Source organism: uncultured Parabacteroides sp. (assembly GCF_905196875.1).
Taxonomy (GTDB): Bacteria; Bacteroidota; Bacteroidia; order Bacteroidales; family Tannerellaceae; genus Parabacteroides.
Map to the genome: position 1 here is coordinate 1 of NZ_CAJJWO010000042.1, position 45,613 is coordinate 45,613.

The 45,613-nt window shown below is 45.2% G+C and carries 30 protein-coding genes and 1 pseudogene; 9 read left to right on the forward strand and 22 right to left on the reverse strand.

Translation table 11 applies throughout. The annotated features are described in order from the left end of the window. Positions 1–80 precede the first annotated feature (80 nt). Positions 81–1,916 carry a DNA helicase RecQ gene (gene recQ, locus QZ076_RS14145; RefSeq protein WP_293714091.1) on the reverse strand — a complete coding sequence of 612 codons (1,836 nt, stop codon included), beginning with the start codon at positions 1,914–1,916 and terminating at the stop codon, positions 81–83. Between the two features lie 177 nt (positions 1,917–2,093). On the opposite strand from recQ, the gene QZ076_RS14150 reads away from it, so the two are divergent. From QZ076_RS14150 to QZ076_RS14160, 3 genes are all read left to right on the forward strand, one after another. Beyond that, positions 2,094–3,380, forward strand: coding sequence for a DEAD/DEAH box helicase (locus QZ076_RS14150; protein ID WP_293714032.1), 1,287 nt, complete (start codon positions 2,094–2,096; stop codon positions 3,378–3,380). A 93-nt stretch (positions 3,381–3,473) separates the two neighbouring features. Next, positions 3,474–4,994, forward strand: coding sequence for a sulfatase-like hydrolase/transferase (locus tag QZ076_RS14155; protein WP_293714034.1), 1,521 nt, complete (start codon positions 3,474–3,476; stop codon positions 4,992–4,994). A 98-nt stretch (positions 4,995–5,092) separates the two neighbouring features. Continuing rightward, positions 5,093–6,496: a Gfo/Idh/MocA family oxidoreductase gene (locus QZ076_RS14160; protein WP_293714036.1), complete on the forward strand. Its 1,404-nt coding sequence runs from the start codon at positions 5,093–5,095 to the stop codon at positions 6,494–6,496. Between the two features lie 150 nt (positions 6,497–6,646). Here the strand turns inward: QZ076_RS14160 and QZ076_RS14165 are convergent, their stop codons facing one another. The 13 genes and pseudogenes from QZ076_RS14165 to QZ076_RS14225 form a co-directional block, all read right to left on the reverse strand. Further along, on the reverse strand, positions 6,647–8,575 hold the full coding sequence (locus tag QZ076_RS14165) for an NAD(+) synthase (RefSeq protein ID WP_293714038.1): 1,929 nt from the start codon (positions 8,573–8,575) through the stop codon (positions 6,647–6,649). A 12-nt stretch (positions 8,576–8,587) separates the two neighbouring features. Beyond that, positions 8,588–8,911, reverse strand: coding sequence for a type II toxin-antitoxin system RelE/ParE family toxin (locus tag QZ076_RS14170; RefSeq protein WP_293714040.1), 324 nt, complete (start codon positions 8,909–8,911; stop codon positions 8,588–8,590). Beyond that, positions 8,890–9,159: a hypothetical protein gene (locus tag QZ076_RS14175; protein ID WP_293714042.1), complete on the reverse strand. Its 270-nt coding sequence runs from the start codon at positions 9,157–9,159 to the stop codon at positions 8,890–8,892. Before QZ076_RS14175 ends, QZ076_RS14170 begins: the two co-directional genes overlap by 22 nt. A 190-nt stretch (positions 9,160–9,349) precedes the next feature. Continuing rightward, positions 9,350–11,536 (reverse strand): glutamine synthetase III, encoded by a 2,187-nt coding sequence (locus QZ076_RS14180; protein WP_293714044.1) that lies wholly within the window; start codon positions 11,534–11,536, stop codon positions 9,350–9,352. Positions 11,537–11,626: 90 nt separating this feature from the next. Further along, entirely contained in the window at positions 11,627–12,661 is a 1,035-nt protein-coding gene (gene asnA, locus QZ076_RS14185) for an aspartate--ammonia ligase (protein WP_293714046.1), read from the reverse strand. A gap of 175 nt (positions 12,662–12,836) precedes the next feature. Beyond that, positions 12,837–14,090, reverse strand: a pseudogene (locus QZ076_RS14190) (ammonium transporter); the annotation flags it as partial. A 167-nt stretch (positions 14,091–14,257) separates the two neighbouring features. Continuing rightward, a complete protein-coding gene (locus QZ076_RS14195) occupies positions 14,258–14,614 on the reverse strand; it encodes a P-II family nitrogen regulator (RefSeq protein ID WP_293714048.1) in 357 nt (118 codons plus the stop codon). 464 nt (positions 14,615–15,078) lie between these two features. Further along, the gene (locus tag QZ076_RS14200) at positions 15,079–16,305 is read right to left on the reverse strand and encodes an LL-diaminopimelate aminotransferase (RefSeq protein ID WP_293714050.1); all 1,227 of its coding nucleotides are present in this window, start codon (positions 16,303–16,305) and stop codon (positions 15,079–15,081) included. A gap of 57 nt (positions 16,306–16,362) precedes the next feature. Then, positions 16,363–17,172 (reverse strand): diaminopimelate epimerase, encoded by an 810-nt coding sequence (dapF, locus tag QZ076_RS14205; RefSeq protein ID WP_293714052.1) that lies wholly within the window; start codon positions 17,170–17,172, stop codon positions 16,363–16,365. A 407-nt stretch (positions 17,173–17,579) separates the two neighbouring features. After that, positions 17,580–19,292 (reverse strand): RagB/SusD family nutrient uptake outer membrane protein, encoded by a 1,713-nt coding sequence (locus QZ076_RS14210; RefSeq protein WP_293714055.1) that lies wholly within the window; start codon positions 19,290–19,292, stop codon positions 17,580–17,582. A gap of 18 nt (positions 19,293–19,310) precedes the next feature. Next, a complete protein-coding gene (locus QZ076_RS14215; RefSeq protein ID WP_293714057.1) occupies positions 19,311–22,595 on the reverse strand; it encodes a TonB-dependent receptor in 3,285 nt (1,094 codons plus the stop codon). A 435-nt stretch (positions 22,596–23,030) separates the two neighbouring features. Further along, entirely contained in the window at positions 23,031–24,053 is a 1,023-nt protein-coding gene (locus QZ076_RS14220) for a FecR domain-containing protein (protein WP_293714059.1), read from the reverse strand. A 65-nt stretch (positions 24,054–24,118) separates the two neighbouring features. Then, the gene (locus QZ076_RS14225; RefSeq protein WP_293714061.1) at positions 24,119–24,700 is read right to left on the reverse strand and encodes an RNA polymerase sigma-70 factor; all 582 of its coding nucleotides are present in this window, start codon (positions 24,698–24,700) and stop codon (positions 24,119–24,121) included. A 169-nt stretch (positions 24,701–24,869) separates the two neighbouring features. Between QZ076_RS14225 and QZ076_RS14230 the strand changes: the two genes are divergently transcribed. Continuing rightward, on the forward strand, positions 24,870–25,208 hold the full coding sequence (locus QZ076_RS14230; protein ID WP_293714063.1) for a cupin domain-containing protein: 339 nt from the start codon (positions 24,870–24,872) through the stop codon (positions 25,206–25,208). Between the two features lie 21 nt (positions 25,209–25,229). On the opposite strand, the gene asnB is transcribed toward QZ076_RS14230, so the two are convergent. The 3 genes from asnB to gltB form a co-directional block, all read right to left on the reverse strand. Next, positions 25,230–26,894 (reverse strand): asparagine synthase B, encoded by a 1,665-nt coding sequence (asnB, locus tag QZ076_RS14235; RefSeq protein ID WP_293714065.1) that lies wholly within the window; start codon positions 26,892–26,894, stop codon positions 25,230–25,232. A gap of 33 nt (positions 26,895–26,927) precedes the next feature. Continuing rightward, positions 26,928–28,352, reverse strand: coding sequence for a glutamate synthase subunit beta (locus QZ076_RS14240; protein ID WP_293714067.1), 1,425 nt, complete (start codon positions 28,350–28,352; stop codon positions 26,928–26,930). A 383-nt stretch (positions 28,353–28,735) separates the two neighbouring features. Then, positions 28,736–33,250, reverse strand: a complete 4,515-nt coding sequence (gene gltB, locus QZ076_RS14245; protein WP_293714069.1) for a glutamate synthase large subunit — start codon at positions 33,248–33,250, stop codon at positions 28,736–28,738. A 614-nt stretch (positions 33,251–33,864) separates the two neighbouring features. On the opposite strand from gltB, the gene QZ076_RS14250 reads away from it, so the two are divergent. Continuing rightward, positions 33,865–34,380 carry a GNAT family N-acetyltransferase gene (locus tag QZ076_RS14250; RefSeq protein WP_293714071.1) on the forward strand — a complete coding sequence of 172 codons (516 nt, stop codon included), beginning with the start codon at positions 33,865–33,867 and terminating at the stop codon, positions 34,378–34,380. 30 nt (positions 34,381–34,410) lie between these two features. Here QZ076_RS14250 and QZ076_RS14255 read toward each other — a convergent pair whose 3' ends face one another. Then, complete coding sequence (locus QZ076_RS14255) at positions 34,411–35,955, reverse strand: HAMP domain-containing sensor histidine kinase (protein WP_293714073.1); 1,545 nt, start codon at positions 35,953–35,955, stop codon at positions 34,411–34,413. A 100-nt stretch (positions 35,956–36,055) separates the two neighbouring features. Continuing rightward, the gene (locus tag QZ076_RS14260) at positions 36,056–36,511 is read right to left on the reverse strand and encodes a GNAT family N-acetyltransferase (protein ID WP_293714075.1); all 456 of its coding nucleotides are present in this window, start codon (positions 36,509–36,511) and stop codon (positions 36,056–36,058) included. A 164-nt stretch (positions 36,512–36,675) separates the two neighbouring features. On the opposite strand from QZ076_RS14260, the gene QZ076_RS14265 reads away from it, so the two are divergent. After that, the gene (locus QZ076_RS14265) at positions 36,676–37,386 is read left to right on the forward strand and encodes a DUF169 domain-containing protein (protein ID WP_293714077.1); all 711 of its coding nucleotides are present in this window, start codon (positions 36,676–36,678) and stop codon (positions 37,384–37,386) included. A 96-nt stretch (positions 37,387–37,482) separates the two neighbouring features. On the opposite strand, the gene QZ076_RS14270 is transcribed toward QZ076_RS14265, so the two are convergent. Next, positions 37,483–38,247 carry a hypothetical protein gene (locus QZ076_RS14270; RefSeq protein WP_293714079.1) on the reverse strand — a complete coding sequence of 255 codons (765 nt, stop codon included), beginning with the start codon at positions 38,245–38,247 and terminating at the stop codon, positions 37,483–37,485. Positions 38,248–38,364: 117 nt separating this feature from the next. On the opposite strand from QZ076_RS14270, the gene QZ076_RS14275 reads away from it, so the two are divergent. Continuing rightward, on the forward strand, positions 38,365–38,865 hold the full coding sequence (locus tag QZ076_RS14275) for an AAA domain-containing protein (RefSeq protein ID WP_293714081.1): 501 nt from the start codon (positions 38,365–38,367) through the stop codon (positions 38,863–38,865). 25 nt (positions 38,866–38,890) lie between these two features. Here the strand turns inward: QZ076_RS14275 and QZ076_RS14280 are convergent, their stop codons facing one another. Both QZ076_RS14280 and QZ076_RS14285 read right to left on the reverse strand, forming a co-directional pair. Next, complete coding sequence (locus QZ076_RS14280) at positions 38,891–39,334, reverse strand: VOC family protein (RefSeq protein WP_293714083.1); 444 nt, start codon at positions 39,332–39,334, stop codon at positions 38,891–38,893. Positions 39,335–39,949: 615 nt separating this feature from the next. Next, positions 39,950–40,495 (reverse strand): DNA-3-methyladenine glycosylase I, encoded by a 546-nt coding sequence (locus QZ076_RS14285; RefSeq protein WP_293714085.1) that lies wholly within the window; start codon positions 40,493–40,495, stop codon positions 39,950–39,952. 117 nt (positions 40,496–40,612) lie between these two features. Between QZ076_RS14285 and QZ076_RS14290 the strand changes: the two genes are divergently transcribed. Then, positions 40,613–43,549, forward strand: a complete 2,937-nt coding sequence (locus QZ076_RS14290; RefSeq protein WP_293714087.1) for a DEAD/DEAH box helicase — start codon at positions 40,613–40,615, stop codon at positions 43,547–43,549. A 237-nt stretch (positions 43,550–43,786) separates the two neighbouring features. Next, on the forward strand, positions 43,787–45,613 hold a 1,827-nt coding region (locus QZ076_RS14295; protein ID WP_293714089.1), incomplete at its 3' end, for an amidophosphoribosyltransferase.

A 45,613-nucleotide genomic window follows, 5' to 3' on the forward strand; every position in this document is an offset into this window, starting at 1 on the left:
ACCCCCACCCCTATGAGGCCTCTTATTTTAGTTCACATTCTAAATTGGCACATTGACTCATTATTTTCTAGCTTCAAGCCTCAACTTTCTATTTTGGGTAACCTCAACACAAACCGTATCAGTGCAACAAATACTTTGCCGTACTTGTCCAATTTGATTTGCCCTACACCATGTATTTCGCTGAACTCGTCCAGCGTAACGGGCTTCTTTTGTACCATATCTTCCAGAGAATCGTCGGAGAAGATGATATATGCCGGTGTTTGTTCCCGTTCGGCTATCTGCTTGCGGAGTTGCTGAAGCGAATCGAGCAATGTCTCTTCGACGGAAGCCGCCTGTATCGGTTTGATCGGGCGGTATTTGAATTTGCTGTCTTTCTTACGTAAGAATACCTTTTCTTCCGTTTCTTTGTAGACGGCCAGTGAGGCCTTTTGTTCGCCGAACAATATTTTTCTTCCCGACGGTGTTACCTTTAATATACCTGCATTTACGTAATCTATTTCGATATATCCCAACTGGAGCATCTGGTACAGATACTCTTTCCACTCCTTATACGTCAGATCTTTCCCTGCTCCGTAAGTCTTTAGTTTATCGTACCCCTTTTCGGTGATGTCTGCTTTCTCCGATCCGCGGAGAATATTGATCAGGGTATTCATGCCGACAAACTGACCTGTCCGGAAGATGGCGCTAAGCGCTTTCTGCACCAATATACTACCGTCGAAGCGTTGAGGGGGATTCTTACAAACATCGCAATTTCCGCAATCATGATCCGTCTCTTCACCGAAATAACTCAGCAGGATGCGGCGGCGGCAAATATCGGCTTCGCAATACCGTCTCATCCGGTTCAGTTTTTGTAAGTTGACATCCCTTTGGCCACTTTCCTCGGCAAAACGACGGAGTACGAGCAGATCACCAACCGAATAAAACAACAACGTGTCGCTTTTCATTCCATCCCGTCCGGCGCGCCCTATCTCTTGGTAATAGTTCTCTATGCTTCCGGGCATATTATAATGCACGACCCAGCGCACGTTGCTTTTGTCGATCCCCATACCGAAAGCAACCGTTGCACAGACCACGTTTACCCGGTCGTTGATGAAGTCGTCCTGTGCCTTTTCGCGCACCACGGGTGCAAGTCCGGCATGATAGGCTACGGCTTTGATTCCATAAGAAGATAACTCTTCTGCCATCTGTTCGGTACTGTTCCGGCTCATGCAATAAACGATACCGCTTTGGTTGCGGTGTGCATGGATAAAATGGACGATAGCGGCTGTTTTTTCCTTTTTATTCAATCCCCGGCGGATGGTCAGTGAGAGGTTGGGGCGGTCGAAAGAAGAGACGAATACTTCCGGATTGCGCAGATTCAGCTGGTTGACGATATCGGTTCGTGTCACCTTGTCGGCGGTTGCGGTCAGGGCGACGATCGGTATTTTGGGAAAGTGCTCTTTCAACACGGCCAGTTGTGTGTACTCCGGCCGGAAATCGTGTCCCCAATGGGAGATACAATGCGCTTCGTCGATGGCTATCAACGATATATCCATGCGGGGAAGCAACCAGTGGAGTTCACCGACCAGTCCTTCGGGGGAGATATAAAGCAGCTTGATTTTTCCCTGGATGCAGAGTTGTTTCACTTGTTGCCGTTCTTCGTCAGGCATCATACTATTGAGTGCGGTGGCCGGAATCCCGTTGGCCACCAATCCGCCTACTTGGTCTTTCATCAGGGCGATCAAAGGGGAGATTACAACCGCCGTGCCCGGTAGATAAATAGCCGGTAGTTGGAAGCAAATCGATTTCCCTCCACCGGTAGGCATCAGCACCAGCGAATCCTCTTTCCTCAAAATACGTTGTATGATCTCCGCCTGTAGCGGGCGAAAAGAAGTATACCCAAAAAACTTCTTTAATAGCAACAATAACTCTTTCATCATCCAAAAATCAATTTACAAAGATAGTATAATTTCTAATTTCCTTCGCAGGGAACGCGTGTTTCCTCCTGAAGGAAATATTATTATGTACAGGCAATGTAAGGCGGTATCGATATATTTGACTATCTTTGTCCCATTATTTATTTAACGAGCCGTGACGGCTCAGCATTTTATTAGATGACATTTGAACAATTACAACTGATCGAGCCAATACGTAAGGCTCTCAGAGAAGAAGGATACACAATTCCAACCCCTATACAAGCAGAAGCGATTCCCAATGTTTTAGATGGATACGATTTATTAGGTTGTGCACAGACCGGAACAGGTAAGACGGCAGCTTTTTCAATCCCTATTTTACAAAATCTGTATAATGAACGTCAGAATGGATTTGCACGTGGTATCAAAGCATTGATACTAACGCCTACCCGCGAGTTGGCGATCCAGATCGGGGAAAGTTTTTCTGCATATGGAAAATATACTAAGCTGAAACATACGGTTATATTCGGTGGAGTGGGACAGAAGCCCCAGACGGATGCGTTGCAACGGGGAGTGGACATATTGATCGCGACACCGGGGCGTTTGCTGGATTTGATTAACCAAGGCTTTATCAGCCTGAAGACGTTAGATTATTTTGTGTTGGACGAGGCCGACCGTATGTTGGATATGGGATTTATCCATGATATCAAGCGTATCCTTCCCTTATTGCCGAAGAAACGCCAGTCGTTGTTTTTCTCGGCTACCATGCCGCCCGAAATAGAACGTCTTGCCGGAACGATCCTGGTAGAACCTCAAAAGGTAGAGGTCACGCCGGCTTCATCGACGGTGGAGAAGATCGACCAGGCGGTTTATTTTGTAGAAAAGGCCGAGAAAGTAAGTTTGCTTACTCATTTGTTGAAAGATTCTGCTTTGGAATCGGTTCTGGTATTTACCCGTACAAAACATGGGGCCGACAAGGTGGCCCGTGTCCTGGCTAAAGCGAATATCGGAGCGGAAGCGATTCATGGGAACAAGAGCCAGACGGCCCGCCAGCGCGCATTGACCAACTTTAAGGATCATACCACCCGCGTACTGATCGCAACGGATATTGCCGCCCGTGGTATCGACGTGGATCATCTTTCGCACGTGATAAACTACGAATTGCCGAACGTACCGGAAACCTATGTACACCGTATCGGACGTACAGGCCGTGCAGGACGTAGCGGAGTCGCTTATTCTTTTTGTGATGCGGAGGAAGTTCCTTATTTGAAGGATATACAGAAGCTGATCGGTAAGCAAATACCTGTTGCCGGTGGAAACGAATTCGAAACGGCGGAAGTGAAAGCGGCCGTAGCCGACAAAAAAGAAGCCATCAAACAGGAGTCCAAGCGCCGGAATATGTTCGGTAGCAAACGCGACGGTAGCTATTGGCGGAATAAGAAACGCGCGGAAACCGGAAATCAGAAGGTGGCTAAAAAGAAACCGTAAGCTATATGCTTTGAAATCCGAGTGATTCATTATATTTGCAGGCGTTGATTGTTACAATTAACGCCTGTATTTTTAGATATGAAAAACATGAATATGAAAAATCTACTATGTGTAGCGACCGGAATAGGAGCCTTGTCCGGATTAAATGCCTTTGCCCAGACTACCCGGCAGCCCAACATCGTAATTATTGTAGCTGACGATCTAGGGTATGGCGATCTGAGTTGCTATGGGGCTACTTCCATTCAGACTCCGGGGATGGATCGCATTGCTAATGAGGGATTGCGTTTCACGCAAGGATATTGCACGGCGGCCACTTCTACCCCCAGCCGTTATTCTCTTCTGACAGGTTTATATCCCTGGACGAACCGGGATGCAAAAATCCTGCCTGGTAATGCCGCGTTGATTATTAACACCCAGCAGGTCACTTTGCCGAAGGTGATGAAACAGGCCGGCTACATAACCGGTTCGGTCGGTAAGTGGCATCTGGGACTGGGTGACGGGGCGGTAGACTGGAACGAAACGGTTTATCCCGGTGCGAAAGAGGTCGGTTACGATTATTCTTTTATTCAGGCGGCAACTAACGATCGGGTTCCCTGCATCTTTATTGAAAATGGGAAAGGAGTCGGACTGGAACCGAACGATCCGTTGTATGTAAGTTATAAACACAACTTCCCCGGAGAACCTACCGGAAAAGAGAATCCTGAACTGCTTCGTATGCATCCGAGCGTAGGACATGCGGGGGCGATTGTGAACGGTGTGCCTCGTATCGGTTTCCAGAAGGGCGGTAGAGCTGCGCAATGGAAGGATGAAGAGATGGCCGAGCTTTTCCTTGAAAAGGCGAAAGGATTCGTAAAGGATCATAAAGACAAACCTTTCTTCCTCTATTATGGGTTGCATCAGCCGCATGTGCCCCGTGTGCCGAATCAGAAGTTTGTCGGTAAGTCGGGTATGGGCCCTCGTGGCGATGTTATTCTGGAGGCAGACTGGTGTGTGACCGAGTTTCTGAAAGAATTGGATAAACAGGGCTTGACGGAAAATACATTGGTTATTGTTACCAGTGACAACGGCCCTGTTCTGGACGACGGTTATCAGGATCAGGCGGTTGAAATGGTGGGCGATCATAAGATGGCCGGTCCTTATCGTGGAGGAAAGACCAGCCTCTATGCCGGAGGTACTTGTATCCCGTTCCTGTTGCGTTGGCCGGCCGTCGTTAAGCCCGGTGTATCCGATGCATTGATTTGCCAGATGGATCTATTGGCTTCTTTGGCTGCTTTGACAGGGCAGACGTATTCGGATAAAACGGATAGCCAGAATACTTTGCCTGTCTTTTTAGGGCTAAGCAAAGAGGGACGTAAGGAGTTGGTGACGGAAGGTTATTTTAATTATGCACTTCATCAGGGAGATTGGGTGATGATTCCGCCTTATCCCGCCTATTATGATGATCCTGACGGGGTTGGTTTCTCGGGCCTTGGTAATTGTTATCAGTTATACAATATAAAGGAGGATGTCGGGCAGGATCATAACCTGGCTGAGAAGGAACCGAAGCGTTTGCGTCAGATGATGATGACCTTCGAGAAGCTGAAAAGAGAAACCGGAAAGATTACAAATTATTGATCGATAAATTTGATTGATTCTTTTTGTCTAAACATATTTGAGAAGTTGATAAATTGTTATAAATTTGCCCACTTAACAAAGAAATACTAATAAAGAACATGGAAAACACTCGTCGTTCCTTTCTAAAGAAAATGACCGTTGCCGGAGTTGGCGCGGCCGGACTAGCTATGGCAGGCAATGCCTCTGCTACAACAGTGACAGGTTCTCCCGAACCTCAGAAGAAAAAAACAGCCGGAAAAGATGATGGCAAACTACGTTTCGGTTTTATCGGAACCGGTTCGCGTTGTCATGAACACATCAACAATGTGTTGGCTATTCCCGGTAATAAGATCGTTGCCATTTGCGACATCCAGCAGGGGCCTATCGATCGTACGCTGAAACACATCGCTAAGTTTAACGTCGACGCTCCGAAAGTGTATAAAGGTGGCGAACGCGAATTCGAAAAGATGTTGAATAACGAAGAATTCGATTGCGTTATCATCGCCAGCCCGTGGGAATGGCACGTACCGATGTCGGTTGCGGCTATGAAAGCCGGTGTTCCTTACGTAGGCGTGGAAGTTTCTGCCGCCAATACGTTGGAAGAATGCTGGGATCTGGTGAATGTATCGGAAGCTACAGGAAGCCATCTGAACATCATGGAAAATGTGTGCTATCGTCGTGATTGTATGGCGGCATTGAACATGGTTCGTGAAGGCCTGTTCGGTGAATTGTTGCATGGCGGTTGCGGTTACGAACATGACTTGCGTGACGTGAAGTTCAATGACGGTAAAAACTACACTTACCAGAAGGGGGGCGAACTGCGTATGGGGCCGACTGCTTTTGCAGAAGCTCAGTGGCGTACACAGCACTCTGTAACTCGTAATGGGGATGTTTACCCGACTCATGGTATCGGACCGGTTGCAAACTGTATGGATATCAACCGTGGTAACCGTTTCCTTTCTCTTTCCGCTATGGCAACTCAGTCTCGTGGATTGCATAAGTTTATCGTAGACAATGGTGGTGAAAACCATCCGTTGGCTAAAGTTCGCTTTAATCTGGGTGATATTGTAACTTCTATGATTAAATGTGCAAACGGACAGACAATCATCGTAACCCATGATACAAACTCTCCTCGTCCTTACTCTTTGGGATTTCGTATTCAAGGAACAGAAGGCTTGTGGATGAACGATGGCGATCATGTTTATGTTGAGAACCAGTCTAAACCTCACCGTTGGGATGACTCTGAAGAATGGTTTAAGAAATACGACCACAAGTTGTGGGCTCAATTGGATGCTCAGGCAAAAGAAGCCGGCCACGGTGGTATGGACTTTATCATGATGTACGACCTGATCGACCGCATCAAGAACAAACGTCCGGCTCCAATGGATTGCTATGATGCCGCCGCATGGAGTGCTATCTCCGGTTTGTCTGAAATGTCTATCGCCCGTGGCGGTGCATTGGTTGACTTCCCCGACTTCACTCGCGGACAATGGATTCATCGTAAACCGGAGTTCGGTCTATAATTAATAAGTAAGCAATAAAAAAGAAAAGGCGGCTATCGGATTCCCGGTAGTCGCTTTTCCTTTTTTCTATAATGGTAAATTTGATTGAGGGAGATGTCATGCAATAGAAAGATATGAACCAATATAACACCTGTTTTATATGGTTTTATATTACAACCCTTCTATCTCCTTCAGCCAAAGCGTCGCCATCGCATCGCTCGGCATACGCCAGTCGCCTCGTGGGGAGAGGCTGACGGAACCGACTTTCGGCCCGTCGGGCAGGCAACTACGTTTGAATTGTTGCTGGAAGAAACGGCGGAAGAAGGTGTGAAGCCACTTCTTTATTACTTCCTTGTCATAACAATCTCCAAAGGCTTTCTGTGCCAGATAATATATTTTAGATGGAGAGCTACCGTAACGGAGATAATGGTATAGGAAGAAATCGTGTAGTTCATAGGGGCCCACGAGGTCTTCCGTCTTTTGTTTGATATTTCCGTTTTCATCTGCCGGGATCAGTTCCGGGCTGATGGGGGTATCCACGATATCCAGCAGGGTGGCACGTGAGGCTTCGTCTACCCGGTTATTGGCAACCCATTCTACCAGGTATTTAACGAGGGTTTTAGGGATACTTCCGTTTACGCCGTACATCGACATGTGGTCGCCGTTGTAAGTGGCCCAACCCAGGGCCAGTTCCGAAAGATCGCCGGTACCGATTACCAGGCCGTTCGCCTGGTTGGCTACGTCCATCAGGATTTGGGTACGTTCGCGTGCCTGGCTGTTCTCGTAAGTTACGTCGTGGACGGATGGGGCGTGATCGATATCTTTAAAATGCTGGAGGCAGGCTTCCTTTATAGAGATCTCTTTCAGGGTGACACCCAGCGCGCGGATCAGGTCGCAGGCGTTGGTATAAGTGCGGTCGGTAGTTCCGAAGCCCGGCATGGTGATACCGAGTATCTGGTTGCGGGGGAGGCTGAGTGCATCGAAGGTCATGACGGTAACGAGCAGGGCCAGGGTAGAGTCGAGACCGCCGGAGATACCGACTATTGCCGTTTTAGAATGGGTATGAACCAATCGTTTTGCAAGTCCGGCTACCTGTATCTGGAATATTTCTTCGCAACGCTCTTTCAGGGCATCACCGGATGGAACGAACGGATGAGGGTCGATCGGACGGGTCAATGCCTGCCCTTCGCAACCTTCGGACAGGGAGAAGGGGATCCGGGTGGTTGCATTGGTCGGAAGTACGGATGTTCCGTGCATGAAACTTGTATTTACCTGACGGTCGTTCTGCAGGTTCTCGATGTCTATTTCGCTGATGGTGAGTTGCTCCTGCATGGTGAAACGGGGAGACTCTTCCAGCAAGTTGCCGTTCTCGGCAATGATACCGTTACCGGCAAAAATCAGGTCGGTGCTCGACTCGCCGAACCCGGCGGAGGCATATACATATCCGGCCATACAACGGGCGGATTGCTGGCAGATGAGCGAACGCAGGTAATGATGTTTTCCGATCAGTTCGTTGCTGGCGGATATATTGACAAGGATATTCGCTCCTTCCATTGCCAGCAGGGAGCTGGGGGGGACGGGAACCCACAGGTCTTCGCATATCTCGATGCCGACGGCAACCTGTCCGGAGGTGAACAACAAGTGGCTATTCAAAGGATAATTGTTATTCCCGATCCGGATCGTGTCATCCTGTAACTCCGTGGCGGAAGTGAACCAGCGTTTCTCCTGAAATTCTTTGTAGTTGGGGATATATGTTTTCGGAACGACTCCGAGTATCTTCCCGCTCTGAAAAGTGATAGCGGCGTTGATCAGCCTGTTTTCCGTAACCAACGGGGCACCGACGATGGTAAGCAGGTTCAGATCGGCGGTGTTGCCGACCAGCGTCAACAAGGCTTGTTCCGCATTCTTCAGCAACGTTTGTTGAGAGAACAAATCCAGGCAGGTATAAGCCGTAACCGACATTTCGGGGAAGGCGATGATTTGTACACCTTTGTCCGAGGCCTTGCGCATCAGGCCTTCTATCTGCTGAATATTATAAAAACAGTCTGCCACCTGTACGTGGGGGACGGCTGCTGCTACTTTTACGAATCCGTAGTTCATATGAGTTTATATTTATTGGATAGATTGTTTGAGTTTATCGGGGTCTTGTCGGCAATCCCATAGTAAAACAATTTGTATTAAATGATCGTTTTCTATGGTGTAGACGAGTTTGTAATATCCTTCAATTAAAGAGCGATATTGCTTTGTCCTGTTCGCCAAAAGAGGTTCGGGAAATCCGATGAACGGATTATTCTTAATACGTATATTATCTTTATCCAATTTGCTGGCAAACTGATATGCCGTTTTCTTTCCGAATTGTTTCAGACAATAGGTGATGGCTAAATCTGCTTGTTTTTGTGCACGTGGTGCCCAAATTACTTCAACTTCCTTTTCCATTCTTCAAAGAATTGATGCATTTCGGGTTCCTTGATACCTTTGCCTTCACTTAGTTCTTGTTCTGCCAGGTCAATCTCTTTGTTGGCTTCCTCGATACTAAACGCAATAGGGGACAAAACGGTTGCTTTTTTATTCAGTATTCGCTTTGTGCACTTTTCCAGTTTCTCCATCATTTCCAGACTATCTATCTCGTCCAGATAGTTGCGAATGAAGTTTTGTTTCCATTGTTGTAATTCCATTGCCGTCATAACGTAAACTCCTTTCTTATATAATGATGGGTCAAAGGTATGTATTTCTCGGGGAATATGAAAGAAGGGAAGCTATACTTCACAGCATGCTTCCCTTGTAAACACAAAACAATCAACAAAAAACTACTGTCTGAAATGAAGAGCCGGGACTCAATGGGGAGGTCCCGGCTCAAATAAAGAATGTGTGGTTTTAACGGATAAACAATAATTCGCGGTACTTCGGCAATGTCCACATCTGGTCGTCTACCACCAGTTCCAGTTTGTCGATGTGGTAGCGGATCTCTTCCAACATCGGGACAATGGTATCATGGTAGGCGATTGCCTTCTCGCGTTCGCTTTCGATCTTGTTGGCGACTTTGCGGGCCTCGATCATTTCGTCGACTTTCTCTTTGATGAAGTTGGTGCGACAGGCGATGTCTTCGATGATCTCCAGGTTACGGGAGGAGAGGACGGAAGCTTTGTCGGCCGGGAACAGGTCTTTCATCTTGTAGACGTTGTCGATCAGGGAAGTCTGGTAGCGGGTAGCCATCGGGATGATATGGTTCATCGCCAGGTCGCCCAGTACGCGGGCTTCGATCTGGATCTTCTTGGTGTAGGTCTCCCATTTCACCTCGTTGCGGGCTTCCAGCTCCTTGCGGCTCATGACGCCGGTCGATTCGAACATTTGGATACTGCTTTCCTTCAGATAGTTGTCGAAGATCAGCGGTACGCTTGTTTCGCAATCGAGGCCACGGCGCAGAGCTTCGGCTTTCCACTCGTCGCTATAGCCATTGCCGTCGAAGTGGATGGCTTTGCAGGTCTTGATGTCCTTACGGAGCACTTCCAGGATGGCGGCGAACGTTTCTTTACCGCCGGCGATCTTCGCATCTACTTCAGCTTTGAATAGCTTCAACTGCTCGGCTACGGCGGCATTTAAGGCCAGCATAGCGGAAGCACAATTGGCCTCGGAACCAACGGCACGGAACTCGAAACGGTTGCCGGTGAAGGCAAAAGGAGAGGTGCGGTTGCGATCGGTGTTATCGATCAGCAGCTCGGGGATACGGGCGATGTCGAGCTTCATACCCTGTTTGCCGGCCAGCATAAGGTCTTCGGGTTCGCTCTTTTCGAGGTGGTCGAGTACCTGTGAAAGCTGGGTGCCGAGGAAGCTGGATATGATAGCGGGAGGTGCCTCGTTGGCTCCCAGACGGTGAGCGTTGGTAGCCGAAGAGATACTCGCTTTCAGCAATCCGTTATGACGGTAAACGGCCATCAGCACATTGACTACGAAGGTGATAAAGCGCAGGTTGTCTTCCGGTGTCTTGCCCGGGCCCATCAGGCCGATACCGGTGTCGGTGCCCAGCGACCAGTTGTTGTGCTTTCCCGATCCGTTGACGCCTTTGAATGGTTTTTCGTGCAACAGGATGCGGAAGCCATGCTTGCGGGAGAGTTTGCGCATCAACGCCATCACCAGCAGGTTATGGTCGTTGGCCAGGTTGCATTCTTCGAAGATAGGAGCCAGCTCAAACTGGTTTGGAGCAACTTCGTTGTGGCGGGTTTTCAATGGAATACCCAGTTTGAGGGCTTCTATCTCTAATTCTTTCATGAATTCCATGACGCGGGTGGGGATGGCCCCGAAGTAATGGTCCTCCAGCTGTTGGTTCTTGCTGCTCTCGTGTCCCATCAGGGTACGCCCGCTAAGCAGCAGGTCGGGACGGGCGGCATAGAGGCCTTCGTCCACCAGGAAGTATTCCTGTTCCCAGCCCAAGTAAGAATAGACTTTCTTCACGTCCGGATTGAAGTAATGGCATACATCGACCGCCGCTTTGTTGACGGCTTCCAACGCCTTCAGCAACGGAGCCTTATAGTCGAGCGACTCACCAGTATAAGCGATGAAGATCGTCGGGATGCAGAGGGTGTCGCCAACGATGAAAGCAGGCGACGAAGGGTCCCAGGCAGAGTAACCGCGCGCCTCGAAAGTATTGCGGATACCGCCGTTCGGGAAGCTGGATGCATCCGGTTCCTGCTGGATCAATAGTTTTCCTGAAAACTCTTCCACCATTCCGCCTTTGCCGTCGTGTTCCACAAAGGCGTCGTGCTTTTCGGCCGTACCTTCTGTCAACGGATGGAACCAGTGGGTGTAGTGGGTTGCACCCATTTCGATAGCCCATTTCTTCATGCCGGCGGCTACTGCATCGGCGGTTTCGCGGTCGAGCAGGGCACCGTTGTCGATACAATCGACTAGTTTTGTATAGGCTTTCTCAGGAAGATATCTGAACATCTTCTCGCGGTTGAACACGTTCTTTGCGAAATATTCCGACGGACGTTCGGCCGGCTCGGCTACTTCTGCGGCTCTTTTCTTGAAGGCCGACTCTACTACTCTGAATCTTAACTTTGACATAATACCTGATTTTATAGTAAGTGTTTGTTTTTATTTATATCTGAGGGTAACTTTCCCCTCTCGAGAGGGGAAACAGTTACTTTTTGTTTATCATAACAAGATGATATTGTTCTGCTTACATATGTCAGCCTGGTCGGTCGGCCAGATCGAAGCCTGTACCTCTCCGATATGCGCTTTGCGGAGGAAGAACATGCAGAGACGGCTCTGTCCGATACCGCCGCCGATCGACTGGGGTAGTTGGCCTTCCAGCAACATTTTGTGAAACTCCAGTCCGGCACGTTCGGGACATCCGCGTTCCTTCAACTGGCGTTGCAGGGCTTCTTTGTCGACACGGATACCCATCGACGAAAGTTCGAAGGCACAACCCAGTACGTCGTTCCAGAGGATGATATCACCGTTCAGACCGTTGAAGCCGTCGGAGTTGACCGTGCTCCAGTCGTCATAATCCGGTGCGCGTCCGTCATGTTTCTCGCCATTGAGCAGTTCGCCGCCGATACCGATTACGAAAATGGCCCCGAATTTCTCGGCGGCTTTGTTCTCGCGTTCACGGGGAGGAGTGCCCGGGTACATCTTTTGTAATTCCTCCGAATGGATGAATGTAATGCTGTCCGGCAGGGAAGGCGTGATGTGGGGATATTGGTTGTAAACCATCTCCTCGATTTCTTTCAGTATCACATAGATCGAACGTACGGTGCGTTTCAGGTAATCCAGGTTACGGTCTTCCGGGCGGATAGTCTTTTCCCAGTCCCATTGATCGACGTAGAGGGAGTGAAGATTGTCGAGGTCTTCGTCGCCGCGGATGGCATTCATATCTGTATAAAGGCCATATCCGGCGGGGATACGGTAAGCGGCCAGCTTCATCCGTTTCCATTTGGCGAGCGAGTGAACCACTTCGGCCCGGCGGTCGCCCATACAATGGATAGGGAAGGTGACGGGGCGTTCTACCCCGTTCAGGTCGTCGTTAATTCCGGTGCCCGAAAGGACGAAGAGCGGGGCCGTTACCCGACGCAGGTTCAATGACTTCGATAGTTTCTCCTGGAAACTGGACTTTAGTAGCTGGATCGCTTGCTCGGTTGTCTCCGGCGTAAGCGTCTGTTTGTAATCTTTAGGAATAATCAGTGACATAGTGTATATAGTTTAAAATGTTGATTGTCTTTGTTTATACGGGAGGAGAGCGGTATCCTCCCTTCCCTGATGTTATATTACCGCATCCCGATGCAGTTGTATGCCGTATCCTGATGCGGTTTATAGCTGCATCTTGATGCGGTAAATAGCCGCACCCGGATGCGGTACTATCTTTCTAGCTGTTGTATGCCGTCTCACCATGCTCGTAGATGTCGAGCCCTTCTTCCTCTACACGGGCAGGGACACGGAGGCCATGTACGATATCGAGTCCTTTGAAGACCACGAATCCCATTCCAGCCGCCCAGCAACCTACTACGATGGCTCCGAAAAGCTGTGCCAACAGGAAGTTGGCGCTACCGATGTAGAAGAGCCCTTCTCCGGTGGCGAACAATCCGGTCAGGACGGTTCCGAGGAATCCGCAGACACCGTGTACCGATGAGGCGCCGACCGGGTCGTCTATTTTAAGGACATGGTCGATAAAGTCGACAGCAAATATCATTACCGTACCGCAGATGGCACCGATCAGGGCGGCTCCGACGGGCGATACCAGATCGCAACCGGCCGTGATGCCGACCAGTCCGGCCAGTACCCCGTTCAGGGTGAGCGATAACGACGGTTTCTTATATTTCATCCAGGCAACGATCAGCGAGAAGAATCCGCCGGCACAGGCTGCCAGGTTGGTGGTCAGGAATACATGGGAGATGGCCTGGCGGTTGCCTTCGCCGGCGGCTGCCAGTTGCGATCCGGGGTTGAAACCGAACCAGCCGAACCAGAGGATGAAGACCCCGAGGCAGGCGATGGTCAGGTTATGACCGGGTATGGCACGCGATTTCCGGTCTTTGCCGTACTTGCCGATACGCGGTCCGATGATGGCGGCACCGACCAGGGCGACCCATCCGCCGACAGAATGCACGACGGTCGATCCGGCGAAGTCGTGGAAAGTCGTTCCGAAGGTATTCATCATAAAACTACCTGGTTCGCCGTTCATCAGCCAGCCGCCGCCCCAGGTCCAGTGACCGCTGACAGGGTAGATCAAGACACTGATCAGCACCGTATAGGCGAGGTACATCGAGAACTTGGTGCGCTCTGCCATGGCTCCCGATACGATGGTGGCGGCCGTTGCGCAGAACACGGTCTGGAAGATCAGGAAGCCTTCGACAGGTAATTCCGACTGATAAAAACTAAGGTTGAAGAGGTGCGGCATCCCGATAAACCCGCCTGCACCGAACATGACTCCGAAGCCGACGCCCCAGAACAGCAGCGAGCCGAGCGAGAAGTCGAGCAGGTTCTTCATCAATATGTTGGCGGTGTTCTTGGTACGGGTGAAGCCGGCCTCCACCAGAGCGAATCCCGGCTGCATGAAGAATACTAACATGGCTGCAAGCAGCATCCATACGGTATCGAGCGATAATGCTAAGTCTGTAATTGTATATGTAGTGTCCATAATTGTAATAATTTGCCAATTTGCTAATTTGCCAATATGCCAATGAAGCAATAGACGAATAGCTTATAGGCTGATTGAGTAATTTGTTAATTTGCCAATTACTTGAATTGGCATATTTAGCGAAGCGCCACATTCTCCTATTGGCACATTATTTACTTTTCCTTTTCGGCATTGTAGAGGGCGATGTCGCCCCGTTCGCCGGTACGGATACGGATGGAGTCTTCCACCGGGATGACGAAGATGCGTCCGTCGCCGATCTCACCCGTTTGTGCGGCGCTGATGACGGCCTGTATTGTTTTTTCTACGTTCTTGTCGCGTACCACGATAGAGATGAGGATGCGTTCGATAGAACTGGTGTCGTAGACGACGCCACGGTAGATACGTCCCTGGCGGGCCTTGCCTACACCTCTTACATCGTAGTAAGAGAACCATTCGATGTCTGCTTCGAGAAGTGCTTCCTTCACCTCTTCGAACTTGGTCTTACGAATAATAGCTTCAATCTTTTTCATAACCTTAAAGAATTAGGGCGATTGCTCTGCCCGATTAATACTTGATACAAAAAGGTGTATAGAGTTGCCCGCCATAGTCGGGGTTTGGTATTGTGGTATAACATTCTATAAAATCAATAATTGCGGCCGGCTTCTCTATACGGTCCTTTTTATTTGATAACCTAAACCAGTATGTTACTAATACCTCTTATTACTTTATACTGATTCCGAAAACTAAAAACACTCCGCGCCATACGTAACTGCTGACGAGGTCGGCAGCCGGCGCGATTTCAAACTTGTTTTTCCTCTTGTGCAAAGGTCGTAAAAGACATAAGTAGAGCCGTAGCAGCCAATGTCGGCTGCCTGAAAGTCTTTGTTTTCATAATGTTTCTCTTTTTGTTTAACCTAATAGAAGCCTTATTGGCAACGAAGCGGGATGCGCTTTTCCGCTGCGTCTTTATCGATCAGAGAAACGTTGACTCTGTTTAGAGCCACTTCTTCAGCCTGGCCATAGCTTCCAAAGTGTCGTCCCTGTCGCCAAAGGCAGTGAGTCTCAGATAACCTTCGCCACTCGGGCCGAATCCTACGCCCGGTGTTCCAACGATGTTGACTTCGTACAACAGTTTATCAAAGAATTTCCAGGAGGTGAGACCTTTAGGTGCCTTTACCCAGAGGTAGGGAGCATTCTCGCCGCCCCACACCTGCAAGCCGCATCCCTGGAGTGCCTCTCTCATAATACGTGCATTAGTCATATAGTAATTGATCGTTTTCTTTACTTGCTCTTTTCCTTCCGGAGAGTAGACCGCTTCGGCACCCCGCTGGGTAATGTAGCTGGTCCCGTTGAATTTGGTTGTTTGGCGGCGGTTCCAGAGTTTGTTCAACTGAACCCGTTCGCCTCCCAGCGTGAAGCCGTTGAGCTCTTTAGGGACAACCGTATATCCGCAACGTACTCCGGTGAAACCCGCTGTCTTCGAGAAACTGCGGAATTCGATGGCTACCTTTTTCGCCCCTTTGATCTCATAGATCGAGTGGGGGATGTCCGGATTCTGTATATAAGCCTCGTAGGCCGAGTCGTACATGATCAGGACGTCGTTAGCCAACGCATAGTTTACCCATTTCTTCAACTCGTCTTTTGTCAGGGTCGTGCCTGTCGGGTTATTCGGGTAACAGAGATAGAGGATGTCTACCCTGCGGGCCGGCAGTTCGGGATTGAAGTTGTTTGCTTCCGTGCAGGGAATGTAAACGACGTCGCTCCATTTGCCGTTTTCCAGTACTCCGGTACGTCCACTCATGACGTTGGAGTCTATATATACGGGGTAGACCGGATCGAGTACCCCGATACTGTTATCGTGGCGAAGAATATCGCCTATATTACCACAATCGCTCTTGGCACCATCGCTGACAAACACTTCTCCCGGTTCCAGAAATACGCCGCGGCTGGCATAATCGTTCTTGATGATGGCGTCGATCAGGAAGCTGTATCCTTGTTCGGGGCCGTAGCCGTGGAAGTTTTCCGTGGTTGCCAGATCGTCGACGGCTTTATGCATCGCTTCGATCACGGCGGGAGCCAGCGGTTGTGTTACATCACCGATTCCCATACGGATTATTTTGTCTTTCGGGTGTGTTACCTTGAAACTGTTTACCTTTTTCGCAATGTCGGAAAACAGGTAACTGTTTTGCAGTTTCAGGAAATGTTCGTTAATCAGTGCCATATTCGTTCTTTTGTTTTATGTTGTTGTCTTGCTAGGGCTGTTTTGTCTACCCTTTTGTTATACCTCTATTGTCCCTTCAAATACGGTGACTGCTCCTCCGGTCATATAGACTTTTCCACTGTCTTTATCCCAGCGGATGGTGAGCGGGCCGCCGTCCATGATCACTTTCGTTTTACGTTGGGTCTTACCGCATACGACTCCTGCAACAGCTGTTGCACAAGCTCCTGTTCCACAGGCCTGGGTGATCCCTGATCCCCGTTCCCATACACGCATCCGGACTTCATCGTCTTTCAAAACCTGTACAAACTCTACATTCGTCCGGTCGGGGAAAAGGGGATGAGATTCCAGCTTAGGTCCGATAGCCGGTAAGTCGATATCGTTTATATTATTAACAAAAATAACCAAGTGAGGGTTTCCCATCGATATGATGGTACCAGTGTAAATTTGTCCGCTGGCTTCCAACTCAACGGATGACTCGATTATTTCCGGTGTTCCCATGTCGACCGTTACTTCGGTTACGGTGCCATTGGAGACCGCTAGTTGGAGAATCTTGATACCTGATAATGTTTCCAGTGTGACTGTCTCCTTATCGGTCAGCCCTGCCTCATAAACATATTTACCTATACAGCGGGAAGCATTTCCGCACATCATGGCTTCGGAACCGTCGGCATTGAATATCCGCATGCTGAAATCGGCTTTTTCCGATGAACCGATTAAAACTAATCCATCCGATCCGATACCTGTATGCGGCGCGCTCAATTGAATGGCCAGCTCTTCCGGATTTTCCAGCGGATAAGCCATCGAGTTTACGTATATGTAGTCGTTTCCGGCTCCGTGCATCTTTGTGAATCTAATTGGATTTGTCATTTAGTTTCTTTTACTCCTATAATTGTTTCCTTTTGTTTTATTACTATGCAAATATACGACGTTTTGATATTTTATATATGATAAACGCATCTAAATGTTCTATAAAATCATGTGTGGTGATAAATTGTTTAAATAATCCCTTTGTTTGTTATGATTTATAACTATATAACAGATAATAGAACTATATTGTAAGTTGGTGTAAGTGGAAACTTGTTGAAATATCGTTAAAATGGCACTTGTTATTTCAAATAAGAGTGACTATTTGTCAAAAGGAATAGATGAAATAGGCGTCATTGTGAACGAAAAGTAAGTGAATCGTTCAAAATGGCGTCTATTTGTAAAAAAGACGGGAGTTAAAAGATAACTCTTAACTCCCGTCTTATTTATTTAGCTATTGGAAAGGCTATTTATAATCCTGCTTGTGGGTCGAATGTACCGTTTTCCCATCCTTTTGTTTGTTCCAGGTTGGGGTTATTGCTTAATTCGCTACGTTTCATCGGCAGGAAATACATATTTGTATTGGCAATCATCGGCGTATTGTCACGATCGAACAAATATGTTTTGTAGCTACCGTCGGCTTGTTTATTCATCACCAGTGCATGACGTTTGTCCTGGCCTGTCATAAGCTTGTCGTAGATCATCCAGCGACGCATATCCCACATACGTTTCTGTTCGAACAACAACTCGATGAAACGTTCTTCACGTACTGCTTCACGCATTTCATCCTGATTCATGTTCGGGTTTAATCCGTAAAGCATGCCTTTCAGTTCAGGGTCGGAGCTTGTCTCATTGATACCTGCACGTTCACGAATTTGTTTCAGAACATCGAATGCTTCACTTAGTTTACCCACTTCAACGGCGGCCTCTGCATAGTTCAGCATCACTTCTGCCAGGCGGATATCGATATAGTCGGTTCCGGATTTCTGACAATCGGAAATGGAAATACTTTCATCGATACCTTTCTTTGAGTAATAACCAGTTTTGGAACCTACGTTTTTACCGTAAGCATAATCGTTTTGTGCATTTTCATTCAGTTCCATAACGGTATTGAAATAAGTAATACCCTGATATACTACTGTTGCATAGAAACGCTTGTCGCGATTCTTCCATAAGGTAAAGATGTCATTGCTTCCGTCTTTTTCCCAGTCGGCATAGGTATACGTTTTTCCATCTATAGTAGGGAAACGGTCGATCACTTCCTGAGTAGGATGATCACCTCCGGAATTATTCATAGAGAATGTGATCGGACGAACCCTTGCGTCTCTGGTATGCGTGCGTGTCGGGTTTTCGTAGCGGATAGAGAAGATCACTTCCTGATTCATTTCTTCCAGGAACAATTTTCCATAATCACTATAAAGTACGTGTCCCTGACCAATCAGATAATTAAGCGTTTCTTTGTTGTAATCATAAGCCGTCTGCCAATGTTCGCTATTCTTGTTCGGGTTGAATTGCGGACTGGCACGGAATAAAAGAACACGACCGAGAAGCCCTTTAGCTGCTCCTTTTGTTGCACGTCCCAGATTTTCACCAGAGTAAGAATCGGGCAGACTTTCGGTACAAGCTTTCAGTTCGCTGATAATGAAATCAAAACAATCTTTGGTGGAAGCGCGTTTTACGTAGAGGTCGTCTGCCAATGCCTGCGGGGTTGTGATCAGAGGAACACCTCCGTAACGTTTTACCATCTCGAAATAGACATACGCACGGATGAAGCGAGCTTCAGCACTCAGACGATCCGCCAACTTCCGGTCGATTGTACAAAGGTCCGTATTTTGTGCATTCTGTATAAAAATGTTGCAATTACGGATATCTTTGTAGGGCCAATACCAGGTTGGTGCTGAATCCCAGCTGGGTTTATCATCCCCGGCTTTGCTCATATTATCAGGAGTAGTTGTTCCGTTTGTCCAGCCTCCGCCTCCTGTTGCTTCATCGCTGGCATCGGCAAGGGCTGGATCCCAGCTGGGGATAGAAATATATAATGCGTTCAAAAAAGCGGTAGTCAGGGTTTCGTCTCCCCAAACCTGTTCTTCTGAGATGGAGCTCAGATCTTCTTTATCCAATATGCTGGAACAGGAAGAAAGTAATGCCAGAATAGTTGCGCATGTAATAAATATCTTTTTCATATCGAATTACTCAAATTGTTAGAAACTTACATTAATTCCAAAGTTGAAGCTCTTAGTGAGCGGGTATTGGTAGGCACCACGGTCACCACTGTTTTCAGGATCATAGATGCCGATGTGATCAAATACAAACAAGTTGGTACCTGATACATACACACGGCAACGATCTACACCGATCGCACCCATCCATTGCTTAGGCAACGTATAACCGATTTCGATGTTCTTGCAACGGAAATAGTTACCGTTCATCAACCAGAATGACGATTCCTGTCCATTAGCACCTTTTGAACCAGTACCACCAACACGGGGATATTTTCCATTGATGTTATCGGGAGAATAAGCATCTGTCCAGATATTCAAAACAGTCTGTTCTGTCCATGTGTCGCCACGGTTCGGGAACATGATCGCACGATGGCCGACTCCCTGGAAGAAGGCGGTGAAGTCAATGCCTTTCCATTCGCCTCCCAGACTCATACCGTAAATGATTTCAGGATCCTTGCTGTACAGGGAAAGAACGGTTTTATCGTTTCCGTCAACAATACCGTCAGGACCACCGACACCACCTGCTCCGTTGATGTCTTTCAGGATAATGTCGCCTTTCGACCAGTCGAATCCGCCGTTATATTGCGGCAGGCCGACCAGGTCTGCATCTGTGCGGGCAATGCCGTCTGCAAGATAACCTGTGATGTATTTGATAGGCCGACCGGTTTTTAATTCCCATTCGTAAGCATTAGCCGACTCATCAATCTTCGTATAATGGTTACGTGCGAAAGAGAAGTTTCCTGACAGATAATAAGTGAAGTTTCCTATTTTGTTATCATGGCGCACTAAGAACTCACAACCCTGGTTTACCATTTCCGCATAGTTCTCTTTGGGAAGCGTAGCTCCGAATGTTCCCGGGATGGTGCGTACACGATCCATCAGGATATCTGAAGTCTTTTTATGGAAATAGTCAAATTCAAGGCTTAATAAACCATTCCACAGACCCAAGTCGAAACCGATGTCGGCAGTAGTTGTTGTTTCCCAGGTAATACCCAGGCTGGGGTAAACGCCCGGAAGGATACCTGTTGCTCCGGTGCCGAATACGACATTGGTCGGGATTTTGCTTGTTTGTGTTGTGAATTTACTGAGATATTGATAGTAAGCCACATCATCGCCACCATCATTACCCAGTGTACCATAAGATGCACGGAGCTTCAGGTTGTTGATGAAGTTCAGTTTCTCATTTGATTTGAAGAAGTTTTCTTCCGTGATGCGCCAACCTGCAGATACTGACGGGAAGAATCCCCAACGTTTGCCCGGAATCCATTTTACTGAAGAGTCATAACGGAAGTTTGCTTCCAGTAAATAGCGGTTGTCGAATCCATAATTGATACGGCCAACGTAACCGATACGTCCGATTTCCGATTCATTACCGTCAGCGTCTTTCCACTGGCTATCGGCACTACCTGCAAACAGTTGTTCCAGGGAAGGAGAAAGTAACTCTTTGCGTTGTGCCCAGAATTTATCACCCCATTCTTCATATTGTTCATACAGGAACATGGCACCGATATCATGTTTGCCGAATGTACGGTTATAGTTTAATTGCAAATTCAGTGTATAAGCGCTGGTCTCGTTGAAATCTTTCCGGACGAAGTTCCCATTTTCTGTTCTTGTACGGGTACCGACTACCGGGGCGTCATCACGGATGATATGATTATGTCCGCCTGTCGTTTCATGAATATATAATGTATATTTCTTTCCTGCCTGTTTTTCTTTTTCATAATACCGGCGGTAGTTGAACATCGCATTGGCCGTCAAACCTTCTACCCAGGGAATATCCCATTTAGCACTTAGTTTTGTATTCAATGTACTATGCTTCTTTGAAACATGGCCATTTTTGATTGCTTCCAGGATGTTCCAGTTATAAATAGTCGCGTTTGGCTGGCCATTGATATACGCCGGTTCTGTCGACGGAAAATTCAATAAGGCACGATACATGTCGTTCATCAATTCCTTATCTGAGTCATGAGGCCAATACGGTGTGCGTTGGTCGCTCATATTACCATCCACATCCAGTCCGATTGTAAAGTTGTCGGTAATTTTAGCATCTACATTGGAACGGAAGCTATAACGTTTGAAATCCAGATTATCGAATGTTCCGCTTTGCTGGTAGTAACCTGCAGACATATAGTAATTAATGCGGTCGCTACCACCATTTACGCTGAGGTTATGTTGTGTGGTGAACGGATTTTTCCAGGCAAGGTCGAACCAGTCTGTACTATGTGTCTTGAAATATTCCTGTTCGTCGGCTGTGTAGTAACGAGAGTCTGTTTCAGGAATACCATTGTACATAAATTGATTGTTTAAATACACTGTTCTGTCATAAGCATTCATCACTTCCGGTGTACGGGTAGGACGATCTGTACCGAACAATCCTGAGTAACTGAATTGTGGTTTCTGGTTCTTACCGCGTTTGGTCGAAACAACGATTACACCGTTGGATGCACGTGAACCGTAAACGGCAGCAGAGGCAGCATCTTTCAGCACGGAGATGTTTTCGATCGTATTCGGATCCAAAGCATCGAAGTCCGCTTTTTCACGAACGACACCATCGATCACATAAGTAGGATTCGTATTATTCGGAGTATTGACACCACGAATGGTGATGGGGGAAGATACCCCCGGCATACCGGATTTGTTGTAGGAGAAGATACCCGGCATACGTCCAGCCATTGCATTTGAGATATTAGACACCGGGATAGTGGCAATATTATCAGCGGAGATAGTGGCAACAGATCCGGTCAGGTTCATTTTTTTCTGCGTACCGTAACCAATAACGACGACTTCGTCCAGCTTCTGCGTATCTTCTCTGAGGTTGATTGTGAAATCGGTTTGTCCTTCCACTTTTATGGTTTGAGGTAAATAACCGATGAATGAGATTTGCAAGGTCGCATTTTCCGGAACCTCCAGACTAAACCGACCGTCCATGTCGGTGATTGTGCCAATAGTAGTACCGTTGACAGAAACGTTGGCACCGGTGATAGGACCGAATTGATCGTTGACAACCCCTTTGATCGTTTTTGATTTCTGCTGAGTAGCTTCTGCTACCATATTTTTCGGACGTAGAATGATTTGTTTGTCATTGACGCTATATTCAATGTTTGCGGCTTTACAAATTTCATTCAAAATAGTTTCGATCGATTTCTCCTTTACTTTAATGTTTACTTTACGGTCAACATTAATAAGTTGACTGTTGTACATAAAATAAAAGTCAGAACTTTCTTCGATTTCCTGTAAGACTTGCTCTACAGAAGCATTCCTCATATCCAAAGAAATTCTAGTGGACTGTGAGTACAATGAGCTTGCACTTGCCGTGCTTAAAAAGCAAGTCAAACATAATGCTGCAAGTTTCATACGCATTGGAATTTTTGGTAATAAGTCAAAATTTGACTTAAAACCTTCTGGGTTTGATAAATTCTTCATAAATTCACATTATCAAATTTAATTAGGTTTGAAAAATAACTTGGTTGGGGATTACCATTCGTCAGGTGAGATTTTCGGATTGGTAATTCGTTTGATTGAAGCAGGAAAATGTGACCAGCATTTTTCTGCTTTTCTTTTAGGTGACTCTTTTCATATAATACTTCTTTTAAGTTAACGTTTATAACATTTGTTTCTATTTTTATATTAGACGTAGCGTGTGGGCAGACACCCTATGGGAAAATTGGCTTTTTTTGTTTTTTTCTTTTTATGTGATTCTTACTTTATTGTTTTTATTATCACTGTGCGTCGTGAATACGTAAAATCAGCTGTTTGCTTCGGCTCTATTACGGTACATTTTATAGGTGCAGTTTTTTCTAACAGGAGTAAAACATCATTGAGTGTCTCTGTTGTGAATGTGGCAGAGTATTTATAGTCATATAGTTCTTCTCCTTCCAATTTGATATCTACATTAAAATGCCGGGCGAGCCGCTGTACGATTTCATTCATGTTGGCACGTCTGAATATCATTTTACCATCTTTCCATGAAGTTTCTACTGCCAGATTGACTTTATCGACTTCCATCTTGCTGGTATTCTTACAATATATCACCTGTTCTCCCGGATGCAGTGTTCTGGAGACTGGTTGTCCAATTTCTGATACTTCCACATGCCCTTTTGCTAAAGTCGCTTCTATTTTATCCTCATCTTCATAGGCTTTTACGTTGAATTCAGTCCCATAGGCGCTAACTTGTAAACCATTGGAGGTTACTACATCAAAACGGTTTGATTTATCAGATGTTACTTTAAAATAAGCTTCGCCGGTCAGTTGCACATTTCTTTTATTATTGGTAAAGCGTTTAGGATAGGAGATAGAAGAGCCGGAGTTTAACCATACTTCAGAACCATCGGGAAGCGTAACTTTAGATATTAAGCCATAAGCAGTGCTTAACTCTACTTGTTCGACTGGAATATTGTTCCATTCTTTCAGTGTATTGAATAAGGTATATGTTGCGATCAAAACCGGAATCAATAATACAGCTGCTGCTGTCCGGATAAAACTCAAGATTTTCTTTTTATATTTATCTGTTGCAATCTGTTTTGAGATTTTTTTCCAGTTCTGCTGAGTGTTTATCTGTTTATGTAATTTGAGTTCAGCCGTGGTTTCCCAGATGAAACGAATGTCATCAACTTCTTTTTTGAAGTCGGGAGATGACTGTAACTGCTGATCGAAAACTTCCTTTTCTTCTTTGGAAAGACGTCCTTCAAGATATGCTATTATATGTTCTGTATGAATGTCCACTTTTATTTTTTTATAAATTAGACGTATACTATGAAATATACCCTATGTTAAATAGTGTTTTTGTATTACCAAAGTAAAAGAAGTACAAGGGGAAGATAATCTTTTAATTCGATTCGGAGATGTTTTAGTGCTTTTGTCATATAAGCTTCAACCGTCTTGATTGAAATATTATATTCAGCGGCAATTTCTGTATAAGTCATACCATCGAATCTGTTTTTTTCAAAAACAGTTCTGATGTTATCCGGAAGTTTAGCTAATGCAGCCGATAACATCTGCTCCAGTTCGATAGTCGAATAAATGTCACCGGAGGTATACTGTAAAGCATTGCTTTCGATCTCTTTTTGTTGCCAGTTTTGTTCCGTTTCCTGTTTACGCAGAAAATCTATACAGGAATTTTTGACACTGGTGATAAGAAAGTTACGGCTGGATGTGCTGATCTCTATATTTTTTCTGTTTTTCCATATTTTGAAAAAGGTTTCCTGTACAATGTCTTCACATGTCTCCCAACGGTCCACATATCTATGAGCGAAGACACATAAAGGAGAGAAAAACTGGAAAAAAAGAGTACGAAATGCTATTTCATCGTCTTTAATTGCAATTTTCCAAAATAAACTGTCAATAGTACCTGTTATTTCCTTTTCCTTCATTTTTTAGTGGGAAAGCTATGATTTTTAATAGTATATAGTTCTTGAAGAACTAATGTATCCACATGGTGCAAATATAGGATATTTTTATGATAAGTCGTTAAAAACCTGTTATTAATCAAATGTATCAGTTATCTTTACCATCTAAATAAAGATTAAAAAAGAAAGGTTTATGAAACAGGAAAGTGCTGATTTTCAGTTTGAAAATGAGATGAAATGGCAGGATCTCGGTGGAGGTGTACAACGTCAGATCATGGGATACAATGATAACATAATGATGGTAAAGGTCAAATTTGAAACAGGAGCGGTAGGTGCTCCGCATGTGCATTCCCATTCGCAGGTTACTTATGTGGCAAGCGGTGTTTTCAAATTCATGACAAATGGAGAAACACAGATTGTAAGAGCCGGAGACGGAGTTTATATGAAACCGGATACCATGCACGGTTGCGAATGTCTGGAAGCCGGCATTTTGATAGACACCTTCAATCCTCTGAGAGAAGATTTCTTGTAACTATCAAAATGCTGTCTTGTATCAATAAGCAGCTTCGTGTACCCCTTTGATAGAGCGGCCGCTCGGCTCGTTCATGTTTCTGAAAGCAGTATCCCATGCTAGTGCTTCGGGAGTGGAACAGGCTACGCTCGGGACGGAGGGTACGCTTCGTGCAGCGCTTTCACTGGGAAAATGTTCTTCAAAGATCGTACGGTAATAGTATTCCTCTTTGTTTTGTGGCGGATTGATCGGGAAGCGTTTGGCGGCATTTGCCATTTGTTGGTCGGTGACCAGTTCGGAAGTCAGCTTCTTCAACGTATCGATCCAGCTATAACCCACTCCGTCGGAAAACTGTTCTTTCTGACGCCAGACGATTTCCTCCGGAAGCATATCGGCAAAGGCTTCACGGAGGATTTTCTTTTCGATGGTTTTGCCCGGGCACATTTTAGCTGCTGGATTCAGACGCATGGCAATGTCGAGGAACTCTTTGTCGAGGAAAGGAACACGTCCTTCGACACCCCAGGCACAAAGGCTTTTGTTGGCACGCAAACAATCATAAAGGTAAAGTTTACTTATCTTGCGCAACGTCTCTTCGTGAAACGTTCTTGCGTCGGGCGCTTTGTGAAAGTAGAGATAACCTCCGAAGATTTCGTCGGCACCTTCACCACTTAATACCATCTTTATTCCCATGCTTTTGATAACGCGGGAGATCAGATACATCGGGGTGGATGCACGCACGGTCGTTACATCGTAGGTTTCGATATAATAGATCACGTCGCGGATAGCATCGAGGCCTTCCTGCACGGTGTAATTGATTTCGTGATGTACCGTCCCGATCGCATCGGCTACCTTTTGGGCGGCTATCAGGTCAGGGGCACCTTTCAGTCCGATAGCGAAGGAGTGAAGTTGCGGCCACCACGCATCCGCTTTTCCTCCTGTCTCGATACGCTTGGCTGCGTACTTCTTTGCGATGGCGGAGGTAATGGATGAATCCAGGCCACCCGAAAGCAGGACGCCGTAGGGAACATCGCTCATCAGTTGACGCTGGACGGCGGCCTCGAGGGCATCGTGCAGTTCTGTTGCGCTGGCCGGGTTGTCTTTTACATGCTCGTAATCCATCCAATCACGCTGATACCATTTGGTTAGTTCGGTATCTTTACTGTAAAAATAATGACCGGGCTTGAATTGGTCGTATATGGTGGCGAAACCTTCAAGGCCTTTCAGTTCAGAGGAGACGAGCAGATGTCCGTGGTCGTCGTAGCCCATATATAAAGGTATGACGCCGATCGGATCGCGGGCAATGAGATAGGTATCGTTTTCTTCGTCGTAGAGGGCGAAGGCAAAGATTCCGCTTAACCTTTCCACGCAACCGGTACCGTATTTGCGGTAGAGGGCGAGGATGACTTCGCAGTCGGATCCGGTCATGAATTCATATTCTCCTTTCAATTCTTCACGAATTTCGCGGTGGTTGTAAATTTCACCGTTTACGGTCAGGATCAGTTTCCCGTCTTTGCTTTTCAGCGGTTGTCCGCCAGAGGCCGGATCTACGATGGAGAGTCGCTCGTGGGCAAGAATGGCGGTTTTGCCTTGATAAATTCCGCTCCAATCCGGACCACGATGACGGATTCGTTTACTCATTTCCAAAGCTTGCCTGCGGAGAGAGGAGACTCCTTCACGGATGTTGAAAATTGCTGTAATGCCACACATGATAATTAGTAATTAATAATTAATAATTGAAAATTAATTGCTTTGCAGATGTTTGTCTATCGCTTCCGCTGTTTTGCGGCCCGAGGCCATTGCCCGAACTACCAGACTTGCGCCGCTGACGGCATCGCCGCAAGCAAAGATATTGCTGCCGGCGATCTGGTTTTTGTTGTCGACGGCTATGTTTTTACGTCCGTCTACGGCTAGTGAGAGATCTTTTACAAGGCCTTCCTGTTCGGGATGTACGAAACCCATTGCCAGGAATACCAGGTCTGCTTCTATTGTCTCTTTTTTACCGGTCAGTTTCATTTCCGGGCGGCCTCCGTTGGTAGACGGTATCCATTCTACTTCCTCTACTTCTACGCCTTTCAATGTGTTTTTGTCTCCGATAAAACGACAGGAGGTGAGGCACCAGCGACGCGTACAACCTTCTTCATGACTGCTGCTGGTCTTTAATACCTGTGGATACATAGGCCATGGAGTTTCCGGATTATGACTGACAGGAGGCTTCGGCATGATCTCTATCTGAGTCACACTGGCGGCTTTGTGACGGTTGGCCGTTCCTACGCAGTCGCTACCCGTGTCGCCTCCGCCGATTACCAGTACTTTCTTACCTTTGCAGTCGATAATGTTTTTAGGAGGGACAGCGATGCCTTCGAGCAACCGGTTCTGTTGTCCAAGCAGTTCAAGGGCAAAGTGAACGCCTTTCAAGTTGCGTCCTTCGATCGGCAGGTCGCGTGGTATTTCCGCACCGATGGCAATGCAAACGGCATCGAACTGACTGATTACCTCTTTGGTTCCGATCTCTTTTCCAACCATTGTATTGACACGAAACACGATACCTTCTTTTTCCATTAGCCTGATACGCCGGTCGATAATGTTTTTCCCCAGTTTGAAATTCGGGATACCGAAGCGTAGAAGACCTCCCGGCAATTCGTCTTTTTCGAATACAGTAACTTCGTATCCTTTACGGTTCAGTTGGTTGGCGACGGTCAATCCGGCCGGTCCGCTACCTATAACGGCTACGCGTTTGCCATTACGAACGGGTTGCATGGGCTGTATGTATCCTTCGCGGAAGGCGGTTTCGACGATAGCCACTTCATTCTCACGGATGGTGACAGGTTCATCGCAACTTAGTTTCAGCACGCAACTTTTTTCACACAGGGCAGGGCAGATGCGGCCTGTGAACTCCGGGAAGTCACAGGTTTGTTCAAGTACCTGATAAGCTTCTTTCCATTTTCCTTTGTAAAGAAAGTCCTGCCATTCGGGTTGTTTATTTCCGATAGGACAGCTCCAATGACAGAAGGGAACGCCACAATCCATGCAACGGGAGGCTTGCCGGCGGCGGTCGCTGCTGTTGAGCGTTTGTTCTACTTCGCTGAAATCGTCGATACGATCTTCTACAGGACGATAGCCTGCTTCTTGTCGGGGTATGGTGAGGAATGCTTTTGGGTTTGCCATGATTGTTATATTTTTTTATTTATATTTTAATTAGGTATATCATACAGAATAATTTATACATATTACATCGATTAAGCTTAAGACCTATAGGATATGTTAAAAATGTAATATGAATGAGTATAAATTATCAGAAAATATCTTATACAGGTAATAGGATAAGCCTGAAAGTATAGAAAATATTCTCCGTAGTACTTCGATTATGCGTCGTAAGTCTGTTTTACTACTCCGTAGTACTACGGAGGTATATTTTCAGTCTGTTTTGCTACTCCGTAGTGCTACGAAGCTACATTTTGGTTTGTTTTGCTACTCCGTAGTGCTACGAAGCTACTTTTTTCGTCGTTATTGCCTCTCCGTAGTACTACGGAGCTATATTTAGTTGTTTTTTAATAATCGTATTGCATTTTTTCGATCTTCAATTGTAACTTTTTTATCTGCTCATCCTGTAATACCTTTTTATATTCGATCGGAACGATCTGTATAAATTCATTTACATATTTATCCCAATTATCCAATATTTTTCCGGCCAGATTGCTACCTGTATAATGGTAATGTTTGCGGATCAATTCATGCAGTTCCTTGCGGGTTGCGCTGTCTTCGATCAGGGAAAGTTCGACCATTTCCATATTGCAATAGTAATCGAAATTTCCATCTTTGTTCCATACATAAGCTACCCCTCCGCTCATTCCGGCAGCAAAGTTGCGTCCTGTCTGGCCGAGCACGACAACGCGGCCTCCGGTCATGTATTCGCAGCAATGATCGCCAACGCCTTCCACTACGGCAATCGCACCGCTGTTACGTACGCAAAAACGTTCGCCGACACGTCCGTTGATATATACTTCTCCAGAAGTCGCACCGTACAACAGCGTGTTTCCGGCGATTGTATTATCTTCAGCTACGAAAGTGGAGCGTACCGGAGACATTACGCTGATGCGTCCCCCGCTGAGTCCTTTACCCAGATAATCGTTTGCTTCTCCTTCGAGACGAAAGTGAATTCCATGCGAGAGAAACGCTCCGAAACTTTGCCCTGCTGAACCTTTGAATTTGATATTCAACGTATGATCAGGCAGTCCGGTATTCCCATAACGCTTGGCTATTTCGCCCGACAACATGGCACCCACCGAACGATCGGTATTCGTGATCGCATAATCCAGCGATATCTCGTGCTGGAACTCGATAGCTCCTTTAGCATGCTGTATAATATCGAGATCTTTCACACTGTCGATATGATGTTTCTGCGTCGTTGTGTGATGGATTGGTGTATGAGTTGCCTGTTTCGGTATATGAAGCAGACGGGAGAAATCGAGCAAATCATGCTTGGTCACGTCGTCCGAAGGTTTACGTACGATCAGTTCCGTATGACCGATAATATCGTCGAGCTTGCTGTATCCCATTTCCGCCAGATACTCACGCACTTCTTCCGCCAGGAATGTAAAAAAGTTTACCAGATACTCATGCCGGCCGAGAAACCGCTTCCGCAATTCTTCATCTTGTGTGGCAACGCCTACCGGACAGGTATTCATGTGGCATTTGCGCATCATTACACAACCGAGAACAATCAAAGCAGAAGTTGCGAAACCAAATTCTTCCGCCCCGAGCAAAGCCATCAGGATGATGTCGCGTCCGGTCTTTAACTGGCCGTCGGTTTGCAGGCGAACCTGTCCGCGGAGGCTGTTCATCACTAAAGTTTGCTGTGTCTCCGATAGACCCAGTTCGGGTGGCAATCCTGCATAACGGATCGAACTGATCGGTGAAGCTCCCGTTCCTCCTTCGGCACCGGAGATGATGATACGGTCGGCTTTCGCCTTGGCTACACCGGCTGCAATTGTCCCCACTCCGCTTTCCGATACCAGCTTGACACTGATTTCCGCCTTCGGATTTACATTCTTCAAGTCGAATATGAGTTGCGCCAGATCCTCGATCGAATAAATATCGTGATGAGGTGGGGGAGATATCAGCGAAATACCCGGTATGGAGTGACGGGTTTTTGCAATGACATCGTTTACTTTATACCCCGGAAGCTGGCCGCCTTCACCCGGTTTGGCTCCCTGAGCGACTTTGATCTGTATCTCGTCCGCATTCACCAGATACTCGGTGGTGACTCCGAAACGTCCCGAAGCGACCTGCTTAATGGCCGACCGGAGGGAAAGACCGTCTTTGCGCGGAGTGAAACGGGTAGCATCTTCGCCTCCTTCTCCGGTATTGCTCCGGCCATGTATCTTGTTCATGGCCATTGCTATAGTTTCGTGTGCCTCCTTACTGATCGAACCGAAGCTCATAGCCCCGGTTACGAAGCGTTTCATGATCTCGCCGACCGGTTCCACCTGTTCGATAGGGATCGTTTTTTTCTTTTTAAACGTGAGAAAGTCACGGAGAAAGATCGGCGATTCTTTATCGTCTACCATCTGCGAATATTCCTTGAATTTCTTATAGCTGCCCAGACGTGTAGCCAGTTGCAGGGTTGAGATCGTTTCCGGGTTCCAGGCATGTTTCTCTCCATCCTTGCGGAAACTGTAAAGTCCTTTATGTTCCAGCATTTCATCGATCCTTTGGTCGAATGCCTGATGATGTAATGTCATTACATCGCGTGCAATTTCATTCAATCGGATACCGCCTACGTTGCTGGTTGTTCCGCCGAAATAAGTACGTGCCAGTTCTTCATCTAACCCGACAGCTTCGAATAATTTGGCACCTCGATAACTGCGGATCGTACTGATACCCATCTTGCTCATTACTTTAAACAGACCCTTGCAGATGGATTTCACATAGTTCTTGCGTGCCGTTTCATAGTTTAATTGCACTTCATGTTTGCTTTCCAGTTCTTTCAGTATGGCGAAAACCATATACGGATTGATGGCGCTTGCTCCATATCCCAGCAATAATGCGGCATGCATGACTTCGCGCATTTCTCCAGTCTCTACAACCAATGCGGTCTGCACGCGTTTTTGTACCGAGATCAAATGATGATGTACGGCGCTTACAGCAAGCAACGAAGGGATCGGTGCATATCGTTCGTCTACGTTTTTATCGCTAAGAATAATATAGTTGACACCATCCGTAACGGATTGTTCTGCTTTTTTGCATAGTTCATCGAGCGCAGCCTTTAAACCTTTACTTCCTTTAGCTACTTCAAACAGCATCGGCAGTTTCACAGAGTTGAACCCTTTATAACGGATATTGCAAAGCAGATCCAGTTGTGTATTGGTCAGGATCGGATGATTCAACCGTACCATCTTGCAATGGTTTTCACTGGGAACCAATATATTATTTCCTACCGCACCGATATATTCTTCCAGACTCATAACCAACTCTTCACGGATCGGGTCGATAGGTGGATTGGTTACCTGCGCAAATTGTTGGCGGAAGTAATTGTACAATAACTGCGGGCGATCGGACAAAATCGCCAACGGCGTGTCGTTACCCATCGATCCGATGGGTTCGGCTCCTCCGGTACACATCGGGACGATGATCTTTTCCACATCTTCACGGCTGTAACCGAAAGTGCGGAGTAACTTATCATAGTTCTCTACCGTGTGGGGTATTTTGCGGCCGGACTTCAGTTCGTCCAACTCCACGCGGTTTCCGGCCAGCCATGTCTTGTATGGTTTTGCTTCGGCTAACTGTTTTTTTAGTTCGCCGTCGTAATAAATTTCTCCTTTTTCTGTATCGACCATCAGGATTTTTCCCGGCTGAAGTCGTCCTTTCTCCTTGATCTCGTTCGCTTCAAAGTCCATCACTCCGACTTCGGAGGCTACTAGCATCATGCCGTTTTTTGTGATCAGATAACGTGCCGGACGCAAACCGTTACGATCCAGCATACCGCCGGCAAACCGTCCGTCGCTGAATAACAGAGCAGCCGGTCCGTCCCAAGGTTCCATCAGGATAGAATGATACTCGTAAAAAGCTTTCAGATCATCCGATATCGGATTCTTCTCATTCGTACTTTCCGGTACCAGCATCGCCATGGCATGAGGCAGACTCAATCCGGAAGCGACCAGAAACTCCAGTACATTGTCCAGTGAGGCACTATCGCTCATCCCCGGTTGAATGATCGGGCGGATACTTTCGATATTTCCGATAGTAGGAGAGGTGAGGACACTTTCCCGTGCTTCCATCCATCCCCTGTTTCCACGGATCGTGTTGATCTCCCCGTTATGTGCCAGCAGACGAAACGGCTGTGCCAGGCTCCATGTCGGGAACGTATTCGTACTGAAGCGGGAGTGAACCAATGCCAGTCCGCTCGTGAAGTAATTATTTGTCAGGTCGGGAAAGTAATGGCGAAGTTGCATAGACTCCAGCATTCCTTTGTATACAATATTTTTAGTAGATAATGAAGCCACATAGAAGTCATTCTTAGCGACCAGATCAGAAATAGTCACTTTATTCTCAATACGTTTACGAATGACGTATAATTTGAGTTCTAATTCTTGCTGGTTATCGCATCCGGTAACAAAGATTTGTTTGATATCCGGTTCGGTTGCCAATGCATCCTTTCCCAATATATCGCTGTTTACCGGAACTTTCCGTAGATGCATCAGGGTAAGCCCTTCCTTTTCAATCTCTTCGATCATAATACTGAGGATGGCGGATCGCTGTGCTTCGTCTTTCGGAAGAAAGACCAGTCCTGTTCCATATTTACCCTTTTCGGGAACAGGTATTCCCTGTAATAATATGAATTCATGAGGTATCTGAAGCAAGATACCTGCACCGTCACCTGTTTTATTGTCAGCACCTTCTGCACCACGGTGACGCATATTTTCCAAGACTTTAAGGGCTGACTCAACAATGTCGTGCGACTTTCCTCCATGAATGTTTACTAACATTCCTACTCCGCACGCGTCATGTTCATTCGCAGGATCATATAATCCCTGCTTTCTGTTCAAATAGATCTGTTCTTTCATTGTTTGTTGACCTTATGTTTGTGTAATACCTATTTTGATGTCAAATTGTTTTGCAAATATAGATCGTTTCTTTCATAATGATATAGAAGTAGATGTTAATTGATGACGTTTTTTTCTTTTATTGGAAGTTGAAGTTTCTATTTGATACAATATTTATTGTTTTTGGTGTTAATATGAAATATTTATATCTGTTATTGGTTACAATTTAAAAGAGTTTGTTTGGTGGAATAATATTAAAAAACTATCATATTGATCTTTTGGAGTATAGAATTTATTTATCTTTGTTTGTAAATCTATCTTATATCTGCATGATTGATATTATTTATAACGGACGAGTTCCGGCTTGCGGTGTTTTTTGTGGTGGTTGTCCTAACTATACACGAATAAAGAATCCCTGCAAAGGAGCTGCGTATTCGGATAGATGTGGACGGTGTAAAACATTTCATCTCTGTTGTAAAGAGAGAGGCATTCTATATTGTTTCCAATGCAGAATTTTCCCATGTAGTAAATTTAAGTCATTTAGAAAACGATGGCTTAAATATGGCCAAGACTTTATAGAAAATCAACGTGTTCTGGCGCTAGGTATTAATGTGTTTCTTGATAAATATAACCGTATGATCCATTTTGAAACTGAAAGACTTATTATAAAAGAAGTTTCCATAGTAGAGGAGTTGAAGGCTCTTTTATCTGTCTATACTCAGGAGGTAAATATGAGATATATCCAGTCGGGTAAATATGACTGGACTTTTCAAGAGCTTGAAAACCGTTATAAGGAAATCAACGATACCGGATATCCGCAAGGATACGGAATTTTTGCAGTTAAACTCAGAGGTGAAAATAAGATTATAGGTGAAGCAGGTTTATTCAATTCCTTTTCGGATACGAAGAAGATGGAGCTCGGTTATATTATTGATCAAATGTATTGGAACAACGGATATGGAACAGAAGTTTGCCAGGGATTGATCGATTATGCTTTTAGACGGCTGGCGTGTACTGAATTTGTTATCCGTATGTATGATCAGAATATAGGTTCTGTCAGAGTTTGTGAGAAACTTGGATTTGAGCATGTGCTGACAGGAGAAACTGAAAACAAAAAAGTCTTCCGGGAATATCGGAAGACTTTTGTATAGTTAAAATCGGATATGTTAATCGAAGCTGTCTCAGATCTGTAATACCAGAATAAACCGGCATCCTTTCTTATAGTCCATATCGATGGAAAGGTTTCCATTCAACTTATTGGCTATCAAGGAGCAGATTGGCAGACCTAATCCGTCTCCTTCTGCCAGATCCTTGACTTCACTGAACGGTTTGAAGATATTTTCTTTTAGTTCGTTAGGAATTCCGGTTCCGTTATCTGTTACGATAATATGGCACAGATGAGCTCCTTTTCTTTTGAATTCCAGCCATATTTTACCGGAAGTGGTATATTGAGCTGCATTGTTCAATAAATGTAATAAGATACGTTCCAATTGTTCCGCATTTGTTTTTACTTCCAGTTGCGGTGCGTCTACGATGATTTCTACATCGGGGTGTATTTTATCTTTTACTTTATCCATTGTTTTCTTGCAGAAGGTACCTACATTGAATGATTGTGTTTCGTAGGGTTCCAGCAAAGAGCTTTCCAATGAAGACAGTTCCTGTATATTAATACTGAACTGTTTTAGTGCATCTACTCGTGCTTGGATAGATCCGGCTTGCTGCGGAGCTGTTGTTCGTAATTCGCCGGCCGATATATCGAGTTTATCGAGCGTAGGCTTCATCTGCTCCGATATACTTTGTATAAACAGTGCTTGTTGTTCGCTATGTTCGTTGGTTGTCTGAATAATACCTTTCAGTTTCTTGTTGAGAACGATGAAACGTAGTAGCAGGAATGCAACGAAAAGTAATGCGGCGATAAGGATTACAACCAATGTACAAAGACCGACTATCATATATTGCTTGCCAGATAGTTTATCGTCTTTTTCCTGGATAGTCTGCAAGCTGTCATCGTATTTGAGTTGTAATGCCCCTAATTCATCTTGTGCGTTTAATGCTTTTACAGAATCTGTCCAGACGATATATTTTTCGTAGGTACGTTCCATCAATGGAGCATTGTTTGCTGTGCGGGCAATCGTGATCAGATTTCTATAGCAGTCGCTTACCTTGTCGTATTCCTTTTTATCTTTATACTGGTTAATCAGTTTACGAAAAGATGCGTCTCCCTGCTCGTTCTGTCCGAAAGTATAATAATAATTGGTCTGAGTGTATAACAGATCATCGGACAGTTTACTGCTTCCGGCCTGACTGGCCAGATTATCCAGCGTATTAAGTTGAAGCTGAGCCTGGGCGGCATTCTTCAGCTTTATATACATTTGTAATCGCTCTTTTGTTAACTGGAAACGTTGGTCATAGAATGTTTTCTGTGCTTTATCTTCTTCCGTCAACAGATATTGAGTCATTTGGCGGCAAAGGTCGAATGCCTCCTGATAATAGTTCTCACGATAATAAAGATACGTTGCTTTAGTCCCACAATCAATGGCTTGTGTGTAATCCCCTTCACAGGAAAAGGCTTTGTAGGCTTGAAGGAAAAGGTAACGGGCTTTAGTGTAGTCTTTCTGTTCCAGGCTACTTTGCGCCTGCTTCATTAGATCATTGGCTCTGTTTTCTGCCTTGAGGGTTGTGCAGAAACAGAGAACAAGAGTGATGATAAAATACATGATTCTCATAACTTCAAATTTAATTTTAAGCAAATATATGTATTTATTCAAAATCAAAGCATGAAGTTCTACCGAAAAATTTAATTAATGTATCTTTTATTTGTTGGAATTATGCTTTTATTTCTATTTCGTATATCCGTGATTCATCTTTCCAGGGATGGTATCCTTGTCCTATATATTTGAATCCCAGCTTTTCATAGAATCCGATATGTTCTGTGCTGAGATATAATTTGCTAAAACCGGCTTTAACCGTATCTTCTTTGGCTTTCTCCAATAAAAGGCCACTGTAAAAATTCCCTCGTTGAGTTTCTTCTATATATACTGCGCAAACCCACGGATACAAGTCCATCCGGCTGATAAAATCGTTGGTGATCAGACCTGCACAGCCGATGATCTGATCATCTTTCTCCAACAAATACCATTGTGGAAAAGAACTCGGAGAATCGATACAATGATTAATACTATCCTCATACATAACAGGATATACAGAGGGCCATTTACTTTGTAGATAGTTGATCGCTATGTCTTTGTAGACCGGATTTTCTTTTACCGATATAATTTTCATGATGTTGTATTTAATGGGGTGAATGAATGCTTTTCCAGTATACTATATATTCTATTAAAGTGATTATCCGCAAGAATTTTAATTTTTATTCTTACGGAAATACAAAGATACTCTATGGAATTGAATTTTTCGTATATTTGACAAAACCAATAAATAATCAGATCATGGACATAAAGGTATTTCTCAATAACTATCGCGAAGCATTCGGAGATAAGGTCGATCTTCCTATTGTCTTTTGGTATTCAGAGCAACCGGTAAACTCTGTTGATAAAATTGGAGGATGTTTATTCAAATGTATGAAGGATGTCAGAGCGGGACAAACTGTTACTTTGAGTGTAGACACTATCGGTTGCGGCGGCGGTAAGTTTTATACTGGTTTTACGGAAATGCCGGAACGAATTCCCGGATTTGTGTCGTTAAAGGAAAAATATAAACAGACACCGGAAGGTGTTATCGGGTTTCTTGACGATTTGCAAGTTCCGAGAGCAAAGATGGATTATCTGAATTTTGCCCGAATGGATAAAGTTGAGAACTTTGATAATCTCGAAGGAATTCTGTTTCTGGCAACACCCGATATGCTTTCCGGCCTGGCTACCTGGGCATTTTTCGATGATAATTCACCCGATGCCGTAACCTCTCTGTTTGGTTCCGGTTGTTGTTCAGTGGTAACACAGGCTGTTATTGAGAATGCGAGAGGGGGAAAGCGTACTTTTATCGGTTTCTTCGACCCTTCCGTACGACCCTATTTTGAACCGGATATTCTAAGTTTTATGATACCGATGTCCCGCTTCAAGGAAATGTATGATACGATGAGAAGTAGTTGTTTGTTCGACACGCATGCCTGGGGAAAGATCAGGGAGAGAATGATGGAGTGATGGGATAATTTTATTGTAATTGTCAGTTATTTCTATTTTGGTAATAGCTGACAATTACAACGAAAAAGATTAAAATTTATTAGATTAATGGCTTTGTTATTTAAGTTTTAGCCCATGTTTTTCCATTTGTGAATCCATTCTTTCAGTCATACTGATCCAGTTTGGGATGAAACTGAAATGTTTATTTTTTGTTTGTGCATAAACTTTATGATATTCCTCATTATAAATAAGAAAAGCCTCTCTCCACCAGATATAATAAAAATGGATAGCATTTGCTGTCATTGCATTAAATTCATAATAAGATAGTGTATCAAAATATCGTGCTAATGTGGTGAATGAATGAAACTGTTTGTAGAAGTCTGTGTTTAATACATTTTGATATTCTTTGCTAGATCCCCAATAATCTGTTATCACATGATAGAAAATTTTTTCTAAATCTTTTTTGTCTTGGGCTGTTTTTAGATATTCTCTAAAGCAAGAAGCTCTTCTCCTTGTTTCTTCGGTTGATTCGGATTGTAATTCTCTGATTTGATTAAGGATCAGTGAATCGTATGTATCTTCTGCCATTTTAAAATTGTGACTATTTGATTGATTCAATTGATCTAATTGTTCACTTTGTAATTTCATTTGTCGGTGTTGGAAAACCAAAGTGGTAGCTACTGTAGCAAGAGAGATTGAATTGATAAACATACCACAGTACTGGACGAAAAATTGTGGTCGGTCAGGTGTCCAACCTTCCATGTTTCCTAAATAAAGAGGTGTCATACTTGCGACAATAGCCAATGTTCCAAGAACTGTAATTAGTATGACAATGCCAGTTTGTGAGTATCTGACAGATGATGAATTGTTCTTTTTTTTCATAAAATGTAATTTAGGTTTAACAATATATGCAAATTTAATGATAAATATTATTGAATTTCAAAAGATGTCTACTATTTTGCTGTTCGGTTTACATTTTTAGTGAAGCGTGCTAAAAAGATGGTTAGCTTTGCTGATCCGGTAAAAGTTTTCCGTAAAATAGGTGAGGGGCAGGTAAGTGGTCGTCATTATGTGCCGGATCAGGGAACTGTCATCAAGCAGATGATTATGGACGAGATTCGCCAATTGCAGGATTTACCGAATTTGTTTGTTATTTCTCCATTTTCAGAGATACCATCTATCTTGAAAAAAGAATTGTGCCAACCGATAAAACAAGCACTCGCCCCGTTTAAACCAATTGGAGATGATGAACTAAAGAAATGGCTGGACGGTCATATCGGAACAGTGCATACTTTTCAGGGTAAACAGGCTGCAGGTGTAATCTTATGTCTGGGGCTTGATGAAAAAACAAAAGGTGCTGCTGCCTGGGCTTCGTCCAAACCTAATTTGTTGAATGTGGCTTTGACGCGTGCGAAACAGCGGTTTGTAGCTGTAGGAGATGGGAATGTTTGGTTGGGGCAGCCTTATTTTTGTAAGTTGAAAGGATTATCCTCAAAATAAAGGGTTTCTAAGATAAACCCTTTATTTACTCGTATTTCTTACTCTCTTCTATTAACTCTTCACTACATTGTTCCGGGGCCAATGGTGAAAAAAGTTCTATTAAATTATCTTCAGGATCGCGTAAATGTACCGTGCGCATCCCCCAATCGGGCATATTGGTAGGTTCATTAACAAATATCACACCCTTTTCTTTCAAAGCGACATAAGTGTCATCAACATTATCCACACTGAATGAAACAAGTGATTTCTCCCGAAATCCTACAGGCAATTCTTTATTTGCATTACCTACAGACGGTGCCATCCAGTCGGATACAAAAAGAGCAAATCCTTCTATTCCGTCTGCTACCTTAAAACTGGCATATCCACTGTTCTCATCACCCCAAGCCGGTTTCAATCCAAGTTGTTCAGAGTAGAATTTAAAGCATTTAGCAAAATCCTTAACTAATAATCTTACATTACTAAATTTCATTGTTGTCGAATTTTTATGGTTATTCTTAATACATATATCTTTGATTTTAAACGCAAATATATTGATTTTTCCGTATATTTTAGTTTTAGTCCATATATCTCGCTGAATATGCATTATATTACACAATGGATATAGAAAATATAATAAAAGAAAGACGCAGTGTTTTTAATATTATCCATTTGAAAAGCTATCAGGAACAATTAGACTACAAAGAAAATCTGAAACAGAGTGACTTTATAATTCTTTATTTGCAACACCAAAAGGAATATGAACGGCTGGAATTTCATCTATATGGTCAAGATGAACCATCTGATCATCCCGGTATCAGATATTATATAAATGAAAGGTATGAAAAAGTCGGTTTTTTCTTTGATTTTTCTTCTTCCTCTATTTCTGTTTTTGCTGTCCGGCTGTCGTACCGGACGGCAAAATTATTCTAACTATGAGATGGTAACATCTTCGCAATCTTCCTGTTCGGATAGTTTATTGTTGCACTGGATAGAGCTGTTTAGGCAGAACTGGACGGTACAATTGGAACATATAGTTTATTCGCTACCGGACAGTCTGCATGCTGAATCGACCATCCAATCCATCACCCGGATAACTGCTGGTTCTCTATTTTCTCCATGCCGGACCTTTGTCCAGAACTTTCTGATAGGTGGGACAATCGGGAGTATGAGCTCCTTCGAGGTATCCGGTGCTTAGCAGAAATTCGTTGACGATCTCACCACCGGTGAATTTGAATGTTTTCTTGAATAGCTTGGTCCATTCGTCTTTGGTTTTAGGGTGGTGATGATCCAGCCAGTTTTTGAATGAGCCGTGTTCCTTTTTCAGTTCCATAATGACCTGGGCATTGTGGATGGCGGCTTTTACTTTTAGTCTGTTACGGATGATACCTGCATCAGCTAAAAGGCGGGCTTCGTCTGCTTCCGTGTAGTTTGCGATCGTTTCGATATTAAAGTTGTCGTAGGCTGTGCGGAAGGCTGTTTCTTTCTTTAATATGGTCGACCAGCTCAATCCTGCCTGATTGATTTCCAGAAGAAGCCTTCCGAATAACTCATTATCATCTTCAATAGGAAAACCATATTTTTCATCGTGATATGCTTTGTTAAGATCAAAAGCCCAACCTGTAATGGTGTTTATGTATTCGCAGTATGACATAATTCGGTTTTTATTTATTGTGGAGGATAAAGATAATCAAATATCTTTGATACAATCCATATAAAGGGGTATTTGTTTTTCTTGTAACTTTGTAACTTTAATAAAAATGAACCGTTGATGTCCGAACCTCATATATTAATCATCGCATTAAGTAACCATCCCGTTTTGGGACCTTTGCTTATTCCTTATTTTGCCAGGACTGTATCGCCGGATGTGATCAGCGTGGAGGAACAGGCTACCCATGCCGGTAACGATACGGGGTTGTCTGATACGGAGAAGCGGGCGATCGCGATTGCGCAGAGTTATTCGGAGAAGAACCTGATGCTGGTGTATTCCAGGCAGCGTACTGTTGCAGCTTTCCTGAGTTCGGTGACGCCTGAGTTGTTGAAAAGACAGCTACGTCCGTTTATCGATAAAAAGATAAGGGAAATGGTCAGGCTGATGCGGGCAAACTGTTTGCCTGTTTATTTCAAAGAACCTGGAGTTAAGCAACTCTACGGACATGACCGGATACGTTTTTCCGGGAATGAAGCCGAGATATCTTTCCGTTTCGAGATAACGGATCATTCTTTTCGATATGCAGCTATCTGTCGGATGAATGAGGAGGAAATCCCTTTACTGAAGAAGAGGCGGTTTATGCTGTTGTCTTCCAAACCGGCTATTTTCCTGCTCGACGACCGGCTGCTGGCCTTCAAACGGATTGAAGCATCGAAAGTTACCCCTTTTCTGAGTCGGAAATATGTGGAAGTTCCGCTGGCTGATGCGGAGAAATATCTGGAGGTTGTGGCACTTCCTTTAATGAGTGATTATCCGGCGGTAGCCTCCGGTTTCGATATGATCCGGGAAACGCGCACATGTATTCCTGAGTTATCGGTCGAACGGTCTATCAATGATGAACCGGCTTTGCAATTACGTTTCCGGTACGGAGATCGCTATTTCTCGCCGGGAAAGAAAAGTCAGTACACTTATCCCCGTTTGGAAAAGACTGATGGCAAACCTGTCGTTTATTATTTTACACGCGACCTGCTGTTGGAACAAACTTATATCAGCCTGCTCGAACAATGGAGTTTTAAGCAAATTACAGATACGCAGTTTGTCCGGGTTTCCGATACCGGCGGATATACTTTTATCGATTGGCTGCAACAGCATAAAGCGGAGTTGGAGTCTTGTTTTTCTTTTATAAAGACGGAGACATCGTTGAGTTATTTTCTGGGAGAGATTTCGTTGACACAGGAGATTACCTCTTCCCCCGATTGGTTCGATATCCGTATTATGGTTCGTATCGGTGATTATCAGTTCCCTTTTATCCGTTTCAGGAAACATATACAGGAAGGGAAGCGGGAGTTTATGCTGCCGGACGGACAAGTGGCTCTATTGCCTGAGGACTGGTTTGAGAAGTATGGCGACCTGTTTGCTTTCGGCGACGACCGGACAGAAGAGATCAGGGTTCGGAAAATGCACCTGGGGATTGTTTCGGCCTTGGAGCAGGGAGATACGTTAGTAAAAGAATATGTGCGGAAAGAGACGGTAGCTCTTCCGCCTAAAATAAAAGCCACCTTACGCCCGTATCAGCAGGACGGTTTTTCCTGGCTGGTCCATTTGGCGGCGAATGGCTTCGGTGGTTGCCTGGCGGACGATATGGGACTGGGTAAAACGTTGCAGACAATCACTTTGCTGCAACATATATATGATCCGGAGGCTCCCAAAGAGATCGTTTTGCCTGTTATTTCGCCGGAAAATATAACGGTAGACTCCGGTGGTCAGTTTTCGTTTTTCGGAATGGATCTGCCTGATGAAAAGCCGTATGGGGAAGTGAAAAACCGGAAAGATGAGGCGGCACTTCCGGCTTCTCTGATCGTGGTACCGACTTCTTTGCTGCCGAACTGGAAACGGGAGATCCGCAAGTTCAGTACACTGAGCGTTTATACGTATACAGGCGATCAGAAGCGGAGGGAGCCGTGGAGAAGCTTCAACCGATATAATATTGTACTGGTTACTTACGGTCTTCTACGGCGGGACATCGAATTGCTGGAGGACTATCGTTTTACTTATGTGATACTGGATGAGAGCCAGAATATAAAGAATCCGGCTTCTATGACCTATCATTCGGTTGTCCGCCTACATTGCGAACATCGTTTGGTATTGACCGGGACTCCGATCGAAAACTCATTGAAAGACTTATGGGCGCAATTCAACTTTATCAACCCAGGTTTGTTGGGTTCAGCTGACGGTTTCAGGAGGCATTTTATTCAGCCGATCACGAAAGAGGGAAACGAAAAGGCCGCTAAAAGATTGCAGGAGATCATCCGTCCTTTTTTCTTGCGGCGCACCAAACAACAGGTAGCACCCGAACTCCCGCCGTTGACGGAAGAGGTGGTTTATTGTGAAATGACGCCGGAACAAGGGGAGGTCTATCGGAAGGAAAAGAATGCGCTGCGGAATACGATCTTAGAGGAACGGAATAAAAATACGTTTGTCGCCCTGAATGGTATAACGCGTTTGCGTCAGCTGGCCAATCATCCGCAGATGGTTATGCCGGACTATGGAGGTGGTTCGGGAAAGATGGAGCAGGTACTGGATGCTTTTGAAACATTGGTCAGCGAAGGACATAAGGTGCTTATCTTTTCCTCTTTTGTAACTCACCTGAATCTGTTGGCAGATGCCTTTACGGAACGCGGATGGCTGTATGCCATGCTGACCGGAAGCACGACCGACAGGGAAACTGAAATAACTCGTTTTTCTACCCGCAGCGACGTGTCTGCCTTTTTCATCTCGCTGAAAGCCGGTGGTGTCGGCTTGAACCTGACGGATGCCGATTATGTTTTCATCCTCGATCCCTGGTGGAACCCGGCAGCAGAGATGCAGGCGGAAAGTCGCGCTCATCGCATCGGGCAGGATAAACAGGTATTTGTCTACCGCTTTATCACCGCCGATACGATCGAGGAGAAGATACGAAATCTACAGGAGTCAAAGAGCGAACTGGCGGATACTTTTATCTCGGAGAACGATCCGTTGAAGTCGCTGACGGATAGGGAGTGGGAAGATTTGTTCTGATTAAGTGTTATTAATTATATCATATACTTTTAATCTGCTTACAGATTTTATATTCCCGGTCACTTCTTTCTTTGAAATTGTTACTTTGTCGAAACAATACAGAAATATATTATATTTTAACTAAATGCCAGATTAAATGATTATTTCTATTAATGTGTCAATTATTTTGCATTAATATGAACATTGTGTTTAATAAAGTGCGTATCTTTGCGGGTAAAATAAACAAGATAGAACCAGATGGAACAACTTAAACATGAGTGTGGAGTCGCCATGGTCCGGTTACTAAAGCCTTTAGAGTATTACCACCAAAAGTACGGAACCTGGATGTATGGCCTGAATAAACTCTACTTACTGATGGAAAAGCAGCACAACCGCGGACAAGAGGGAGCCGGTTTAGCCTGCGTGAAGTTAGAAGCAAGCCCCGGCGAAGAATATATGTTTCGGGAAAGAGCCTTAGGGACAGGAGCAATTACCGAGATATTCGCCGCCGTTCACAATCATTACAAAGATTTGCCTCCCGGCAAGTTAAACGATCCGCTTTTCGCTAAAGCAAATCTCCCTTTCGCCGGAGAACTTTATATGGGTCACCTCCGTTACAGTACCACCGGTAAGTCCGGTATTTCATACGTCCATCCTTTTTTACGCCGCAACAACTGGAGAGCAAAGAACCTCGCTCTATGCGGAAATTTTAATCTCACTAACGTAAACGACATTTTTGAAGAGATAACGGCTATCGGACAACATCCGCGTAAATATTCCGATACCTATATCATGCTCGAACAGATGGGACACCGTCTGGATCGTGAGATAGAGCGCCTGTATCAGAAATATGAAAACGAGGGATTGAAGGGAATGGAAATCACGAACGCTATTGAAGCACATGTCGATCTCTCGAATGTACTGAAACGTTGCGTACCGACCTGGGATGGTGGTTTCGTTATCTGCGGGCTGACAGGTAGCGGCGAGTCGTTCAGTGTGCGCGATCCCTGGGGAATACGTCCGGCTTTCTATTATGTAGACGATGAAATCATGGTACTGGCTTCCGAGCGTCCGGTTATCCAGACGGCCTTGAACGTGCATGCCGAAGATATTAAAGAACTGAACCCCGGAGAAGCGGTCTTTATCAGTAAGGAAGGACAATTCAGAACTTCGCAGATCGTGGAACCGAAGGAGAATAAGGCCTGCTCGTTCGAACGCATCTACTTTTCCCGCGGTAGCGACGTGGATATTTACCGCGAACGTAAAAAACTGGGTGAAAACCTGGTGCAACCGATCCTGAAAGCGGTCGACCATGATATCAGGCATACCGTCTTTTCCTTTATCCCCAACACGGCCGAGGTTGCCTATTTCGGTATGCAGGAAGGACTGAACAACCACCTGAACAAACTGAAAAAGGAATGGATCGCCGACCGTAGCCATCTTTTGCAGGAAGAAGAGCTCGACCAGATACTTTCCATGCGTGTTCGTGCCGAAAAAGTAGCGATTAAAGATATAAAATTACGTACCTTTATCGCCGAAGGAAACAGCCGCAACGATCTGGCAGCCCATGTGTATGATATAACCTACGGAAGCATCGAACCTTTTGTCGATAATCTGGTTGTTATAGATGATAGCATCGTAAGGGGAACAACACTGAAACAGAGTATTATCGGCATCTTAGACCGCTTGCACCCGAAGAAGATCGTGATCGTCTCTTCATCGCCGCAGGTCCGTTATCCGGACTATTACGGCATCGACATGTCGCGTATGAATGAGTTTATCGCATTCAGGGCGGCGGTGGCCTTGTTGAAAGACCGTGGTATGGAGTCTGTTCTGACAGAAGCCTATCAGAAGGCAAAAAAGCAACAGGCACAGAAGGACGGTCCGATCGTCAATTATGTGAAGGAGATATATGCACCGTTTACCGACGAAGAAATCTCCGCCAGGATGGTAGAGTTGCTTACCCCGGCAGGCACACGCGCCAAGGTGGAGATCGTCTATCAGACGCTGGAAGGCTTGCACGCCTCTTGTCCTGATCATCCGGGCGACTGGTACTTCTCCGGCGATTACCCCACTCCGGGCGGG

Coding starts and splice junctions, on each gene's coding strand:
- recQ (WP_293714091.1), bottom strand. CDS start 1,916: ATGAAAGAGTTATTGTTGCTATTAAAGAAGTTTTTTGGGTATACTTCT.
- QZ076_RS14150 (WP_293714032.1), top strand. CDS start 2,094: ATGACATTTGAACAATTACAACTGATCGAGCCAATACGTAAGGCTCTC.
- QZ076_RS14155 (WP_293714034.1), top strand. CDS start 3,474: ATGAAAAATCTACTATGTGTAGCGACCGGAATAGGAGCCTTGTCCGGA.
- QZ076_RS14160 (WP_293714036.1), top strand. CDS start 5,093: ATGGAAAACACTCGTCGTTCCTTTCTAAAGAAAATGACCGTTGCCGGA.
- QZ076_RS14165 (WP_293714038.1), bottom strand. CDS start 8,575: ATGAACTACGGATTCGTAAAAGTAGCAGCAGCCGTCCCCCACGTACAG.
- QZ076_RS14170 (WP_293714040.1), bottom strand. CDS start 8,911: ATGGAAAAGGAAGTTGAAGTAATTTGGGCACCACGTGCACAAAAACAA.
- QZ076_RS14175 (WP_293714042.1), bottom strand. CDS start 9,159: ATGACGGCAATGGAATTACAACAATGGAAACAAAACTTCATTCGCAAC.
- QZ076_RS14180 (WP_293714044.1), bottom strand. CDS start 11,536: ATGTCAAAGTTAAGATTCAGAGTAGTAGAGTCGGCCTTCAAGAAAAGA.
- asnA (WP_293714046.1), bottom strand. CDS start 12,661: ATGTCACTGATTATTCCTAAAGATTACAAACAGACGCTTACGCCGGAG.
- QZ076_RS14195 (WP_293714048.1), bottom strand. CDS start 14,614: ATGAAAAAGATTGAAGCTATTATTCGTAAGACCAAGTTCGAAGAGGTG.
- QZ076_RS14200 (WP_293714050.1), bottom strand. CDS start 16,305: ATGGCACTGATTAACGAACATTTCCTGAAACTGCAAAACAGTTACCTG.
- dapF (WP_293714052.1), bottom strand. CDS start 17,172: ATGACAAATCCAATTAGATTCACAAAGATGCACGGAGCCGGAAACGAC.
- QZ076_RS14210 (WP_293714055.1), bottom strand. CDS start 19,292: ATGAAAAAGATATTTATTACATGCGCAACTATTCTGGCATTACTTTCT.
- QZ076_RS14215 (WP_293714057.1), bottom strand. CDS start 22,595: ATGAGGAATGCTTCTGTAGAGCAAGTCTTACAGGAAATCGAAGAAAGT.
- QZ076_RS14225 (WP_293714061.1), bottom strand. CDS start 24,700: ATGAAGGAAAAGGAAATAACAGGTACTATTGACAGTTTATTTTGGAAA.
- QZ076_RS14230 (WP_293714063.1), top strand. CDS start 24,870: ATGAAACAGGAAAGTGCTGATTTTCAGTTTGAAAATGAGATGAAATGG.
- asnB (WP_293714065.1), bottom strand. CDS start 26,894: ATGTGTGGCATTACAGCAATTTTCAACATCCGTGAAGGAGTCTCCTCT.
- QZ076_RS14240 (WP_293714067.1), bottom strand. CDS start 28,352: ATGGCAAACCCAAAAGCATTCCTCACCATACCCCGACAAGAAGCAGGC.
- gltB (WP_293714069.1), bottom strand. CDS start 33,250: ATGAAAGAACAGATCTATTTGAACAGAAAGCAGGGATTATATGATCCT.
- QZ076_RS14250 (WP_293714071.1), top strand. CDS start 33,865: ATGATCCATTTTGAAACTGAAAGACTTATTATAAAAGAAGTTTCCATA.
- QZ076_RS14255 (WP_293714073.1), bottom strand. CDS start 35,955: ATGAGAATCATGTATTTTATCATCACTCTTGTTCTCTGTTTCTGCACA.
- QZ076_RS14260 (WP_293714075.1), bottom strand. CDS start 36,511: ATGAAAATTATATCGGTAAAAGAAAATCCGGTCTACAAAGACATAGCG.
- QZ076_RS14265 (WP_293714077.1), top strand. CDS start 36,676: ATGGACATAAAGGTATTTCTCAATAACTATCGCGAAGCATTCGGAGAT.
- QZ076_RS14270 (WP_293714079.1), bottom strand. CDS start 38,247: ATGAAAAAAAAGAACAATTCATCATCTGTCAGATACTCACAAACTGGC.
- QZ076_RS14275 (WP_293714081.1), top strand. CDS start 38,365: ATGGTTAGCTTTGCTGATCCGGTAAAAGTTTTCCGTAAAATAGGTGAG.
- QZ076_RS14280 (WP_293714083.1), bottom strand. CDS start 39,334: ATGAAATTTAGTAATGTAAGATTATTAGTTAAGGATTTTGCTAAATGC.
- QZ076_RS14285 (WP_293714085.1), bottom strand. CDS start 40,495: ATGTCATACTGCGAATACATAAACACCATTACAGGTTGGGCTTTTGAT.
- QZ076_RS14290 (WP_293714087.1), top strand. CDS start 40,613: ATGTCCGAACCTCATATATTAATCATCGCATTAAGTAACCATCCCGTT.